Annotated in this window: 53 protein-coding genes, 5 pseudogenes and 1 riboswitch (1 of these 59 running past the window's edge); of the genes and pseudogenes, 40 read left to right on the top strand and 18 right to left on the bottom strand. The window is 60.0% G+C overall.

The window, feature by feature from the left end:
* The first annotated feature begins 164 nt into the window (after positions 1–164).
* Together SLT36_RS25245 and SLT36_RS25240 are read left to right on the top strand one after the other, a co-directional pair.
* Positions 165–467, top strand: a complete 303-nt coding sequence (locus tag SLT36_RS25245) for a DUF982 domain-containing protein (protein WP_019863483.1) — start codon at positions 165–167, stop codon at positions 465–467.
* 271 nt (positions 468–738) lie between these two features.
* Positions 739–987: a DUF982 domain-containing protein gene (locus SLT36_RS25240; RefSeq protein ID WP_020629161.1), complete on the top strand. Its 249-nt coding sequence runs from the start codon at positions 739–741 to the stop codon at positions 985–987.
* Between the two features lie 720 nt (positions 988–1707).
* On the opposite strand, the gene metE is transcribed toward SLT36_RS25240, so the two are convergent.
* The 5 genes and pseudogenes from metE to SLT36_RS25215 all read right to left on the bottom strand — a co-directional run bounded on the left by metE (position 1708) and on the right by SLT36_RS25215 (position 7452).
* Positions 1708–4038: a 5-methyltetrahydropteroyltriglutamate--homocysteine S-methyltransferase gene (gene metE, locus SLT36_RS25235; protein WP_432288472.1), complete on the bottom strand. Its 2331-nt coding sequence runs from the start codon at positions 4036–4038 to the stop codon at positions 1708–1710.
* A gap of 116 nt (positions 4039–4154) precedes the next feature.
* A riboswitch (cobalamin riboswitch) is annotated at positions 4155–4354 on the bottom strand.
* A gap of 274 nt (positions 4355–4628) precedes the next feature.
* Positions 4629–4916: pseudogene (locus tag SLT36_RS25230) on the bottom strand (cytochrome P450); the annotation flags it as partial.
* Positions 4883–6115: a cytochrome P450 family protein gene (locus SLT36_RS25225; RefSeq protein ID WP_432284846.1), complete on the bottom strand. Its 1233-nt coding sequence runs from the start codon at positions 6113–6115 to the stop codon at positions 4883–4885. The pseudogene SLT36_RS25230 and the gene SLT36_RS25225, both read right to left, overlap by 34 nt.
* Before the next feature lie 96 nt (positions 6116–6211).
* On the bottom strand, positions 6212–6871 hold the full coding sequence (locus SLT36_RS25220; protein WP_432284845.1) for an OmpW/AlkL family protein: 660 nt from the start codon (positions 6869–6871) through the stop codon (positions 6212–6214).
* A 263-nt stretch (positions 6872–7134) separates the two neighbouring features.
* Positions 7135–7452, bottom strand: coding sequence for a transposase (locus tag SLT36_RS25215; protein ID WP_432284844.1), 318 nt, complete (start codon positions 7450–7452; stop codon positions 7135–7137).
* Positions 7453–7681: 229 nt separating this feature from the next.
* On the opposite strand from SLT36_RS25215, the gene SLT36_RS25210 reads away from it, so the two are divergent.
* The 7 genes from SLT36_RS25210 to SLT36_RS25180 all read left to right on the top strand — a co-directional run bounded on the left by SLT36_RS25210 (position 7682) and on the right by SLT36_RS25180 (position 14938).
* Positions 7682–8557 (top strand): AraC family ligand binding domain-containing protein, encoded by an 876-nt coding sequence (locus SLT36_RS25210; RefSeq protein ID WP_432284843.1) that lies wholly within the window; start codon positions 7682–7684, stop codon positions 8555–8557.
* A 47-nt stretch (positions 8558–8604) separates the two neighbouring features.
* The gene (locus tag SLT36_RS25205; RefSeq protein WP_432284842.1) at positions 8605–9720 is read left to right on the top strand and encodes a threonine aldolase family protein; all 1116 of its coding nucleotides are present in this window, start codon (positions 8605–8607) and stop codon (positions 9718–9720) included.
* Between the two features lie 391 nt (positions 9721–10111).
* Entirely contained in the window at positions 10112–10567 is a 456-nt protein-coding gene (locus SLT36_RS25200; protein ID WP_432284841.1) for a GNAT family N-acetyltransferase, read from the top strand.
* 340 nt (positions 10568–10907) lie between these two features.
* Complete coding sequence (locus tag SLT36_RS25195; protein WP_432284840.1) at positions 10908–11876, top strand: omptin family outer membrane protease; 969 nt, start codon at positions 10908–10910, stop codon at positions 11874–11876.
* A 452-nt stretch (positions 11877–12328) separates the two neighbouring features.
* On the top strand, positions 12329–12898 hold the full coding sequence (locus tag SLT36_RS25190) for a hypothetical protein (protein ID WP_027056401.1): 570 nt from the start codon (positions 12329–12331) through the stop codon (positions 12896–12898).
* Between the two features lie 23 nt (positions 12899–12921).
* Positions 12922–13593 carry a hypothetical protein gene (locus SLT36_RS25185; RefSeq protein WP_425351077.1) on the top strand — a complete coding sequence of 224 codons (672 nt, stop codon included), beginning with the start codon at positions 12922–12924 and terminating at the stop codon, positions 13591–13593.
* 64 nt (positions 13594–13657) lie between these two features.
* The gene (locus SLT36_RS25180) at positions 13658–14938 is read left to right on the top strand and encodes a Shedu immune nuclease family protein (protein ID WP_432284839.1); all 1281 of its coding nucleotides are present in this window, start codon (positions 13658–13660) and stop codon (positions 14936–14938) included.
* Between the two features lie 858 nt (positions 14939–15796).
* Here SLT36_RS25180 and SLT36_RS25175 read toward each other — a convergent pair.
* Both SLT36_RS25175 and SLT36_RS25170 read right to left on the bottom strand, forming a co-directional pair.
* Positions 15797–16387 (bottom strand): annotated as a pseudogene (locus SLT36_RS25175) (toll/interleukin-1 receptor domain-containing protein); the annotation flags it as partial.
* A gap of 171 nt (positions 16388–16558) precedes the next feature.
* Complete coding sequence (locus SLT36_RS25170) at positions 16559–18643, bottom strand: DNA/RNA non-specific endonuclease (protein ID WP_432284838.1); 2085 nt, start codon at positions 18641–18643, stop codon at positions 16559–16561.
* Between the two features lie 434 nt (positions 18644–19077).
* Here SLT36_RS25170 and SLT36_RS25165 point away from each other — a divergent pair, with 434 nt between their 5' ends.
* From SLT36_RS25165 to SLT36_RS25155, 3 genes are read left to right on the top strand one after another with little or no spacing between them, the layout of a single operon-like run.
* Positions 19078–20271, top strand: coding sequence for a DUF4403 family protein (locus SLT36_RS25165; RefSeq protein WP_432284837.1), 1194 nt, complete (start codon positions 19078–19080; stop codon positions 20269–20271).
* On the top strand, positions 20268–20735 hold the full coding sequence (locus SLT36_RS25160; RefSeq protein ID WP_432284836.1) for a DUF4403 family protein: 468 nt from the start codon (positions 20268–20270) through the stop codon (positions 20733–20735). The genes SLT36_RS25165 and SLT36_RS25160 overlap by 4 nt, the downstream gene beginning before the upstream one ends.
* 50 nt (positions 20736–20785) lie before the next feature.
* The gene (locus SLT36_RS25155) at positions 20786–21436 is read left to right on the top strand and encodes a hypothetical protein (RefSeq protein WP_432284835.1); all 651 of its coding nucleotides are present in this window, start codon (positions 20786–20788) and stop codon (positions 21434–21436) included.
* Between the two features lie 20 nt (positions 21437–21456).
* Here SLT36_RS25155 and SLT36_RS25150 read toward each other — a convergent pair whose 3' ends face one another.
* A complete protein-coding gene (locus SLT36_RS25150; RefSeq protein ID WP_432284834.1) occupies positions 21457–21765 on the bottom strand; it encodes a hypothetical protein in 309 nt (102 codons plus the stop codon).
* 60 nt (positions 21766–21825) lie between these two features.
* On the bottom strand, positions 21826–22653 hold the full coding sequence (locus tag SLT36_RS25145) for an excalibur calcium-binding domain-containing protein (RefSeq protein WP_432284833.1): 828 nt from the start codon (positions 22651–22653) through the stop codon (positions 21826–21828).
* A gap of 412 nt (positions 22654–23065) precedes the next feature.
* On the opposite strand from SLT36_RS25145, the gene SLT36_RS25140 reads away from it, so the two are divergent.
* The 7 genes from SLT36_RS25140 to SLT36_RS25110 all read left to right on the top strand — a co-directional run bounded on the left by SLT36_RS25140 (position 23066) and on the right by SLT36_RS25110 (position 31107).
* Positions 23066–24511, top strand: coding sequence for a hypothetical protein (locus SLT36_RS25140; RefSeq protein WP_432284832.1), 1446 nt, complete (start codon positions 23066–23068; stop codon positions 24509–24511).
* Positions 24512–24596: 85 nt separating this feature from the next.
* Positions 24597–25331, top strand: a complete 735-nt coding sequence (locus SLT36_RS25135) for a hypothetical protein (protein WP_051355517.1) — start codon at positions 24597–24599, stop codon at positions 25329–25331.
* Between the two features lie 3 nt (positions 25332–25334).
* Positions 25335–26597, top strand: a complete 1263-nt coding sequence (locus SLT36_RS25130) for a hypothetical protein (protein ID WP_172234126.1) — start codon at positions 25335–25337, stop codon at positions 26595–26597.
* Positions 26585–27610 (top strand): hypothetical protein, encoded by a 1026-nt coding sequence (locus tag SLT36_RS25125; RefSeq protein WP_432284831.1) that lies wholly within the window; start codon positions 26585–26587, stop codon positions 27608–27610. Before SLT36_RS25130 ends, SLT36_RS25125 begins: the two co-directional genes overlap by 13 nt.
* A 358-nt stretch (positions 27611–27968) precedes the next feature.
* Complete coding sequence (locus SLT36_RS25120) at positions 27969–29237, top strand: type IIL restriction-modification enzyme MmeI (RefSeq protein ID WP_432284830.1); 1269 nt, start codon at positions 27969–27971, stop codon at positions 29235–29237.
* Positions 29213–30034, top strand: coding sequence for a DNA methyltransferase (locus SLT36_RS25115; protein ID WP_432284829.1), 822 nt, complete (start codon positions 29213–29215; stop codon positions 30032–30034). The genes SLT36_RS25120 and SLT36_RS25115 overlap by 25 nt, the downstream gene beginning before the upstream one ends.
* A 50-nt stretch (positions 30035–30084) precedes the next feature.
* Entirely contained in the window at positions 30085–31107 is a 1023-nt protein-coding gene (locus SLT36_RS25110; RefSeq protein ID WP_432284828.1) for a hypothetical protein, read from the top strand.
* Between the two features lie 191 nt (positions 31108–31298).
* Here the strand turns inward: SLT36_RS25110 and SLT36_RS25105 are convergent, their stop codons facing one another.
* Together SLT36_RS25105 and SLT36_RS25100 are read right to left on the bottom strand one after the other, a co-directional pair.
* Positions 31299–31595, bottom strand: coding sequence for an aldehyde dehydrogenase family protein (locus tag SLT36_RS25105; protein WP_432288470.1), 297 nt, complete (start codon positions 31593–31595; stop codon positions 31299–31301).
* A pseudogene (locus SLT36_RS25100) lies at positions 31561–31923 on the bottom strand (aldehyde dehydrogenase family protein); the annotation flags it as partial. The pseudogene SLT36_RS25100 and the gene SLT36_RS25105, both read right to left, overlap by 35 nt.
* 118 nt (positions 31924–32041) lie before the next feature.
* Here SLT36_RS25100 and SLT36_RS25095 point away from each other — a divergent pair.
* From SLT36_RS25095 to SLT36_RS25085, 3 genes are read left to right on the top strand one after another with little or no spacing between them, the layout of a single operon-like run.
* Positions 32042–32383, top strand: a complete 342-nt coding sequence (locus SLT36_RS25095; protein ID WP_432284827.1) for a transposase — start codon at positions 32042–32044, stop codon at positions 32381–32383.
* Between the two features lie 23 nt (positions 32384–32406).
* Positions 32407–33693, top strand: coding sequence for an acyltransferase family protein (locus SLT36_RS25090; RefSeq protein WP_432284826.1), 1287 nt, complete (start codon positions 32407–32409; stop codon positions 33691–33693).
* Between the two features lie 53 nt (positions 33694–33746).
* Positions 33747–34118 (top strand): hypothetical protein, encoded by a 372-nt coding sequence (locus SLT36_RS25085; RefSeq protein WP_432284825.1) that lies wholly within the window; start codon positions 33747–33749, stop codon positions 34116–34118.
* Positions 34119–34191: 73 nt separating this feature from the next.
* Here SLT36_RS25085 and SLT36_RS25080 read toward each other — a convergent pair.
* From SLT36_RS25080 to SLT36_RS25060, 5 genes and pseudogenes are all read right to left on the bottom strand, one after another.
* Positions 34192–35138, bottom strand: a pseudogene (locus SLT36_RS25080) (IS630 family transposase).
* Positions 35139–35299: 161 nt separating this feature from the next.
* Positions 35300–36256, bottom strand: coding sequence for a glycosyltransferase family 10 domain-containing protein (locus SLT36_RS25075; RefSeq protein WP_432284824.1), 957 nt, complete (start codon positions 36254–36256; stop codon positions 35300–35302).
* 446 nt (positions 36257–36702) lie between these two features.
* A pseudogene (locus SLT36_RS25070) lies at positions 36703–36925 on the bottom strand (transposase); the annotation flags it as partial.
* Between the two features lie 112 nt (positions 36926–37037).
* Positions 37038–37310 carry an aldehyde dehydrogenase family protein gene (locus tag SLT36_RS25065; protein ID WP_432284823.1) on the bottom strand — a complete coding sequence of 91 codons (273 nt, stop codon included), beginning with the start codon at positions 37308–37310 and terminating at the stop codon, positions 37038–37040.
* Positions 37250–37660, bottom strand: a complete 411-nt coding sequence (locus SLT36_RS25060) for an aldehyde dehydrogenase family protein (protein WP_432288468.1) — start codon at positions 37658–37660, stop codon at positions 37250–37252. Before SLT36_RS25060 ends, SLT36_RS25065 begins: the two co-directional genes overlap by 61 nt.
* Before the next feature lie 771 nt (positions 37661–38431).
* On the opposite strand from SLT36_RS25060, the gene SLT36_RS25055 reads away from it, so the two are divergent.
* From SLT36_RS25055 to nodS, 8 genes are all read left to right on the top strand, one after another.
* Positions 38432–39394, top strand: coding sequence for an ArdC family protein (locus SLT36_RS25055; protein WP_432284822.1), 963 nt, complete (start codon positions 38432–38434; stop codon positions 39392–39394).
* Positions 39391–39582 (top strand): hypothetical protein, encoded by a 192-nt coding sequence (locus SLT36_RS25050; protein WP_143976557.1) that lies wholly within the window; start codon positions 39391–39393, stop codon positions 39580–39582. Before SLT36_RS25055 ends, SLT36_RS25050 begins: the two co-directional genes overlap by 4 nt.
* 13 nt (positions 39583–39595) lie before the next feature.
* Complete coding sequence (locus SLT36_RS25045; protein ID WP_432284821.1) at positions 39596–40015, top strand: DUF2958 domain-containing protein; 420 nt, start codon at positions 39596–39598, stop codon at positions 40013–40015.
* A 79-nt stretch (positions 40016–40094) separates the two neighbouring features.
* Positions 40095–41042 carry a ParB/RepB/Spo0J family partition protein gene (locus SLT36_RS25040; RefSeq protein WP_432284820.1) on the top strand — a complete coding sequence of 316 codons (948 nt, stop codon included), beginning with the start codon at positions 40095–40097 and terminating at the stop codon, positions 41040–41042.
* A complete protein-coding gene (locus tag SLT36_RS25035; protein WP_246135719.1) occupies positions 40991–41824 on the top strand; it encodes a hypothetical protein in 834 nt (277 codons plus the stop codon). Before SLT36_RS25040 ends, SLT36_RS25035 begins: the two co-directional genes overlap by 52 nt.
* Positions 41825–42059: 235 nt before the next feature.
* Entirely contained in the window at positions 42060–43034 is a 975-nt protein-coding gene (locus SLT36_RS25030) for a hypothetical protein (protein ID WP_143974524.1), read from the top strand.
* Between the two features lie 414 nt (positions 43035–43448).
* Positions 43449–44630 carry a 5-demethoxyubiquinol-8 5-hydroxylase UbiM gene (gene ubiM / locus SLT36_RS25025; protein WP_143974525.1) on the top strand — a complete coding sequence of 394 codons (1182 nt, stop codon included), beginning with the start codon at positions 43449–43451 and terminating at the stop codon, positions 44628–44630.
* Positions 44631–45001: 371 nt separating this feature from the next.
* A complete protein-coding gene (nodS, locus tag SLT36_RS25020; RefSeq protein ID WP_109672018.1) occupies positions 45002–45586 on the top strand; it encodes a nodulation methyltransferase NodS in 585 nt (194 codons plus the stop codon).
* Positions 45587–45628: 42 nt separating this feature from the next.
* Here nodS and SLT36_RS25015 read toward each other — a convergent pair whose 3' ends face one another.
* Positions 45629–45898, bottom strand: a complete 270-nt coding sequence (locus SLT36_RS25015) for a Fic family protein (protein WP_246135720.1) — start codon at positions 45896–45898, stop codon at positions 45629–45631.
* An 802-nt stretch (positions 45899–46700) separates the two neighbouring features.
* Here SLT36_RS25015 and SLT36_RS25010 point away from each other — a divergent pair.
* The 6 genes from SLT36_RS25010 (at position 46701) to SLT36_RS24985 (ending at position 53099) form a co-directional block, all read left to right on the top strand.
* Positions 46701–47297, top strand: a complete 597-nt coding sequence (locus SLT36_RS25010; RefSeq protein ID WP_027056377.1) for a NodA family N-acyltransferase — start codon at positions 46701–46703, stop codon at positions 47295–47297.
* Between the two features lie 56 nt (positions 47298–47353).
* Positions 47354–48628, top strand: coding sequence for a chitooligosaccharide synthase NodC (gene nodC / locus SLT36_RS25005; protein ID WP_143974530.1), 1275 nt, complete (start codon positions 47354–47356; stop codon positions 48626–48628).
* A gap of 103 nt (positions 48629–48731) precedes the next feature.
* Positions 48732–49700, top strand: a complete 969-nt coding sequence (gene nodI / locus SLT36_RS25000; protein ID WP_245440841.1) for a nodulation factor ABC transporter ATP-binding protein NodI — start codon at positions 48732–48734, stop codon at positions 49698–49700.
* A 3-nt stretch (positions 49701–49703) separates the two neighbouring features.
* Positions 49704–50492, top strand: a complete 789-nt coding sequence (locus tag SLT36_RS24995) for an ABC transporter permease (protein WP_097574715.1) — start codon at positions 49704–49706, stop codon at positions 50490–50492.
* 304 nt (positions 50493–50796) lie between these two features.
* On the top strand, positions 50797–52818 hold the full coding sequence (locus SLT36_RS24990; protein WP_143974540.1) for a carbamoyltransferase family protein: 2022 nt from the start codon (positions 50797–50799) through the stop codon (positions 52816–52818).
* A 122-nt stretch (positions 52819–52940) separates the two neighbouring features.
* Complete coding sequence (locus SLT36_RS24985) at positions 52941–53099, top strand: nodulation protein NodZ (protein ID WP_432288467.1); 159 nt, start codon at positions 52941–52943, stop codon at positions 53097–53099.
* 308 nt (positions 53100–53407) lie between these two features.
* Here the strand turns inward: SLT36_RS24985 and SLT36_RS24980 are convergent, their stop codons facing one another.
* Complete coding sequence (locus tag SLT36_RS24980; RefSeq protein ID WP_246135721.1) at positions 53408–53560, bottom strand: PLP-dependent transferase; 153 nt, start codon at positions 53558–53560, stop codon at positions 53408–53410.
* Positions 53561–53881: 321 nt separating this feature from the next.
* On the opposite strand from SLT36_RS24980, the gene SLT36_RS24975 reads away from it, so the two are divergent.
* The 4 genes from SLT36_RS24975 to SLT36_RS24960 all read left to right on the top strand — a co-directional run.
* On the top strand, positions 53882–55351 hold the full coding sequence (locus SLT36_RS24975; RefSeq protein ID WP_143974542.1) for a PLP-dependent aminotransferase family protein: 1470 nt from the start codon (positions 53882–53884) through the stop codon (positions 55349–55351).
* A 498-nt stretch (positions 55352–55849) separates the two neighbouring features.
* Entirely contained in the window at positions 55850–56509 is a 660-nt protein-coding gene (nodB, locus tag SLT36_RS24970; RefSeq protein WP_143974535.1) for a chitooligosaccharide deacetylase NodB, read from the top strand.
* 491 nt (positions 56510–57000) lie between these two features.
* A complete protein-coding gene (locus tag SLT36_RS24965) occupies positions 57001–57624 on the top strand; it encodes an FMN-binding negative transcriptional regulator (RefSeq protein ID WP_006328898.1) in 624 nt (207 codons plus the stop codon).
* A 21-nt stretch (positions 57625–57645) separates the two neighbouring features.
* Positions 57646–57671, top strand: partial view of a LysE family translocator gene (locus tag SLT36_RS24960; RefSeq protein ID WP_143974537.1) — the beginning only. The gene runs 625 nt beyond the window's last position; the window shows 26 of its 651 coding nt (coding positions 1–26); its start codon is at positions 57646–57648; its stop codon lies off the right edge, out of view.

Here is a 57671-nt window from a genome sequence, read left to right as displayed (position 1 = left end):
CAAGCCATTGCATGACGTGTTGGCGGATCGCTACACACCCGGCCGCAGTTACGGATCTTCCTCTTGAACCGTCATCGCCCTGACAACACATTGTGCCATGGTCGCCGTGTCGATGCGGCGCCTCTTCACCGCAAATTGGCTATTTGAAAAGTTGGGAGAAACCAATGAACGCTGAGGCTTTCAGCAGCCCCCTTTTTGTGAGGCGCGCAACCCACATCATCCAAGAGATTGCCGGCCTTGCGGATGCAATCGATTTTCTCAACGAATGGCCGGAAGACCGCAGAGACCTGATCCACGAAGCCGCCCTGAGGGCATGCTACGATGCATACGATGGGCGCAAGCCGGTAAGCACGGCGCGCAATGCCTTTTTCGGCTTTGCGAAGCGGGTCGCCATATTGGAAGATCCAACCTCCGCGATGCAGTGGATCGCCGCCTGCAGATCGGGCAGTGGAAAAGTGCAGGTGTAGACTTCGACGACATGTTTGAGACTGGCGAGGCGCGTCAAACAGTGCACTATGTCCAGGTTTCACAGCTAGACCGCGCGAATGAGAAGCAGTTCCTCACCATCGACTGCACAACCGCAGATCGCACGCAAGCTGACCATGGCCGGACGCAGCTCATGGCGATCGCTTGCCCGCCAATGGCCAGGCTCAATGGCGCAGGTGCAGCGGTCGCGTTCGGCTGAGTCAAGAAATGCGATCCGGGCTATTTGCCGCATAGTGGCTGTGGAGGAGGGGGATGACCGGGTTGATCAGATTTGAGAGGCCAGTCGTTGTTCAGGTTAGCCGCCGCAGCTCGGAGCGTATCGTGTTCGACGTCAACGACGCGGCCGCTATCTTGCTGCGGGATCTGCATCATGAGACCGATAAACGCAGAATAGCGATGGACACCTGTCTGCAGGTTTTACGCGGTAAGACCCATCCCCCAGCCGCTCGACGAGCTTTCGTCGCAGCCGCACTCGAAGCACGCATTCTGCGCAGTGATTGAGACTTGGGACGCCGCTCGTGAATTTCGGCCGTCTGCACATCGCTATTGAGCGCGGTCCGAACACCTTTGCCGGCATCGGCCAGGAGCAAGCTAACCCCGCAATTTCCGCGACGGCTTTCCTGGTCCGGCGCCGGATCTTGACCATCAAAACAGAAGGGGTCCGCGTGCCAGCTGCGGCCGCTCGGCTTCGCCGTCGCGGTGATCGTGATTGCAGCCAGAGGCAGACAGAGCCATCGAGCGGGAATTGGCCCGGTGCAGATGGCGGAGCGTCGATGCCGCTTCAACAGTCTCCGGAAGTACCGTATGAACCTTCCCCCAGCTTGGCCCTGCATCCGATCTCCCGAACACGCTCCGCGGACCGGCGCCGCGTGATCGCCGATGCCTCTCCCGATGGTCGGGAACGGGGTTTCGGCGATCAAGGTCGGGGAGACGATAGTGATTTCGATTATCCCAATCCGGAATAATCCGAAACGGGCTGGCGGAGAGCCTTCTCGTTTCTGGCCGGCTCATTTGAGGCCCAAGCCTCCTTCGATCGCCCGCCAACGGCGGCCTCTGGAACAGCTGACTTCGACGCGCCATGACAAGGGCCCCGGCCAGGCCAAGGTTGCCGAGGCGCTTCGTCACGGGCAGCTCGATTGCCTTGGGTGCGCCGGATGGACTCACCCCAAGATTGCCCGGTGTGTGGCGTTGCCGCTCACCGCCGGCGAGGGGCACCGAGCCCTACGCGGTCTGCGCTTTTTCCCGAATTGCGCGTGCCGCAGCCACCATGTTCATCAGGGCAGGGCGGACCTCCTCCCATCTGCGCGTCTTGAGACCGCAGTCGGGATTCACCCACAGTTGGCCATCCAGCAATCGATCGCGCGCAAGCATGATGAGTTTGGAAATTTCGCCCACTTCCGGGACCCTCGGCGAGTGAATGTCATAGACACCAGGACCGATCTCGTTCGGATATTTGAAGGTTCGGAGCGTATCGAGCAGTTCCATCTGCGAGCGCGAGGTTTCAATCGAGATCACATCGGCATCCATTGCGGCAATCGCGTCCACAATATCGCCGAACTCGGAGTAGCACATATGGGTGTGGATCTGGGTCGCATCGCCGACCGCTGTTGACGCCAGCCGGAAGCATTCGACGGCCCAGTCGAGATAGGCCTGCCAGTCGGCCTCGCGCAGCGGCAAGCCCTCGCGCAGTGCGGCTTCGTCGATCTGGATCATCCTGGCGCCGGCCTTTTCGAGGTCGCTCACTTCATCGCGAATGGCGAGCGCGACCTGGCGGCAGACGGCTGAGCGCGGAAGGTCGTCCCGGACGAAGGACCAGTTGAGGATCGTCACCGGGCCGGTAAGCATGCCCTTCACCGGCTTCGGCGTCAGCGACTGGGCATATCGCCACCAGTGTACCGTCATCGGCTGTTGTCGCGACACATCGCCAATGATGATCGGGGGGCGCACAAAGCGCGAGCCATAGCTCTGCACCCAGCCGTGTTGCGTGAAGGCGAAGCCGCGGAGCTGCTCAGCGAAATACTGCACCATGTCGTTGCGCTCGAATTCGCCGTGGACCAGCACGTCGAGTCCGATCTCTTCTTGCCAGCGAACGGCGGCTTCTATCTCTTTTTTCAGGAAGGCCTCATAGTCGACGTAACTCAGCTCGCCCTTGGCATGGGCTGCCCGCGCCTTGCGAACCTCGGCTGTTTGCGGGAAGGAGCCGATCGTCGTGGTGGGGAAGGATGGCAAGCCAAACGTGTCGCCCTGAAGCTTGGAGCGCACGTCGAATGCGCTCTTCCGCCGCGTCATGGCGACCTTGATGCTGGCGACCCGACCTTCGACGAGCGGATCATGCACCTTAGCGGATGTCGCGCGAGCGGCGGCAGCCTCAGCCGACGCCTCTAGTTCGGCGGCGACCGCGTCCCGGCCTTCAGCCAGGGCACGGGCGAGCACGACCAGCTCGTCGGTTTTTTGCGCCGCGAAGGCGAGCCACGATTTCACGTCCGCATCGAGTGTCGTCTCCATGTCCAGGTCGACCGGCACATGCAGCATCGAGCAGGACGGGGCGATCTCCACGCGGTCCAACGGCCAGCCGGCGACGATCGGCTTGATGCGGTCAAGTATGGCAGGCAGGTTCGCGCGCCAGACGTTGCGGCCGTCGATCAGCCCGAGCGAGAGCACAAGTTCCTTCTGCGCGAGCCGGCCGACGGTCTCCAACTGCTCTGGAGCGCGCACGAGATCGACGTGCAGTCCCGCCACGGGCAGAGAAATTGCGGTCTCGAGATTGTCTCCCAGCGATCCGAAATAGGTAGCGACCATGATCTTCAACTCGGGTGCTGCTTTTGACAGCCGGCAGTAGGCGAATTGGAGCGCATCCCGTTCGTTGGGAACCAGATCGACCACGAGCGCCGGCTCATCGATCTGCACCCAATCGGCTCCCGCGAGCTTCAGCCTCCGCAGGAGCTCCTCGTAGACGGGCAGCAGCCGTGGCAGGAGCGCGATAGGGTTGAAACCTTCCTCAGGTGACTTCGCCAACTTGAGAAGGGTAACCGGTCCAAGCAGGACCGGGCGAGTGTGGATGCCGAGCGCCTTGGCCTCGAGGAAATGATCGACCGGTTTCGCCGACGAGAGGGCAAAGCTCTGATCGTCCGTGAGTTCCGGCACAATGTAGTGATAGTTGGTGTCGAACCATTTGGTCATTTCCATTGCGGCAAGGCCATGCCCGTTGGCCGCATGCTCGTCACCGGCATGTCCACAATCCGCGGCCTGACCTTGGTTACCGCGCGCCATGGCGAAATAGGTATCGAGTGGGACCTCGCCGTCAGTCCAGGCGTATCGTGCCGGCACGGCGCCGACCATGGTGACGGTGTCGAGCACATGGTCGTAAAGCGAGAAATCGTTGGACGGGATTTTCGACACGCCGCGATCGTGCTGCTCCCTCCAGCTAGCGGCGCGTAGCGCCTTCGCCGTCGCGAGCAGGTCGGCTGCGGGAGATTTTCCGGACCAGTAGCTTTCAAGCGCGAATTTCAGTTCCCGCCGTCGACCGATACGCGGTACGCCGAGCGTTGCCACTGGAATTTGTTGAGAGACAGTCATGCCATACCCCGATGGTTGGGGCGTGGGGACAAGGAACGCGCGAGTAGGCGGCACGAAGCCGGGCTACCGCGACCTCCGAGACACCCCGCCCGTGGACGTTGTTCGTCGTGGCAGGTCTCCTGGCTCGCGGGTCAAAGCCTCTGCCCGTCTTCCCGAGGCCGTTCGCCTCAGTGACACCAATGGGCTTGGCTCGCCGCTAACAGTTGCGGGGGCAGCGCCGGCATCGCACCGGCTTCCCTCTTAGCTCCGCTACGGCAGTGCCGCGCGGAGAACCACGACATGCGCACAATCACAGCAGCTTCGCTCCTTGTCAATACATATAACGAGATGTTTATGTGATGATGCGAATAATGCCCTTGCGCTGATCGGTCTCTTTCGCCCAAAGCTGCATACGATGCGGCCTCTCATCAATGCAGGCTCGGAGAGGTCCTCGTCCCCATCGGCGACGCCGGATAAGATCGAGGTTGCCGGGCTCAAGGGCGTAAAGTCGGGCCAGGTCGTCACGGTCCGCCGGGAATCCCGGTATTTGTTCCCCGCTCGGCTTCGCTCGGCGTGCTTGCGCATTCCAGCGCGCTGATGACCATGGCCGGCAGCGAAAGGAGAGGTGGCGCCTCAGGTCGGCCGGGCTGGGGCTGGGCCGCCAGCGTCTCGAACAACTGTGTGGCGATCGCCTCGACCTGCCGCGCGAGCACCTTCACCCTGTGGTTGCTGAAGGCGGGCGCCACGATCGTGCGTAACCGGGCATGCTCGCCCCCCTCGTGCGAGACCAGCCGCCTCGGCGAACCGAGAATCACCGAATCCGGGGTGAATGCCGCACTCGCTAAGCGACGGAAGGGCGGAAGGTGACCGGCAGGCGCTGCGGGCAGCGAATGACATAAGACGGCATGTAGACGACGTCCTCTGCGGCGATGGCCAGCGCCAGATCCTCCAGTCGCCCGAACAGCGCGGGGAAGGCGCAGCGCAATTCCAGGCGCGCCAGCGCAGCGCCCAGGCAGGAATGCGGCCCCTCGCCGAACGACAAATGCGGGTTGTGCCGCCGGGTGACATCGAACCTGTCGCCGCCGGGACCGAAGGCCTTTTCGTCCCGGTTCGCCGCATGGAACGCCATCAGGACGGCATCGCCGCGGCGGACCATGCATCCGTCGATCTCCACGTCCCGGGTGGCATAGCGGAACGGCAGATTGGCCGCTGAGCTGCCCCAGCGCAGGATCTCCTCGATCGCCTGTGACCACGGAACTTGGCCGCTGCGCACCAGGTGCAGTTGCTGCGGATGCGTCAGCAATGCCAGCACGCCATTGCCGATGACGCCGGCGGTGGTCACGAAGCCCGCAGAGAGCACCATGAACAGCATGTCGATGAGCTCGGTGTCGGAAACGAGCTCGCCATTGTCACGCGCGACGATCAGGGCCGAAGCCAGATCATCGCCGAGCTGGCCCCGCTTGAGCGCGATCAGGCGACGGAAGAACTCCGGGATGCGCTGCCGCGTCTGTCGCACCTCTTCGGCTGTGGCGGAGGTGTTTGCCAGGCTGTAGGTGAGCGCGACGATCTCTTCGCGCTGTTCGTCCGGCAAACCGAACAGTTCGGCGATCACGTTGGTGGGCAGCGGAGCGGCGAACTCGCACATCAGATCGGCACTGCCGCCGCGCTGCGCCATCTCGGCCAGGAGTCGATCGACGCATTGTTCGATCCGTGGCGCCAGCAAGGCGATACGACTGGGCGCGAAGCTGCTGGACAGCAGGCCGCGCAAGCGCCGGTGATCGGCGCCGTGCGCCGTGGTCATGTTGTCCACTTTGCATATCCCGATCAGCGGATGATCCTCGGGAATCTCGCCGTCCTGCAGCGCCCGCCACTGTCGCCAGTCCTTGTTGAAATGCTGGTCGGAAAGCATCTGCCTGAGCGTCTGGTGACGGCCTGCCGCCCAGGTCACCACATCGCCTGGCAGCGACACTCGCGCCATCCCCCCCTGCTGCAGAATCGCAGAAGAAAGACGATCAAGTTGCGTGGGAGCGGCCGGCACACCGATCACGTCGCAATGATCGTTTTCTACGCGCATGCCAACAACTCCTTCAAGACCAGCGCGGGTCCACTTCTCGGCACGGATGATCCGCGCGCGGACTTCGAAAAGTGCCCCTTTCAGCGTGGTTCGTCCTTAGAAGCGGTAGGTCAGACCTGCGCCTATCAACCAGGGATCGAGCTTGGCCTTGCCTGTGAGCTTGGTGCCGGCGACAGTGACGTCGAAGTCGGGCTCAAGGAAAAGCTTCTTCACGTCGAAATTGACGCCCCAGTGCTGATCTACCATGTAGTCGAATCCAACCTGCAGCGCGGCGCCGAATGTGTTCTTGACCTTGAGATCATCGGCGCTGCCGACTTGCTGATGATAGAAGATCGTATAGTTCACGCCGGCGCCGACATAGGGCTTGAAGGCGCCGAAATCGGTAAAATGATACTGCAATGTGAGCGTGGGCGGCAGCAGCCAAACCTTGCCGACCTTGCCCAGCCCGCCGATCGCACCTTGGCCATCGATGTTGGCATAGGTAGTGCCGAGTATGAGTTCGGCGGCGATGTTGTCCGTGAAGAAATATGAGATATCGAGTTCCGGCGTCACGGTGTTCGAATACGAAAGACCGGAGCCGGGCACCGCATTGACATAGCCCGAATCCTCGGTGATCACCCCCAACGCACGCAGGCGGATCTGCCAGGGGCTTGGCGCTTCCGCGACGCAGGCTTCTGCCTGCGGGACGCTCGCGGCTTGATGAACATCTGCCGCGCCGGCCTGTCCCGCAACGATGAGGACGACAGCCGCTGTCATTGCCCGCGCCACGCCAATTCGCGCTCTCGCCATACTTTTCTCTCCTTGATCTTCAGAAGCGACGCACTGCGCCTTGATTGAATCCTGCTCGCATCAATCGAGATTGACGGAGCGCTCATGCGCGATAGCCCCCGCATGTGTCGTGCCAAATGAGAAAATCATTGCAAAACAACGCGATCATTCTGATAGCGCTGTGTCTCATGTCCGACTTCGTCGAAGATCCGACAATGAGTGCAGCTGTAGCCGCCCCGGGTAGCCGTTCGTCAACACCGGCCGGCAGTTCGTTGGCACGCTCGTCCTCGGCTTCGAGTTTTGGCGTATTCTGCGTTCAGCGCCTTGATCGGCGCCTGCTGCTTCGCCGTCAGGCCGGGGAACGTTCCAGCCATTTGGCGCAGTCCGTGGGCATGTCCGTAAGGCGTCTCGACCGCGACCGATATGGGCGGGAAATCCTTTGGCAGCATGCGCCAGCCGCCATCCGATCGGGCCATGTAGCGGATCGCGTTCAAGACCTCGCGCAGGTCCGTCACCACGCGCCGCCCGGTCTTGGCCGCGCCCGGCAGGAACGGTTTATCCGCGACCATTCCTCATGCGTCAGATCGGAGGGGGATAGCGCTTGGTCTCCTTCTCGATATCGGCCATCCGGCCACGCGTCGCTCGGGTCCACATCCCAAGCTTGAAACACGATTAATCCCGCCAATCGCTGCCCCCCGCAGCAGGCCCCTCTTCGGGCGGCAATTAATCCTGCTTCGGTTTGAAATTCGCTACGAGAGCACGATATCGTTGTGATGACCGACCTGGATTGACCATCAAGTGGCCGATACCGCCATAGAATGCGACGAAAAGGCGCGTGGCCGTTCTGAACCCCCGGGCCGGCCGCCGCGCAATCGTGCGGTGATGAAGCACACCGATGTCCTTGGCGGGCTCGATTACCTGGCGGCGGACTATCACCGGCAGGATTTCTCCAAGCATGTCCACAACGAGTATCTAATCGGGCTGATCGAGCGAGGCGTCCATAATGTCTGGTGCCGAGGTGAGGTTTGGCACGCCGGTAGCGGCACCATCGCGACCTTCGCGCCCGGCGAACCGCATTTCGGGGGTGCTGGTGACGATCTTGGCTGGAGCCAGAAAATCTTCTACATGCCCGAAGGCCTTATACGGCAAGTCCTTGAGGGCAGCGGCCAAAATGAACCCGGAATGATCGACTTCAAAAGCCCGTTCCAGGAGAATGCCCCAGTTGCACACGGCCTCAGCGCGTTTTGGCGCCTGCTTGAACATGGGCATAGCTCGGCACTGGAGATCGAGGAGTATCTGATCCGTTTCCTGCCCCACGTCTTCGCACAGGCCGGCGGATCGCGCGTTGCTGGGCCAAAATTCGTGCCGTCGAGGTTCCGCGACGTGCGTGACTTCATCCATGCCCACTTTGACGAAGTTCTGCAGCTCGCCGCCCTGGCCGCCCTCGCCGGATGCTCCAAGGCGACGTTGATCGATGGCTTCAAGGCGCATTTCGGGTTGCCCCCCACCCGCTACCTGATCCAGGTTCGCATCGACGAGGCGCGACGGCTGCTGAGGCGAGGTCAGCAGGTCGCCGAGGTCGCCGTCGCGGTCGGGTTCGCGGACCAGAGCCACCTGACCCGGCATTTCAAGGCCGTGTTGGGGGTGACGCCGGCACGTTACCTCTCGGTTTGAATATCGTTCAATATAGCGCGTGGCGAACCGTCTAGCTTGGACGCTCAATGGCAGAAAAGAGCGTCAAGACCATGAACGAAAGCAAGCAGACCCGCCCCCGCGGCTTCACCAGCGACAACATCGCCGGCGTCTCCCCCGAGGTGATCGCAGCCATCACCGCATGCGCGTCGGGTCAGGCGGCTCCCTACGGCAACGATGAGCTGACGCATACCGTCGAGCGCCAGCTCGCCGAGCTGTTCGAGCATGCGGTCGACGTGTTCCTCGTTTCGACGGGGTCGGCGGCGAACGCGCTGGCGCTCGCGGCGATTACCCCGCCATGGGGCAGCATCCTCTCGCACGCCGACGCGCACATCAACCGCGACGAGTGCGGCGCGCCGGAGTTCTACACCGCCGGTGCGAAGTTGGTGCAGCTTCCAGGCGGGGCCGGCAAAATCGACATCGACGCCTTGGCGGCCAATGCAACGCGTATGGCGGGCGATATCCACTCGGTCCAGCCCTCCAGCGTCAGCATCACGCAGGCGACCGAGATGGGATCGGTCTACGCGCTCGACGAAATCAAGGCGATCGGACATATCTGCCGGTCAGCGAACCTGCCGCTCCACATGGACGGTGCTCGCTTCGCCAACGCCCTCGTCACTCTGCGCTGCTCGCCGGCCGAGATGACGTGGAAGGCCGGCGTCGACCTTGTGTCATTTGGCGCCACCAAGAATGGAACGTTTGGGGTCGATGCGGTCGTCTCGTTCCGCAGAGATCTCGCGAGCACGATAGCTTTTCGCCAAAAGCGAGCCGGCCAGTTGAGTTCCAAGATGCGCTTCATGGCGGCGCAAATGGACGGTTATCTGAGGGACGGCGTCTGGCTTCGCAACGCGACCCATGCCAATTCGATGGCATCGGCGCTCGTGCGGGGGTTGGCCCTGGTGCCGGGCGTGAAAATCCAGCAGCGCCCCGAGGCCAACATCCTGTTCTGCCGACTTCCCACGCCCCTGATCCGAGGGCTGCTCGACATGGGATTCCGCTTCTACCATGATCGCTGGGAGCCCGGAATCGTGAGGTTCGTCACCTCTTTCGCGACGACCGAGGCGGACGTGTCCGACTTGATCGGCGCGGCAACCAGCCTCTGCGCACCGGTCGGCTCGGCTCGTGTTCCGGCTGGCGCCGAATGAGTTGTGGCGACCGTCGAGCGCTCTCGCCGCCCGTCACGGATGTCCCTCTTTGCTCGAATGCATTGTCCGAGCGTTCTGGCCGCACGAGCATCTCAGGCTGTATCGTTTGTCCCAGGCCCTTTTAGACTTGCAGCTTCATCTTACCTCGGCAAGGCGGCTTCACCGTGCAGTAGCGATGTGACCGGGTTAATTTTCTGTAAGAAGGTACCCTATCTGCGCAATTGACCTCAAGTCATCCCGGAATACTGCATGCTTGTAATATTTATTTTGCATTTTTTTATCATATTTTTGATGAAAAATGCTGTTCACTCGTCCGAGTTACTTAAAAGAGTGAGTCGGATCTGCGCGGATGGCAGCATGAATCGGGATTTGAGCACTAGCAGGAGAAAATATGCCTTCCATATCTACGCGCCGCGCCAACGCAACGGACGCAGGGACGGTCGTCCGTTTTATTCACGCGCTACTCGATGAACTCACTGGCGGGAAAGCGCCCGCGCCCGACGACGTCAGACAAAGCGCGCAGATAATGCTTGCCGACGCTGGCGTGGTCGCAGTGATCGCAAGTGCAGATGACGAGCCGGTCGGCATCATGGTGCTGAATGAATGCACGGCGATCTATGCAGGAGGCAAGTTCGGCTATATTTCGGAGCTGTATGTTCGACCCGAAAAGCGCTCCAAAGGGATTGCCCCTCATCTGCTTGAGGTCGCCTCGCGGGAAGGCCGTGCGCGTGGTTGGAAGCGACTTGAGCTTGCAGCGCCCAGGCAACCAAAATGGAAGCGCACGCTCGATTTCTATCTGCGCAACGGGTTCGAGGAACTCGGCCCTCGGCTCTGTCGGATTATCTAGACTCAGAGTTTGCTATGGGCTGCTCAAAGCAACCTGCACGATCTCAGCGGGTTGAGGTCCGGCGTGGTCGCTGCCTGACGCTGCAATCGTACCAGCATCGTCATCGCAAATGTGTGCCTCAGATAATGCACGGTTCCCGTCACGCCGGCCGCCCGGAACGCATCGGCAAACCGCCGTCAATCGGGTCACGCTAGCGGCGTTTCCTTGAGTGTTGAGGAACAGAGCCGAGGGCGGCAATTTTGCCAACCTACAGGGGCGCTGCATAGACGACCGCACCTGACTTGCACCCGGTTACGCTGCGTATAGCCGAATGGCGGATGATTCCTATGGGGGTAGTCCTATGAAATTGCACGCGAAAGTCTTTGGTGGAGCGGCAGCGTTGCTCGCTGCCTGGCCGGCGATGGCCAGCGACGCGGTGGCGAGCGAACCGGCGCCCTACAATCCCAATTTCTCTTTCGTTGGCGGCGTCGGCGTCATCGACATCCAGGCCAACGAGCTGGTCTATCAGGCTCCCGGCAGCGGCTCGAAGCTGAGCCACCTTATCTGGGAAAACACCTCTGCGGTCATTTCAGCCGAGATGACGGCGCGCAGCGAGGCCGGCTGGACCGCCAAGCTTTCCGGCCAGATCGCCTTCAGCGGCGACAGCTACATGGAAGACTATGACTGGAACCCGTCATTCTCGACCAATGATGGCTGGAACGACTGGAGCAACCGTTCGCGCCATTCCGACACCGATCTTGATTACTTCTATTCGGCAACCGTCGCGCTCGGCCACGATTTCCAGTTCAGCGACCAGCTGCTGATCAACGTCAACGGTGGTTTCAAGTACACCTCGGTCAAGTGGACTGCCTATGGCGGCTCCTATGTCTACAGCGTTGCCGGCTTCCGGGATTCGGTTGGCGACTTCCCAGGAGACGCAAAGGCCATCAGCTACCAGCAGAAATTGCCGGTCGCCTTCGCCGGCATCGATGCGACCTATGTCCAGGATCGCTGGAACTTCGGCTTTGCGCTGAAGGGCGGCACGACCTTCTCGGCCGGCGATACCGATCATCACTGGATGCGTGACCTGCGCTTCGAGGATGATTTCGAATTGGCGCCGGTTCTGATGGTCGGCGGCAGCGTCGGCTACCAGTACAACGAGCGGACCAGCTTCTTCGTCTCCGGTTCCTACGAAAAGGTGTTCACCGCTCGCGGCGACTACAACACCTATGACATTGCGACCAGCGCAGAGACTGGCGGCGAAGACGACTGGATCGGCGGCGATTTTGCCGCGGCAACGGTGATGGTCGGCATCAAGACCTCGTTCTGATTGAACGAGTTCGACCGGAACGCCAAACCGATGTCCGCACCGCGCAGAAATCTGACGCGCCCGCGCGACTGGATTGGACAGATACTTAAGGAAAATCAGCCAGTTACGGGCCTGGTGCAAAGATCGCACACGAAAGTTCTGCTTCTCTCGCTTTTTCGTTCCCACCATGAAGCAACCGACAGCCCTTTTCGGACGCTCTTCTGCCGACGATATTGACCGCTTCAATGCTGCCGGCGGCGCTCGCCAGTCGTACGATGAGGTTTGAATGCTCTTTAGCTAGGGTGAGCGCCCTGAGCCAATCATCATGCTGCCGGCGAACCACCTACCGGCGGCTCAAAACGACGTATTTTGGACTTTCCGCGGCGCCCTCCTGGCGTTCTCATTGACAGGAGAGACATCGAATGATGGAATGTCCTTGGTCCTAGGACAGAGGACAAGCTGCAATGATTGGAATGAAAAGTCAGGATATCGTGGTGCTTCTGAAGCTCGTGAGCTTGCAGGAGCAAGGAGAGTTCGCGGGCCATGGGGAACAGCGTAGGGGCTTTGCGGGCGAGGACCCCTTCTCTGTTCGCGGGCTGGAATCCCTAACAGGTATCAGCAAGACGGAGATCAACGCCTCCTTAAAGCGCAGTCTCTCATCGGGGTTGGCCATTAAAGACCGGGATACGGGACGGGCCAATCCTCACCGCCGCAATCTCTATGAATTTATCGTCCACGGCCTGAAGTTCGTGTTTCCCGCGAAGGCAGGCGCGATGACGCGCGGTATTCCGACGGCGTTCGCCGCGCCGATGCTGAAGGGGCTATTGGTCAGCGGAGGCGAGTACATACACATATGGCCCTATGCCCAAGGGCGGGACATGGGGCAGTCGGTTGAACCTTTGTTCAAGAGTGTGCCTGAAGCAGTCCAGAAAGATGAACGGCTCTACGAATATCTTGCTCTCGTTGATGCCATCCGGCTCGGCAATCAGCGCGAAGCGGGCCTGGCGGGACAGCGGCTTTCAGAGAGGTTCCTGAAAAAATGACGGTCCGAGGCCAATTGCTCCTGATGCTGCAGACGGTGGCGGAAGCTTTGGGGGAAGACTTCCGGGAACGGCTGGTCTTTGTCGGCGGGTGCACAACCGCTCTTTTTATAACAGACGAAGTGACCCTTGAGGATGTGAGGGCGACTGACGACGTCGACCTCATCGTCGATCTTGCCGGTTATGGAGAGTGGGCGCAGTTGCGGGAAGAATTGAGGCAGCGAGGTTTCGCTGAGTCCCCCGAGGACAACGTCATCTGCCGGATGCGGCTGCGGGACCTCAAGGTCGACTTTATGCCGGACGATGCCGGCATACTCGGCTTCACTAACCACTGGTACGCAGCTGGGATCGAAACGGCAGTAACCCATGAATTGACCGATACGCTCAGGATCAAAAAGCTTTCCCCGGAGCTATTTGTCGCGACAAAGCTGGAAGCTTATCTCGGGCGCGGCGCAGGTGATCTGTTCATGAGCCGTGACATGGAAGATATCCTCCTCATCGTCGACGGGCGGCCGGAGATCGTGGACGAGATTCTTGCTGCAGAGGCCGAAGTCCACCGGTTCATCGCCGAACAGTTCACAGTCCTGCTTCAGAACGGCGACTTCGAGTATTTCCTTGAGGGAAATGTCCGCGGCCCGGCAGGGCGGACCGATATAGTGCGAGACCGGTTTGTCGCCATTAGTCGTGGCGCCGGGTGAAGAGGATGGTGGCAGCCAGTGCAGGAGCACGTGTGATGATTTCGTTGAGGTCGGCAGCAAGGGCGTGACGCTCGAATACGAACCGCACTTCGGTGGCAATGCCTGGGTGACGCGGGAGCTCAAGGCGGCGGGCAAGGTGACGCTGAGCCGGGTCTTCTTCTTCCGCAGTTCCGACCTCGTGGCGGAGACGGCGCACGGTGCCGCTCACGACGACGAGGCGGACGAGGACGATCGACCGCTCTATCGGTTTCGGTTCGCGACCACAAAAAACGGATATCACCGCATTCCCGGGCGGATCCTGGGGATCGACAACGATGTGCTGATCGTCGCGGAGGGGATCGCGCTGGACCGGAAGGTCTTTGTCGCCGAGCGCAATATCAGCATCTTTCGGCGCATTGCAAAGCTGAAGCCCGGCAGCGAAATCGTCGTTGGCGGCGACCGGGTCGACAGCATCGCCGTCGAGGCCTTCGGCGAGCTGCTCGAGAGGTTCCCGAACAGCATCGAGGTCGACCGCTATGCCGCGGCGCGCGTGGAGACCATCCTCGGCGAATTCTTCGACGGCGCGACCAGCGCGCGCGATCACTACGAAAGCTACCTGAATCGCCGGAACGCCGGTGCGCGCGGCCGGGCCTTGCGACGGGATGAGCTGCTTCGTGCCGAGATCGACAAGTTCGTCTATCTGCGCGAGACCCTCTCCTCCTGGCTCGCCAGGGCGGCAAGCTACTCCGAGAAGGAGTGGCAGAAGATGGTCGTCGGCGTCATCCTACTGCTGTTCCCGAAATATGTGGCGGTGTTGGAGAATGTTCGGATCGCCGACTTCTATTCGAGGCCGGACAAGCGAAAGAACCGATACGTCGACCTTTGCGTGGTCGACGCCAACGGCAACATCGACGTCATCGAGATCAAGAAGCCTTTTGACGACATTCTGCTGAGCAGAGGAATTTATCGTGGCAACAGCGTTCCGACCAAGGAGCTGTCAGGCACCATCATGCAGGCCGAGAAATACCTGTTCCACCTCTCCAAATGGGGCGTTGAGGGGGAGCGCGAACTGTCGAAGCGATACGGGTCAGCACTTCCCGCCGGCCTCCAGATCCGGGTGACCAATCCCAAGGCGCTGCTTCTGCTCGGCCGCGATCGCCGAACGGACGGCGCTGGCGGGCTCACCGAGAACCAATCGTTCGACCTGGAGGTGATCAAGCGGAAATATGTGAATATGATGGACATCGTCACCTACGACGATCTGCTCCGCCGCCTCGACAGAATCATCGTCTCGCTGACGGAGCGCGCGGGCTCGGCCGGATTGGGGCAACGCGCTGACAAGCGTGGCACAGAACGGCGGGATTGAACCGACAGGTGCGCGGGCGGCGGGGATGCGTCGGGAGCTGATGCGTGCTGAAGGGCGTTTCGACCTCTTTTGCTCGGCGGAGTTGAGGCATGTTCGCGGGCACGAAAGGAGACCTCGTCCATGAATGCCCAGGAACTTCTCGACAAGATTAAGGAATTGCCCAACAAGCCGGTCGATGTGCCCACGCCGCCGGCGATCGAGCTCGTCGCCATGGTGGTGCGCTGGGGTCGCCATCTCAAGCAGTGGAAAGCCACCACGCTCGCCGACTTCGCGCGTGTCTCGCTGTCGAGGGTCGAGCGCGTCGAACACGCGGAGAAGGTGAGCGACGAGGCGCTCGACCGCATCGCCCAAGCGCTCGGCCACGCGCCGGGCGCGTTCACCACGCCGCGCCTGCCGATCGGTCCGGACAAGGCGGCCGAACACCTCGTCGAGGCGTATGGCCATCTCGAACCGGTGGCGGTGTCGCCGATGAAGACGCACAAGGCCATCCGCGATGCCGCGAAGTGCGACGCCTATCTCATCCACCGTCCCGGCGTGCCCGACACCCATGACGACCACATCGCTAATCTCGGCGAATGGCTCGATCTCGCCTCGTTCATCCTCTCCGACATCGTCGAGGAGCCATTGTCGTCGGGGCGAGGGCGGCGCCAGCTCTACAATGACATTCTTGCCGCGGTGTCCGAGCTGGAGCGCCGCGGGCTGACGGTCCTGTCCGGTGTCATGGCCGCGCCTCAGCCGGGCATGCCGGACTGGAACGTCGCCATTGTCTCGGTGACGCCGCGCCTCACCGATCCCGGCGCGCCGAGGCGTCGTCACGTCATGGTCGACCGCCGGACGGTCGGGCTGGCTCACCGACGATTAGGGGATGAGGGCGAGGCGCTCGGTGATGAACTGGGCGATCTCGGCGGGATTGAAGCGTCGCGCGTCGACGTAGCCGTCGGTGCGGAACACGCCATCGACGGCGCCGTCGTCGACGCGCACGTACATGACGCGCTGCTCGTCCCGAGCCATGATGATTTCGCGGATCGCGCGGAACTCGACGCCGCACCAGTCCTTGCGCTGATAGTCGGCGCCGATGAAGGCTACGATGAGCTTGGAGCGGTTGCGATAGATGTCCTGCAGCAGGGTGTCGAGCGATGGCCGGGCAAGCTGGGAGACGTAGTTGTTGTCATAGAAATAGGCGTCGGGGCCGAGACTCGCCTCGAGCTCGCGGGCCACCTGCTCGACCAGCCCGCGGGCTTCGCCGGGAAACGAGAGACCAACATCGAAATGGTGCTGGGTGATGTCGACGGCGCGGCTGGCCTGCCGCGTCCACGAGGGCAAGGCAATGCCCCGCGCAGCATGCAGTTCTTTCGGCAGGTTGACGTCCTTGATCGCCCAGTGCGTGCGATTCATCTCCCATTTGCCGATGTCGAGCTCGAAGGCGAGGGCGTCGAAGTCGGCCGCGCTGAAGGACGATAAACGGGCGATCTTCGCCGCCGCCGCGCACGCGCAACGCGCCGTAGACTATCTGTTGCGCTTCAGCGCCTCCGAAGCAGCCGCCGCGTGAGCGGCGGCCTTCTGGACCGAAGCGTCTACAGCATGCGACGGCTGGCCGTCGCTGCCACGCCGAGTGTCACGTTACGCGTCGGCGTGGGTATCGGCGCGCAAGAGAACATCGTCAAAAATAACGCCGGCCTCATCGCTTATGGCTGACAGGGCGACTTGATAGCGTGCATACTCGCCGGGCGCGAATTCCACTCCGAACCGGTCGACGACATCCTTTTGGGAAAGCCTGAAGCCGTAGGTGCGTAGCGACCGGCGCCCATTGGTATCGCGCGTCGTGACCGCAACCACTTTCCAAAAGACAAGAGGATACTGCACCGGGCCGGTCCCGAAATCTTCGGATGGATCGTTCGGGTTCAAGATCGGACCCGCTATGATGCAGGCGCGCGTGTCACCTGATTGCAAGTCGCGTTGAATGTGGTTTTCGAAACCGCCCCACAAGCCTTGAACTCCCGGCCATTGCTTTCCCGGTTGGGAGCGGTTGAAGGCCGCGTGCTGCGGCGTGCAATTTGAGAAGTGAAACGTGTCGGAATTGGCAAACTCGATTTCCGTCGGCGTATCACCCCAGGCATTGTCTTCCCTCCGCACGATATGACCCCGGTCGATCTGTTTGGCGGGCGCGTAGATGTCGGGATCGCCCAACTGGTATTTCTGGGGAATTCGCGGGTCAACCACCCAACGATCTTGACCGAAGAAGGCGCGGCCGCTGGAGGTCCTTTTCGATGCATCGTAATCGACATTCACCGCCGACCACATCTGCATGCGCCGGGAAGCGTTCATCGCCAGGCTGAAGTGATGGTACTTGAGCACGACGATCTGGCCATTCTCCTTATACATCTCCTGGTCCCGCTCCTGCGAAATGCGAGGCAGCGGCACGGTGATATCGTTTTCGAGAAAGTCAGGGTTGTAGCCTTCTCGATCGTCGTAATTGGGGTCGAAGCGCAGTGCTTTCTCGAGCGCCTCGTCTGCCGCGACCGCGGCCGTCGCCTGTGGAAGCTGTGATGCCGGCACACCGCTACCAACGAAAATCGTCACTGGTCCGGAAAAATTCATGGTAACGCCGCCCATCACGTTTCCTTTCGTGTTTGCGAAAATTTTGGAGGGATCAGGTAACACAGGACTAAGGGCTTCTGGCGCGCGAGGCGTCGCTAGCTTCGCGACCTCATCGGTAGGATCGGTCGTGTTGGCCAGCAATTCGTCCAAAAGATGCTTGGAGGCGGGCGTGGTCGGTACAAGCCCGCCGAAGGCCTTTACCAACGCACTTATGCGCACACCCTCATTCGCGATCCAGTCTATCCCGTCATCCGGCTGGCCAGGTGACCATGCCGAACCGTCCTTATTGAGAATAGTATTGCCACGCATTTTTGGAATGGAGGCGTGGTGCAAACCGACGACCTCCCACATTTCCGAATAGCAGGCCGAGCCCGACGATCCTTCCTCGGTGTCGGTCTCGTACCGGAGGAAACCGTCCTCCCGCAGCTCGAGCAGCCGGCAATTCTCCATCGCATAGCGTTTTGGCCCGCCATCAGGATATTCGATCATCCGGATAGGCATTCCGGGCAGGATCTTTGACCGCGATCCATTGATCGCCAGGAAGTTGACAGAGGAGAGAAGCTCGCCGGTGATTGCCTTCGGCTTCATCGCGACGAGCGCGAAATCGAGATCCTCCGCCGAGAAGAAAAGGGCGTCCGGATCAAACTCGAAAATGATGCCGCGGGCGACACCTGATGCCGTCTCATCATGAAGAAAATTTGCGCCGGTTCCTCGTACCGAGCCGGGATCCGGAAACACATGCCAGTTTGTCAGAAGAACGTTAGGTGAAACCATGAACCCGGTCGCAAACCCGACCGGGTCGACCTTCGGATCGACGTTGGCCACGATGCGGGCGACCGGCCGGCCAGCGGCTCGGGCAGCATCGTCTGGCGGCAAGGTGTACCAGTCAAGGGTAGGGCCCATCTTCCGCTCGACGAACACCGGAAGACGGCCTTGTGCCTTCAGTTCGCTCGCCTGATCAAAGCTCGAACGGCGAGCGTCGTAGCGCGCCTGTTCCGATGGCGTCACTTGCGTCGTCGCAGGCGTTGGCGGCTGCGCTTTCCATCGTTTTGCAGCCGCAATCATTACCGCGCGGCGGCGCTCGTCGAACAAATTAGTCGCAACCATGTAGATTCCTCCCTCCAAGGAATAAGACAGTCTATGAGATTCTATTTGACGATAGGGATTGAGAGATTTGACATTAAACGATTTAATCTCAAGGCGAGTGAATAGTTCAAATGCGTCATATTTAAGCGGCTAACATATTTGCAAACGCAGGCCATTCTGACCCGCTATTCCTCTATCAATTTCTAAAAAGAATCCAAACAGCCTCTTACGTCACTATGCAACAAAGAGTAATGTGCGGTCAATGTGAAGAATAGAGTTCTCAACGAAGTTCCTAGGGCGGGATCGCTTGTTCGGTTGTCTTTAGCGGCAGGAGCTTCGGCGCCTGCCTGCGCATAGGGGCGCCTGAAGGTCATTCGATCACGTAGAGATCACAAAGCGGTGATTTTCAGTGCCGCCGCTTCAACGGGTGCAGAGCATTCTTGGGGGAGACGTCCATGACAGCGCGTACCAGACCGGACACGAAGTTGCGTGTCGCTCACTTTGCTGCCGCCGCTCGTCGGTTCGTTCCGGTCCTTCTCATTTTGGTTGGCGTTTCGGGCTGCGAAAAAAATCTCTTCCAGGCGCCAATCCATGGTGGCACTGCCGATGTGCCGCCGGCACCCGTGTCGGACAGCGTTCTCACGCTGGTGGCGCAAATCCCGTATGAGACGCTAGTGCAAGCAGCCCAATCGAAGATACCGCAATCCGTTCCAGTGCAAGGAGATGGTCAAATCGGATGTGTCGGTATTCCTCATATTAATCCCGGACACGTGGGACATCATACTGAATGCCGTTGGATCGGTGTCCGTGTTTGCGCTGAGGTGCCGGATATTACCGCTCCGAGCCTTGGCACTACGAACCAATGCGCCGACTTTCATTGGCATGCTGACATCGCAAGAGATGGCCCTCTTGTTGTGGCCCAGGCGGGCAATGGCGTTCACGTCGAACAGCCGCTGTTTGTCAGCGGTCAGGCCGGCGTAGGTGGCGACCTTGCCAAACTGCTTTCGCTTTCCGGAAAGAACTTCGAAGCTCGGCTGGTCCCCGGCGTCGATCTGCAGTTCGACATGAACGATAAGTGGTGCCCCGTGCTCTCGGGAACCCCGACCGGCAGATGGGTGAGCAGTGCTTCGGTGGAAGTCGTGGGCAAAAACTGTCTCGGCTTTGATTTTGGAAACCTGGGGCACCCCCAAGTCTGCGCAGGGCCAATCAATCTGGGATTGGCTGACGTGTTGAACGGCCAGATCAATGACCACCGCGCCAAGATACAGGATGCCATCGCCAAAGCTCTGCCTTGTGATGCGCTTCGGTCAAAAGTTGAGGCCCAATGGCACGCCATTGCGATCAAGATCGACCGCCCGGACAACACGCCTGTCTATCTCAACATCGTCCCCACAGCGGCGAGCTTTTCGGGCATGGTCGGTGAAGCGCAAGGCATGAAGATGACCGTGCGTGTCGCGGCAAAGACCAGTCTTGCCGCAGAGCCAGTTGCCACACAGTCCCTGTCTCTGCCGCCATTGGGCAAAACAGCAGCTGATCGAAGTCAGGCCGACATCACCGTGCAAGCAGCTGCTCCCTATGGATTACTGTTGGACGAGCTGTCAAAGAACCTTAAGGGTCACGACTTCCAGCAGCAGACGCCGTCGATGTGAAGGTCGAGGATGTTGACCTCTATCCGAGCGCTGGCTCTGTCGTGGTTGGCTTGAAGGTACAGGCAAAGCTGCCGGGCGAGTTCCTGAATACGACCGGCTGGGTTTACCTCTCAGGGGTACCCCGCGTCGAGAAAACTGGCACAGCGATCTCGATCAATGAATTGCATTTCGCGACCGTCCTGGACAACGCCTTCTGGAAGGCTGCACAATCCCTGTTCGAAACCCAGATCCTGGCAGATTTAGAGGTTCATTCGAAAGCCGATCTCAACAAGCAGATCAACGACGCGTCCGATGAGATCTTGAAGGCCGTTCACAATACCAACGTTCCGGGGTTGAAGATTTCCGCTGACACTCCGTCGATTGAACTTCTGGATATCACTGTCGGGCCGGAAAATCTGATTGCCAGTGCCCGCCTCAAAATGAATTTCGATATGGCGCTATCAGCTGATTTGGTAGGTCAGTAGCCTATCTGCCAAGCGAGCCGCGGCCATTCATAACGAACAAGAGGGTGCCAATGACGCAATCCCAGCTTAGCAAGGTTTGGTTTGTGGTCAGTGCGCTTGTTCTCTATTACGCCCTGAATTCTTGGGTGGTCGCGCAAGGCGGGGAAGAGATTTTCGGTGCAAAGCTGGTCATGAAGGCGAGGGTGCCTGCAGTAATGATCGCAATCCCGATATGTTCGATTTTGCTCGCCCTAACCTCACTCATCGGACGGGTCTATGCCCAACGCAGCGGCTCGCACTGGCATGCGCGGATACCGGTTGTCGGCTTCGACGCGATCGAGACGGGCTCGCGAGAAGGCCGCGTCTATCAAGGCGCGATGATTGTGGTCTTCTCTGTGCTGCCCGCGATCGCGCTGGTCTATTTCTGGTGTACGTTTCTCTCCGCGACGGTAATGCTGAACGACGGCAAGAAGGACCCAGGCGCGAGCCTTTGGGATTGGTCGGAACTCCGGACGCTGAACGATCCCGCTCGTATCTGCACTGAATTTGACAAGGGGCTCGACAAGCCGTGTATCGGCAGCGCGACGGTGCTGCCGGGCCTTGAGCCAACAATCTTTGGCGCGCTAACCCTCGCGGGCTTTATTGCGCTCGCGATGCACTGGCGTGCTGTGGCGATGGGTCAACGGCATCAGGCCTCACCGATCACGACCCACGGCAAGTAGGAGTCAGCGGATTGAAACTGTCAGTCAGTTGCGGGCGACGAAAGAGGCTTGCGGCCAAGCAATTCCTGCAAGGCGACCTGGCCGGTAACGGCAGATCCGGCAACCCACGCCAGCATCACCCACTCGGAAACAGTCATGCCGCCGGCGCGCGCGTAGAGCATTGCGCCTACCACGGCTGAGAACAGGCCTAACCCCACCGCCAACATCACGGCCATCTTAAACAGCGCGTGTGGCGGTTTCTGTCCGACAAACTGTCCGCAGGCGTACATGGCGGCAATGGGGATGCTCACAGCGATGATAAGAAGTCCGATTGTTGCAAAGAACACCATCTCTCTCATCCCTCCGCCTTTACGGCGTTTGCATCTGTGGCCGCTTCTTATCCAGCGCCATCAACAGAGTGTCTCGCAAGCAATTCCGTCGCCATCGCGATCCAGCTTGCCACCCCATGGACAGTTATTGAGATACCATTGGGCTTCGTCGCAAGAGCTGATTTGCGAGCATGTCCGCCGCGGTTGGCATGAAAAGCTTTGCGCTACCTGTGAGCGGCTGATGATGCCAAGCGGCTGGCTCGACGGCCTCGCATCGCCGGCGTGCAAAGCCCGCCATTCCCAGGGTGCCTGAAACGTTCCGACCCAAAGACCGAGTTTCGCGGCCTCCGCCTTCCCCTGCTGCGCTGAATACGCCCCGTGGCTGAAGCGGGGCCAATCCAGAGCCTGGCCGTGCTCGACCATCCAGGAGGCGACGCTGACGCCATCCGCGCGCTGGCAATCACCGACAAACCGGTGATATCGGTCCCAAGTTACGAAGGTGCAGTGCACCGGCCTGGAGGCCGCTAGAAATGCGTCCAGTGCGTCGGCTGAGCGGCGCCCGCAGGGATAGTCGAATCCCTTGGCGTCGCTGCAGTACTGCTTGCTCTCCGGCGCGTCGATGCCGTTAAAGCGGATCCGCTGGCCATGGACTTCGATCGTGTCCCCATCGATAACGGACGCGACGCCAGCGATCGGCTCCGGCTTCGACCCGAACCAGTTCGAAACGCCAATGTCTGGTATTCGGTCGGTGTGCTGCATGGCTGATTGCGTGGCTAGGGCGGCAGCGGCAGCCACTGTCAGAAAGACCAGGCCCAACGGCACGCTTGCGCGACGCCAGGCGCGTGATCGACCCACGCCATTGCCCTTGCGCCCCTGACGCGAGTGATTTTTGTAGCGAGATTTGTCCAAGCCATTCTCCCCATCACTAGAATGCTATCAAATTTGGCGCTGGTCTAGGTTTGGCGGGTGACAAGGGTTGAGAATCTTTCTGTATGGCCGGGAGCTGATCGATCGCGTCAACACAGTGTGTCAATAACTCTTGCGAACTGGAGCAAAAGGTAGCGGCCTCAAAGTACGCGATGCGAAAGACCATGGCCGGCCGCGCTGATTGCAAGGAATCGCTCCGGAGGCCGAACCACTTCTTTAGTTTGCACGCAGCGCGTCGATGTACTATCGAGCACATTCAGAATGGGTTTTTTGCATTCTGCTGGGTGGGGCAAGCCGGATATGACAGACGCCGATTGCGGGACTGCTGCGCGATGAAGCGCGCGGCGTGCTGCAAGCATGTTTTTTCCGGGGTTCGATCGTAGGGGTAAAGACGTTGGCTGCGAGGTTTGAAGCGCTCGAGAAGCTGCGCAATCGGATAATGGAAGCGAACCACGACTATAGGGTGGGGGCAGACATTTTCCCGAGTCTCAACGTCGACAAGATTGCCCGGGACATGGACCTCGACGGTCAGGGAACGGCGCATGGCGAAAAAGACCAGCCATCGTCCTCGTCGAAGACCTTCGACGAGATCGAACACTCCATCGTCGAAAGGGTGCAGGATGAGAAAAAGGCGGCCCACCAGATCCTGGAGGATCAGCTTCACCTCTTCTCCGGCCGCGTTGCGAACCTGGGCCTTGAGGAGCAGTTCGGCCTCCTTCAGCAGGCCAATTCTTCAAGCCTGTCCGACTTCAAGGGAGAAATAGCGGTCGGTTTGGATACCCTTCACGCCAAGCGAACCGACCTTCATGAGGCCACCAGAGAGCTTTCCAGCTTCCGCAAGAACCACCGCCTGGACCGTGTTGCCAGACTGCAGCAAGGAACAGCCCATCTTTTCAGGGTGGCGCTCCTTATTTTCCTCCTGCTGGTCGAGACGTATCTCAACGGATCCTTTCTGGCCAAGGGCAACGACCAAGGCTTCCTCGGTGGTGCCACGGAAGCATTCGCCTTTTCCTTCGTGAATATCGTGTCCGCGTTGATTTTCGCCATCTTCTGCGTGCGCTGGGTGACCCATCGGTCTTGGGGAGGGAAGCTTGTCGGAACCGTTTTCATCCTGCTCTATGCCGCTATTGCACTCGGGATCAACTTGCTGCTTGCGCACTATCGTGAGGTCAGCGGAACGCTCGCCGACGGAGCTGGCAACATTGCGGTCCAGAGAATGCTCCATAACCCGCTCGGGCTTGAGGAGGTGAGATCGTGGATGCTCTTCCTGGTCGGTCTGCTCTTTTCTATCATCGCCTTCATCGACGGCTGGTTCGTTCTCGATCCATATCCAGGTTATGCCGGCGTGGAAAAAAGGCGCCGGGAGAGGCGGCAGGATTACACCGATACCAAAGCCGACCTCATAGACCGCCTCATCGAATTGCGCGACGACCACAATACCAAGGTCGAAGACATCTTGAAGGGGCTAAGCAGCCGTAGAAGAGAACACGCTGCAATCCTATCCAGCCGTGCGCGGCTTTTGGCTCTGTTCAATGAACATCAAGAGCAGCTCGAGAGGAGTTGCAACCAGCTGCTTTCAAAATACCGCGAAGCAAACATTCGGGCGCGCAAAACTCCCGCTCCAAAACACTTCTCCCAGCCCTTTAAACTCCAAAAGACCAAGCCCATTGTCCAAAACGATGGTGAGATCAAGGATAGCGATCTTGCTTCATCAATTGCCGCGGCCCAGCAGGCGCTGAACGAGCAGATGCTGCAGGTGGGCAAGGAATGCGAGTCCGGGATCGAAAAGTATCGCGACCTCGACAAGCTGTATCCGGAGACGCTCGATGGCCAGGCCTAGAAGCCGTCGCAGGGCAGGGAGCTCGCGCGGGAAAGGCGTTGGAGCGATTGTCGGAGCAATCCTGCTTGGACTTGCCTCGCTCGCAATGTTTTCCGGCTACGTCTGGCTTAACGTAAAGGCCCGGGACGTGGTGGAAACAGACGCAAAGACGGGCTGCCCGACAAAGGCGGGACCGAACAGCGTCACCGCTGTTCTTTTTGACACCTCTGATCCCGTCCCGCAGGCGACCATGGAGGATCTTGCCAACAAATTCAGGCAGATTGCCGGCTCAATCAAGCAAGGCGGCTACCTCTGGGTTGGCACCTTGACAGCGGTACCTGGCGACCTGAAAGAGCTGTACGCGCGATGCAATCCGGGAGACGGCTCAACGGTTGACGTCTGGACCAGCAATCCCGGAAAGCATCAGAGAATCTGGGAAGAGGCCTTCGACAAGCCCCTCAAGGAACTGCCGGAGCACTTGCCGGCGGATAGCCAGGCTGATCAGTCGCCGATCATGGCTGGCATCCAGAAACTGAAGCTCAGCCTGTTCGACAACGGCATGTTCGACAATGTTCCAAAACGGTTGGTCCTCGTGTCGGACATGATGGAGAACACGCCCGCCTATTCCCAATACAAAGCGGGCGCCGACTACAACGCCTTCAAGAAAAGCCCAGCGAATTCGCGCTTCAGGACCGATCTTCTCGGCGCCGACGTAACCATTCTCTATTTCAACAGGCCGGAAAGGAAGTTCCCGTCCGTCGACCACGCCAATTTTTGGACGCAGTGGTTTTCGGAGAACGGGGGCAATCTCAGCGACTTTACAAAGCTGGAGGGGATGTAACCCATGGCCGCGCGTAGACAATCCTTCCTCGATACGTGGATCTTCCCGCAGGCTTTCTATATCGCGCTGACGGTAGGCGGGTGCGTTTTCATCGCCGTCACAAAGACCGCCGGCATAAGTCCCGTTATCTCGTCAACGGTGCCGATCGGCATCATGATCGGCTACTTCGCGTTTTCCTGGTACGTCGGGAAGTTGCGCGTTCACGACGAGCAGACAGGTGACAACCTCTATTACATGGGCTTCCTGTTCACGCTCTCCAGCCTGGGCACCTCGCTTTACCAGTTCGGCACAGACGCATCGACCGACGAAATCGTCAGGAATTTCGGCATTGCCGTGACGTCGACCATCACAGGCATCGCGCTGCGCATCTTCCACAATCAGGTCCGACGCGACCCCGCCGACGTGGAACGGGCTGCCCGTCACGAGCTCGCGGACATGACACGTCGCGTGCGCACCGAGATGGAAAGCGTAGCGCGTGAGTTCGCCGACTTCCGCCGGGTTTGCAATCAGATGTTGGAAGAAGGCTTCGACGAAATAGCCCGACAGGCGGAGAAGAACGGCGATCAGGTCCGACAGGCCTTCGAGGGTATGGCCGCCAAAGCGATAAAGCCCGTCCAGGAGACTTCGGAGAAGATAGCCAAAAGCCTCGATGACACGTTCGGCCGTATCGAAAGCAGGTTTTCAGGTGTCGCTGAAAAGGTCGACACAGTCGCAGCGTCGCTCGACACGGCGAATGCCTCCATGGCTGGCACGATCTCGAAGTTCGAGGCGCAGGCCGACATAGTTGCCGGGAAGCTCGCCAACGTGGTTATTCCGGACGAGGTCCTCAAGACGGATGTCGTCACAGTTCTCAAGGTGCTTGCAGCGTCTGTCGGAAGGTTCACCGAGCGGGCTGAGGCGCTTTCCAAAGAGCAGGGGGAAAGGACCGACAAGCTTTCGGATACCGTCTTGAGGATGGCGGCGCATCAGAAGCTCCTCCTGGAGAGGCTTGAGAAGCAGGCTGAGCAAAACGCCAGTACGACGAACCTGCTATCCCGCATCCTCGATCGCGATCGTGTGTCCGTCCCGAACGAAATTCCTCCGGTTGCACCTGTGCACGCCAATGAACCGTCTGTTGAACCTCCCATCTTCATCCCCATTTCGGCGGCAACTGCGCAGGGTGAGAAGCCAGGCGCAACGGCAACAGCCAACGGCGCTGATGCCGGGCAGCAGGCCTCCCAGCCGATCGTGGAGAAAGTCCAGCCGAGGCCGAGATGGTGGCGCTGAACGAACCCGGCGGAGCTTCGGTCGGCTACGAAAAGAAAGGCTATGCCCGCGGCTTGATCCTCGGGCTCACCATGGCCGAAACGATGCTCCTGCTCGTCTTCTGCCTGCTGTTGGTTGCAGGCGCCATTGTCGCAAAGAAGAAGGCCGAATTGGAAACTGCCCTTGAAAGGGTATCCCGCAGCGAAGCAGTGATTCAGCAACTCAAGCAGGAGAACAAGAACCTGCTGGCCCAGGTTGCCAAGCTCATGGAGCGCTTCACTGGGCACAAAGTGCCTGATGAGGAATGGCGAAAGCTCGTCCTCGCCAAAAAAGCGATCGAGCAGATCGAGCAAAAGGGACTGTCGGCCGACGAAGCAGTTCAGCTGGCGGAAGCCACAGTCGCGGTCCGAGACAACAATCTCTCAGCCGACGACGTACGCAAGCTAGTCTCAGCAGATCAGCGTGCGACCGAAGCCGAACGGAAGCTGGCTGAAGCCGAAAAGGAACTCGCTGAAACGACACGGCAGCCTAAGGATCTGCCACCGATCATCAATCTGAGCGAAGCCAAGGGCTATTCCTTCGAAGTCAGCAGTGCCGAACTCAAACCGGCCTTTAAGGCCAAGCTTGAGGGCGCTATTGCCGAGCAGATTGCCGATATCGTCGCAAAATACGATGTCGATGTCGTCGAGGTCATTGGCCACACTGACGAGCAGCGATTGTCGAGGCAGTCGAACATGGACTTCGTTCTGGGGCGCGTACTCTCTGGGGATGAGAGCGTCAGCGAAATGGAGCCGGGTGATAATGCCGGGCTAGGCCTCGCGCGAGCGATATCCGTCGCGTCCGTTCTGAAAAAGATACCGGCGTTTGATCATTTGAACATCCTACCCATGTCAGGCGGCCAACTGATCCTGCCGGATGATCGCCTCACGGATGGAGCTCAGTCAGGCGACGCTCCAGAAAGGCGTCGTATCGAGATCCGAGTACGCAAGAGCAAGCAGAAGCTGGCCGCCGAGGGGCATCACGAAGGCAATTAATAGGCAAACCATGTTGAGCCAAAGCGTGGGTTGCCATCCACCGGAACACGAGTAGAAAGCCCGCAAACTGCCGCGGTCCAGTGCCAGCGCGCCGCGCTTTAATTGGTCGGGCGCTCGCTGACGCGTTTTTTCCGCGCCGGAAGTCGAATGGAAAGCGCTTCAGGAAACCAGGAAATGCATTCCAGTCGTGTGATCACCGCTGCCACAATGCATGGTGTCCCCTATTTCTGATGCTACACAATAATAGGTCAGGGCGAGGCAATTATTGATGCATCGGTGACTAATATTAACCAATAATCAGAGTTTTATTGGCAACCTCTTCTGCCGGGTCCGATGACTGTGTCGGAGGGGATGTGTAATGAGTCTGGGTGCCGCAGGGCTCACGCCCATAACGCCTGCTGCCTTCATCAAGAAGTGGAGGAAGTCGGAACCTGGCGAGCGGCAGGCAGCTCAAGAACACTTCCTCGATATCTGCTCGCTGGTCGGCCATCCGTCTCCGAGCGATGAGGACCCGACCGGCGCGTTCTTCGCGTTCGAGAAAGGTGCGAACAAGCTCGGAGGGGGTAAAGGTTTTGCTGACGTCTGGAAGAAGGGTCACTTCGCATGGGAGTACAAGCGTAAGAGGGGAAACCTCGACGAGGCCCTCCTCCAGTTGATGCGATACGCGCCGGCGCTTTTGAGCCCGCCGCTACTCATCGTTTGCGACATCGAACGCCTTCGCATCCATACCGCTTGGACGAACACCGTTCCGTCCACATACGTGATCACCCTAGATGACCTGGCGGAACCTTCAGCGCGTGAGATGTTGCACAACGTCTTCTTCAGCCCGGAAAAGCTGAGGCCGACCCGAACACGCGCGGCGGTCACCAAGGAGGCAGCAGACAAGTTTTCCACGATCGCACTCCGCGTTCAGGGGCGAGGCACACCAGATGAGATTGCTCATTTCGTAAATCAGCTGGTCTTCTGCTTTTTCGCCCAGAGTGTCAGCCTGCTGCCTGATGGCCTGTTCACGAAGCTCCTGAAGCGATCGGCCCGTGCTCCTGAACGAGCCATGAGCTACCTCGACAAGCTGTTTGAAGCAATGGAGCGCGGCGGCGAGTTCGACCTGACCGACATCACATGGTTCAACGGCGGCCTGTTTGATGGTCGCCGAGCGCTACGGCTCGATGACGGTGACATTGGTTTGCTTGTCGCCGCAGACAGCCTCGATTGGGGCCTCATCGATCCGACGATTTTCGGAACTCTGTTCGAGCGGTTTCTGGACCCGGAAAAACGCGCCCAGATCGGCGCGCACTACACCGATCCAGAAAAAATTATGCGTCTTGTCGATCCGGTCATCCTGAGGCCTCTGAGACAGGAATGGGAACAAGCAAGGCGGGAGATTGTCGAACTCCTGAATGGCAATCGCAAGCCGCCAATGCGCAGGCAGCAATCCCGCCGGATGACGCGGGAGGAAGCGGCCGCCGAAGTACGGTCCCGGTTCACGGAACGGCTGCGAAAGCTCCGCATCCTGGATCCGGCATGCGGGTCTGGGAACTTCCTATACCTCGCTCTCCAGGGTGTGAAGGATATCGAACACCGCGCCAACCTCGACTGCTCGGCATGCCCGCTCAGCTTCCGCTCGTAGGGCCTGAAATCCTGCGCGGCATCGAAATCAACATGATGGCGGCCGAGCTTGCACGCACGACCATTTGGATCGGAGACATTCAGTGGCAGATCAAGAATGGGATACGCTCGAAATCGATACCAATCCTACGCAAGCTAGATGCAATCGAAAGGCGAGACGCCTTGGTCAGGCAGGCCCAAGACGTTGATACAGCTCGTGACGCACAAGGAGACCTTCTTGCTGCACTGCAACCAGTCTCGGAAGATGCTGAAGCAGAATGGCCAGAAGCAGAATTCATCGTAGGAAATCCGCCGTTTGTCGGCGTGCGTTTGATGCGGCAAGCCTTGGGCGATCCAACGGTTGATCGCCTTTTCGATGTGTACGATGGGCGCGTCTCTCGCGAGGCTGATCTCGTCTGCTATTGGGTGGAGAAATCCCGCGCCGCTGTCGCAGCAGATCGAACGCGTCGAGTGGGTCTGGTCACGACGAATTCCATACGCGGTGGAGCGAACAGAAGGGTGTTGGATCGGATCATCGCCGAAAGCCGGCTATTCGAAGCCTGGAGTGACGAGCCGTGGGTCGTCGATGGCGCAGCCGTACGAGTATCCCTAATCTGCTTCGGCCACGGCGAGGACCCGTTGTGCCTCGATGGGAGGACGGTTGCACAGATAAACGCAGATCTTACCGCCGGCGTAACCGACTTGACCAAGGCGCGCAGGCTGTCTGAAAACCAGAACATAGCGTTCATGGGCGACACGAGAGGCGGTGCTTCGACGTCCCGGGTAGCTTGGCGCGGGCCTGGCTCTCGATGCCGATGAATCCCAACGGTAGGCCAAACTCAGATGTGCTCCGTCCATGGCGCAATGGAATGGACGTCACTCGCCGCGGCCGCGACATGTGGATTGTGGATTTCGGCTGGGAGATGTCCGAGCAGGAGGCTGCCCTCTACGAGGCGCCGTTCCAGCACATTAGAGAGCATGTGTTTCCGGAGCGCTCAAAGAACAGGCGTGATGCCTACCGCGAGCGTTGGTGGCGACACGTGGAGCCGAGACCGGCTTTTCACGCTTCCTTGCAGGGCCACTCGCGTTACATGGCAACACCTCGCGTCGCAAAGCATCGGACATTCGTGTGGCTTGATCAAGCGATAGTGCCCGACTCCCGCATCTTCGCGTTTTCTCGGTCAGATGATGTCTTTTTCGGGATTCTTCACTCCCGATTTCATGAGGCTTGGAGCTTCGGAACTTGCTCGTGGCACGGCGTCGGCAATGATCCAACCTACAATAGTGCGGGGGTATTCGAGACCTTCCCGTTCCCCGAGGGCCTCACGCCGGATATCCCAGCAGTCCGATATGAAAAGGATTCACGAGCCATCGCCATATCACAGGTGGCCAAGAGGCTTGATGACTTACGAAACGCGTGGCTCAACCCGAGCGACCTTGTCCAGATCAAGCCCGAGGTCGTGCCCGGCTATCCGGATCAAATCCTTCCGAAGGACATCGTGTCGCACGCGATCCTCCGCGAGCGTGCCCTGACCAACCTCTACAACCGGCGTCCGCAGTGGTTGGTCGACGCTCACTCGGACCTGGATGCCGCCGTTGCCGGAGCCTACGGGTGGCCTACAGATATCTCTGAAGATCAAGCTCTGGCGAATCTCCTAGAACTCAATCTGGCGCGTGAGGCATTCAACGAGCACGCCAAATCCGGTCTGAAGACAAGAAAGCCACGTCGTCGTCCGACGCCGGAAGAGGTTCGACGTGCCCCGCAGATGAAGTTGCCCATTGCAGGTGGCCGCAAGTCCGTTGTCGGTCCGCAGCAATTGACCACCGAAGATCGCGAAAACCAGCCGACGTCAGCAGAGCGTCCGCGAAACACCAAACGCCGAACAAGCTGACCCAGGTCAGCCAAATTGTGCGAGACGCCCTTGCTCCAAGACCGATGATAGACCCATTCCAGTCATTTCCGTTACACCTCATCAAAAGCAGATCGAAGCCGGCCGCGCCTATGACCGCCTTCTCAAGCGCGGCACCCGGCCGAAGGGGCTCAAGGCCATCGTCGCATGGTTCAAGCGCCTGTGGATCAAGTTCATCGGCTAATCAGCGTGCGGCCGACGGCATCGCCTTTGCAGGCACAGATCAGGTTGCCGACGCCTTCGGGAAAGCCGGCCTCCGCGCCGAGTGCAACCATTGCGCCTGCAACAAGCGGCGTCTGCTCGGCAGGTTTGAGGATGACCGCGCAGCGGGCCGCCAGCGCCGGCGAGCTCTTGCGCGCAACCCTCGAGGCCGAGAAAATTCCACGGCGTGATCGTGCCAACAACGCCGGTCGGCTGCTTGACAGCCAGCATGCGCCGGCTCGTCGAGGGCGGGGAGATCGTCTCGCCATAGACGCGATTGGCCTTCGGCGAACCACTGCAGATGCGCAGCCGCGTGAGAGACTTCCGAACTGGCTCGCAAGCGGCTTGCCCATCTCCGCCGTATGATGCAGCAAGGTCGTCGGCATGGTCGATGATCAGCTGATGCCAGCGCCACAGCATGTCGCTGCGCTCCCGGGCGGTCATGGCCGCCCATCCAGCCTGCGCCATATATGCCTTGTCGATCGCTGCGCGCGTCTCCTCGATCCCATGTCGGGACGTTTCCGCCAGCACTTTCGCCAGTGGATGGATCAAGACCTCGAAAATTCGCTCGCCAGACGGCGTGCCGAGTGGCGGCATGCGGTCGATAGCGCCGAACAGCTAAGCAGATTTCAGGTGCAAGCGGTTGGCACAGAGGCACGCCTCGCGGGGGCACCGGCGTTAAGCCCTGCGAGCTGATAAAACCGCAGCGCAAGGCATGGCGTCCAGGCATCCGGCAAGCGGCAGCCTGCCGGCACTTGATGACGCCCGCGCGCCTGACGGCGCGTGCCGGGTGCTCGTGAACCGAGCCCGCTTTTTCTTCGCAAGGCTCAGGCGGCCTGGCCAACCGGCTTCGCCGCCTCCGAAGCGCCAAGGGCGGACGGCGCCCTTTGATACGGTGATGATGTTGAAGATCATGGTGCTTCGGGCGCTCTACTGTCTCTCGCACGATCAGGCCGAGTTTCAGATCCAGGACCGGCTGTCGCCGCTGGGCATGGCCCGCATATTCATCCCATGGATGCATTATATCCAAACAATCAAGTTTACCCATCCGTCATGATGCTGCATAGCGCAGGAAAGCCAATGTCCCGTGCTTTCCAGCTCACGTTCACGAGCGTGGACTTTGTAGGAAGACCAAGTCGAAACCGGCGCATCATAAGGGGCAGAGTATCCATGAACGCAATGGCGGCGGAGCAGGCCGGATCTGGGCGTTTTATTGCTTTAGAGGGGTTGAGGGGGCTGGCTGCAGTTGGCGTCCTCTTGTCTCACGCCCTCTTTGCTGTCGAGCCAGCTATATTCAAAACCATGTACCCGCTGGCGCAAGCAGCGTGGCCAGAAATCGGATGGCCTGCTCAGCTTCTAACTCTCCCCCCATTCAGCATGCTTATCAACGGAAGCTTTGCGGTTTGTGTATTCTTCGTTCTAAGCGGCTTCGTCCTTACCAAGTCTTATGCTGACACTGGAAATGCGTCGGTGCTTGTATCCAGGGCAATCCGACGGATACCCCGCCTCGGCATTCCAATCGCGGCTTCAATCGTTTTTGCCGGTACCATTTTTGCCATGGGGCTCATGAGAAATCTTGAAGTTGCCCCACTCACGGGCTCGATCTGGCTGACATGGTATTACCCTAGCTCAATTACGGCCGCGACCATCGCCCAGGAGGCCCTATATGAGTCCTTATTTCTCGGTAAGAACAAACTCAATTCACCACTCTGGACGATGTCCATTGAGCTCGTCGGTTCATACTTAGCCTTCATGTTCGCCTTCGCTGCGAGGTGGTTCACCTTCGCCCTCGTCACAGTTTTTGCCGCGGCTCTCTCTTTTGCGATCCATATAGCTTACCTGCCCTTCGCCTTGTCGTTCGGGGTCGGCGTCCTTCTGACTCGCGTTTCTCCAGCGAAATGGCCTCACAAAGCCAAGATCGCAATCTTACTTGCTGCCATCTATCTTGGCGGCTTCTCAAACGACATCTTGTATGAGCCGATCATCAAACTCTCCCCAATCGACTTTAATCCCCTGAAGGACGCAATGCACTGCGTCGGTGCAACCTTCCTTGTCGCTAGCGTTCTCGCGCTTCCATCGCTTCAGCGAGCCTTCTCGTCATACTTTTTCCCACTCCTGGGTCGATTGTCGTTCTCGGTCTACCTTCTTCATTTCCCTATCCTTTGCTCCCTCGGGTGCTTTGTCTATCTCTGGACTATCCAGTGGGGGCATGCCATTGCGGCTAGTAGCACTGTCCTCATTGTACTTGTAACCACCATCATTGCTGCGGTGCCTTTTCAGCGCCTTGTAGACGTGAAGTCCATGGAAATAGCCAAGAGGGTGGACCAATACCTGAGAGGTTTTTTGCGTAAGACTGCGGAGGCGTAGACTGGCGCTGCGCTTAATCATTCTGACCTTAATAAAACGAAAGGTGCCCTTCCTTGGAAGAATTCGTATCACGCATCGCCACCAATGTTGGCGTCGACCCGGCTCTCGCAGACAAGGCCGTTAGCATGATGCTGGGTTTCCTGCAACGCGAGGCAGCCGACGGTCCCGCTACGCGCATGATCGAGGCCATTCCCGGAGCTTCGGAATTAGTGGCGAAGCATGATGGTGAGGACGCAGAGGGCGGCAGCGTCCTCGCCGGAGGCGGCGTGGTGGGTTTCGGCCAGCAATTGATGAACGAGGGTCTCAGCCTGGGAAATATCGCCGGCCTTGCTAACGAGACGATCGCCTTGGCCAAGGAACATGCCGGCGACGAACTCGTGGACGAGGTCCTCAATTCCATTCCCGGCCTTCCCCAGTTCGCCTGATCAGCAGCAGCCGGGTGGCGTACGATGTCGTGCGCCCGTCTCGGCCCTCTTGCGCAGCTAGAGCAGATTCGACTTATTCCGGGTCATTGCCGTCTGCCTCGACATAGTGCCTGCATTCCTAGGCTGTGAAAGCTGCGAGGCAGTTGGCCGCGACGACCAGAGGTCGTCGATGGTTCGGGTTGCAGCCTTTCTCAGGAGAGCCTGGAGCTTCGAGAAAGCCATCTCGATCGGTTTGAAGTCGGGCGAGTATGGCGGCAGGAACAGGAGCCGCGCCAACCTGCTCGATCACCTCGCGCGCGCCGCTGATCTTGTGGGCGGGCAGGTTGTCCTTGACCACGATGTCGCCGGGGCGAAGCTCGGGTGCGCGGACCTGCTGCGCCTAGGCGAGGAAGGCAGAACCATTGATAGGGCCATCGAGCAGCATTGGCGCCGCCAAGCCGCCCAGCCGCAGGCCGGCCGTGAATGTGGTGGTCTTCCAATGGCCGTGAGGAACGGCCGCCCGACAATCGTTCGCCGCGCAGGCTGCGGCCACGCAAACCGCGCCATCTTTGTGGATGCTGCGGTCTCATCGATGAAAATCAGCCTCTCGGAGTCGAGATCGAGCTGGCCATCGAACCAGCTTCTGCGGCGGCGCAGGACATTGGGGCGCTGCTGTTCGGCGGCGTGCGCCGTCTTCTTTTGAAACGTGATGCCGCGCCGGTCGAGGTACAGCCGGACCGTGGACGACGCTGCCCGCACGCCACGCTCGGCGGCAAGGCGCTCCCCGATCTCAGCAAGCGTGATGTCCGGCGCGTCCTCGATGAGACCAAGAATGAAGGCCTCATGCGCATCGAGCTTCGAACGCGACGGCTGGCCCTGCTTGCGCGCTTCCATCTGGCCGGTCTCGTGATAGCGGCGATACCAACTCCCGGCCGTCGAAATACCGATCCGGAAGCGACGCGTCGCCTCCCGCGTCGAAACCCCGCCTTAAGTGGCCGCAATCACGCGCCCACGAAGGTCCGCCCTTAGGCTCCTCGTCATCATCACCTCCTCGCAAATCACCGGGACAGTGAATCAGGCAGGACCTATCGGCCGATTCTTGTGTTCATCAAAGATGCTCGAGGCATTCTCCGCCGAGTGTTCCGTACGGACCCTGCCAGACCACCAACCGCCGGGCGCGCAAAGCGAATGAACTTTGGAGTTCATTCGTCTACCCCAAAATCGACTGCAGGCGTACCGATGTGCATAACTTTAGGCGGCAAAGGCTTATCCTGAACGCTTTCGATGAAGCCCGCGAGATAAGCAAATGTATTGTACTTCTCAAGTACCAACCGCTTCGCCTCTCGTATTGCATCGCGACGTTCCTTCCAGAGGTCCGAGTCGATGATTTCTCGGATCTTTTGAATTACGTTCTTGTCCTCGGGATCGATCAGAACCATTGAGTCCGGCGGAAAGAACCTCGTGATTGCCGGGCTGCCGTAATAGATGGGCATTGCTTCAGCAACGAAGCAGTCCATAAGCTTCTCTGTAAAATAGTAATCAGCTCTAGTATTCTCGAAAGCTATACTGTAGCGGTAAGGTGCAAGTGCGTCCCATTTATCTCCAATCAGTTGAAAACCTCGGCCGAACAGGTCGAACTCGAGCTCCCCTCTCAGCCGTTCCAAAAACGCCAGCCGATATCGATGTCCTTTAAGCATGGCGATGTTGCTGGTAATCCATGAGAGCCGACGCGGCTTGTCAACGACTTCGCTGAGCAGAAGTTGGTCATACGTCTTTCTTACAGACCAAGACCGAGTGATAGGTGGAGACAAGACGAATCGACGCCCTGCATTCTGCCGAGCTACCAGCTCTGCGTCAGACGTCAGAACGATGGTATTTTCCCCCTGCCCAAGATGGAGGGCGCGATGCGCTTTCGTCGGCGGTTCGCCGATTGCAAAAATGGTCCTGTTCGGGCTCGCCTCGATATCAACAGGAAGTCCAAAAACAGAAGGAGAGTTAAAGATTATATGCCAATCCGGCGTGAAGGACGTCTTGCGTACAAAAGCGACATTGTTCCAGATTCCACTGCCCTTTGGAGTGAGATGGTGGATTGCGTCTTCCAGACCGCCCCAAGAATCGAGGCATGCAGCAACAATGGGCGCCGGACGTTCCGTCAGCAATTTGGCGCTACACAAAGCAGTTCGACTCCTTCACTTCGGTGGTACCGGCAGTAATTTCTGCACGAGGGCCAGACCTCTCTGCGCCTATTCCCGTCGTGAGATGAAGCTAAAACGATCGGAATCGATGGCCAAACGGTCCGCAGGTAAACCCATCGATATCGAAAAGTTTGGGAGAGCTGTACAAAGGCTTGTAAGCCCTCCTCCTCCATCTCAATCGGCTTCCATAATTTAGCTCTGACTATTTTTTGATGCAGTTTGGGAGTTCTGTCCAGAGTCTTCTGCAAATTTGCGATCACGGTCGCCGGTGTTGGCGGGTCAGGCGCGGCGTCTTCAAGTAACCGCGGCCTTGGGCTGCTCCAGCTTGCGCAGCATCTCCTTCTTGTGCTCGGCCAGGCGCTCCATGTTGAGACGCATGGCCTCCAGCCAGTTTTCGTGTGTTTCGACGGCGAGCGCGCGGACGAGCCGCAGGCAGCGCTCGGCGCTGGGAAAGATGCGCACCACATGGGTGCGCCGCTTGATCTCCTGAATGAGCCGCTCCAGGATGTTGGTGCTCTTCAGGCGCTTGTGATGCTGGCGTGGCAGCCGGGTGAAGGTGAGCGTCTCCTCGATGTTGTCCTCCACCCACTGGCACAGTTTGGGGCAGCGCGCGTCTCCCACTTGGCCAGCCATTGGGCGAGGTCGCGCCGCACTTTGGAAAATCCAGCGCAGTTCCTGCAGGCAGTCATCATCGATCCATTGGGCCGGCAACATGTCTCGCGAGCAGATCGAAGCCGGCCCGTGCCTATGACCGCCTTCTCAAGCGCGGCGCCCAGCCGAAGGGGCTCAAGGCCATCGTCGCATGGTTCAAGCGCCTGTGGATCAAGTTCTTCGGCTGATCAGCGTGCGGCCGACGGCATCGCCTTTGCAAGCATGGATCAGGTTGACGACGGTTGCGAAAGCCGGCCGCGCACATTGCGCCTGCAACAAGCGGCGTCTGTTCGGCAGGTTTCAAGATCACGGTGCAGCCCGCCGCCAGAGATCTTGCGCGCCACCATTGAACCCGAGAAAATTCCATAGCGTGATCGTGCCAACAACGCCGATTGGCTGCTTGATCACCGGCATGCCCCGGTCAGTCGAGGGCGGGGGGATCGTCTCGCCATGGATGCGGTTGGCCTCTTTGGCATACCATTGCAGATATGCCGCCGCATGCGAGACTTCCGACTTTGGCTTCGGCAAGCGGCTTGCCCATCCCAGCTGTGAGGATGGCAGCGAGGTCGTCGGTATGGTCTTGATCAGCTGATGCCAGCGCCAGAGCATGTCCCTGCGATCCCGGGCAGTCAACGCCGCCCATCCAGCCTGCGCCGTATAAGCCTTGTCGATCGCCGTGCGCGTCTCAGCGCCCATGTCGGGTAGCTCTGCCAACACTTCGCCAGTGGATCGATTAAAGACCCTCGAACTTTCGCGCACCCAACAACGTGCCAAAGCGTCGGCATCCGGTCGATAGCGCCGAACAGGTCGGGGAGTTTCAGATGGCGCAGCGGCTGGCACAGAGGCATCCCGGCTTTCTCTTCAAAACGGCGGATGTTTTCTATTGGCTGCGTCAGGATGTGTAGCCGCACTTCGCATAGGACCTCGAGCGGCGGGGCCCTGGCGACCTGCCGACCGCGTTATGGAACAGGAACGACCGTTCCTGGAACGAGAACCTGTTCAGCGCCTTTCTCGCCCGCACGCCTGGCGGGGGCACCGATGCCCTGCGACCTGATAACCGCAGCGCAAGGCATGGCATCCACGCATCCGCGGGAAGCGGCAATTTGGCCTAAGCTTTGACGGCGCCCGCGCGCCTGACGGCGCGTGCCCGGTGCTCGTGAACCGAGCCCGCTTTTTCTTCGCCAGGCTCAGGCGGTCTCGGCCATCCGGCTTCGCCCCCTGGCGCGGGCAGCCTGTCGGCTGCTGACGGTCGCCGGCCTTCGGCCGGCGCGGTTTGTTCGTTGGCCGTTCCCGGCGGCGCGGGGTGGGCGGCACTCCCTTCTAGGCCCGCCGCGGCATCCCGCAACCCTTCGCTTCGCTTCGGGTCCTCCTCTTCGTTCCGGTCCTTCGGATGCGGTCCGCCTCCGACGGCGGGCCTTTCCGGTCGCGTCTCGCCGCCCACCCCGCTTCCGGGGAAAGGCGCGGGATTGAAGAGCGGAGGACCAGACGATGCGTGCAAAAAACCAGCGTTCCGGCAGCGCAGAGGCTGGCGCGGGCAGGGGCGGGCGCACGGGCGCCAGCCTTTATCAGGAAATCACGGACCGCATCATTGCCGAACTGGAGCGCGGCACCGTGCCATGGGTCAAGCCATGGGGCAGCGCAAAGGCCGACCTCGGCCTGCCCAGCAACGCGGCCACCGGGCGCCGCTATTCCGGCATCAACATCCTCATCCTGTGGGGCGCCGTCATCGAGCGCAGCTATCCCAGCCAGAACTGGCTGACCTTCCGGCAGGCGCTTGTCCTTGGCGGCAATGTCAGGAAGGGCGAGCGCGGCACCACCATCGTGCATGCCGACCGCTTTGTCCCCAAAAACGAGAAGGAGCGCGCCAAGACAGACGGCGACGAGCCGCAGGCCGTGCCGTATTTGAAGCGCTTCACCGTCTTCAACGTCGCGCAGTGCGACGGCCTGCCCGAGCACCTTTACCGCAAGGCCGAGCCGCTGCCAGAACGCCAGATCGTACCCCAAGCCGAAGGGCTTATTCGAGCAAGCGGCGCGGATTTCCGCATCGGCGGCGATCGCGCTTTCTACATGCCGGGCACCGATACCATTCAGGTGCCGCCGCAGCCGGCGTTCTTTCAGCAGATCGACTATTACCGCACCTGCTTCCACGAGCTTGGCCACTGGACCGGCCACCCGGCGCGGCTGGCGCGCGACCTCTCCGGCGCCTTCGGTTCCAAGACCTATGCGCGCGAGGAATTGGTTGCCGAAATCACTGCTGCCTTTGTCTGCTCGACACTCGGCATCGAGCCGACCGTGCGCCATGCCGACTATATCGGCACATGGCTGAAGGTGCTGCGCGAGGACAATCGCGCCATCTTCCGCGCCGCCAGCCTTGCCTCCAAGGCCGCCGATTTTCTTCTGGGCTTCAACGCCGAGGCCGAAGGCGCGCAACAAAACGAGATCGCGGCATGAGCGCGCGCGATCGCCACACCCTGCAGACCGAGCCAACGCCGCAAGGCGAGCAGACGCTCATTCCCGGTGTCCGGCCGGTCACCACGCGCGACCGCCTCGCCCTTTGGCCGACGCGCCCGCGCGCGGCGCAAAAGCCGCTCGATATCGGGCTGTTCGATGACGCCAGAAATCAACGCGACTTGTTTTGAGAGGAGTTTTCCCATGATCCTGATCACCGACGACCTTTGCGCCCGGCTGCTCGCCAATGGCGCAACCGACACCGAAACCGACCATTTTCCGGTGGTAAAACTTTTCGATCCGACCGGGCCAGCGACCTGGCTTCTCACCGAACTCGACGCCGACGGCGACACACTGTTCGGGCTTTGCGACCTCGGCTTCGGCTTCCCCGAACTCGGCAGCGTCAGCCTTGCCGAGCTTGCAAGCGTCAAGGGGCGGCTTGGCCTCGGCATCGAGCGCGACCTCTGGTTCAAGCCGCGCTTTCCGCTCTCCGTCTACGCCCAGGCAGCGTGCAGCGCCGGCCACATCACCGAAGCCGAGCGGCTGCTGCGACAGGCGGCAGAAGCCCTTGGCAACGCCCATTCCAAGCTTCCGCCCGACACGGCGGAACACACGCGCCGCTAGGCGCGAAAACCGTCCCGCCGCGCCGGCTTGCAGCCTCTGCGGCGGGGCAATCCCACCCCTGAAACGAAGGAGACAAACCATGCAACTTGCCCACATTCCGCTTGATAAGCTCAACATTTCCGCGCTCAACATGCGCCATTCCAAACGCGCGCCCGACGTGTCGGACATCCTGCCGTCGGTTCGCGCGCGCGGCGTCCTGGTGCCGCTTCTGGTGCGGCCCAACGGCACGCCGGAAAGCTTCGAGATCGTCGCCGGCCGGCGCCGCTATTTCGCCGCGAAATCGCTCGCCGACGAGCGAGGCGAGGGCAATGCCTTGCCCTGCGCCATCATCGAAGACGGTGACGACGCCGACGCACTCGAGGCCTCGCTGATCGAAAACTTCGCCCGGCTCGATCCCGACGAGGTGTCGCAGTGGGAGACGTTTTCGCGGCTGATCAGGGAAGGCCGCACCATTCCAGATATCGCCGCAACCTTCGGCGTCACCGAGCTTCTGGTCAAACGCATTCTGGCGCTCGGCGATCTTCTGCCCAAAATCCGCGAAGCCTATCGGCGCGAGGACATCGACGCCGAGACGGCGCGCCATCTGACCATGGCCTCCAAGGCGCAGCAGAAGGATTGGCTGGCGCTTTATGCCGATCCCGAGCAATACGCGCCGCGCGGCCACCAACTGAAGCAATGGCTGTTCGGCGGCCAGTCGATTTCCACCAAGGTGGCGCTGTTCGCCATCGAGGACTATCCGGGCCTGATCGTCTGCGACCTGTTCGGCGAGGACAGCTATTTCGCCGATGCCGACCTGTTCTGGCAAAAGCAGAACGAGGCCATTGCCGCCAAACGCGATGCCTATCTGGAAGCCGGCTGGCCCGAGGTGGCCGTGCTGGAACCGGGGCAGCATTTCCAGTCATGGGACCACGAAAAGACGCCGAGGAAGAAGGGCGGCAAGGTCTTCATATCAGTCTCGCATCGCGGTGCGGTCGAATGCCACGAGGGCTGGCGTCGCGCAAGGAGGCCCGCCGCGCCCGCGCGCTAGGCGAGGGCGGCGAGCCCGAAGAAACCCCCGCCAAGCCGTCGCGGCCGGAACTCACCGGGCCGATGCAGAACTATGTCGATCTGCACCGCCACGGTGCCGTGCGTACCGCCATGCTCGACCATCCTTGTGTCGCGCTGCGCCTGATGGTGGCGCATGCCATCACAGGTTCGGGCCTGTGGCAGGTTCGCCGCGAGCCGCAGCGCACCGCCAATGAAGCGGTGGCGGCAAGTATTGCCGCGTCCAGGGCCGAAGTCGCATTCGCCGAAAAACGGCGCGCGGTTCTTGTCCTGCTTGGGCAGGCCGACGAGGAGGGTGCGATAACCGGCGGCAATGGCGACGCCTTTGCGCTTGCCGCCGTCTTTGCCCGTTTGCTGGCACTTTGCGACGACGACGTCATGCGCGTTCTCGGCCTTGTCATGGCCGAGACGCTCGAAGCCGGCAGCGCCGCCGTCGAGGCGCTCGGCAACCATCTGGGCATCGACATGGGTGCGTGGTGGCAAGCGGACGACGCCTTCTTCGATCTGCTGCGCGACAAGGAGATCGCCAATGCAATGCTGGCCGACCTCGCCGGCAAGCCTGTCGCCGACGGCAATGTCGCCGAGAAGGTCAAGACGCAAAAGAAGATCATCCGCGATTGCCTCGCGGGCGAGAACGGCCGCGAGAAAATCGACAACTGGCTGCCCAACTGGATGAAATTCCCGGTCGAAAGCTACACGAAACGCGGCGGCTTCCGCACCGCCGATCAATGGGCGAGCGTCCAGCCGCTGTTCGTCCGCCAATAGGTGCCGATCCGGGCGGCGGCTCTTGCGGGTGCCGCCGCCCCCTTTGCCTGCCGCTGGAATATTGGCTGATGCGCACGGCGGTCCGAACAGCATTTGCCATGCGCAAGGCTATTGTGCATTGCACAAAATCCGACGCGCGCCTAAACGTCCTTCCGCAGCGGGAATCGGGCTTGGACCAGCGGCGAGGCAGTGAGAATCGATGCTTCGTCGATATCGCATTTAGCTGAGGACCTTCATGACCCTTTCGAGCCCTGACAAATCCGGCGCCGCCAGTCTCGAGGCCATCGCGCGAAACGGCGGCGTGCTGCGCCGCATCGCCGTGCGCATTCCGACCTATCTGTCGGACATTCGCGAGAACCCGGCATGGCTGCCGATGTTCGTGCTCGCCCGCACCATGCCGGCCCGCAGGATGCACTGGCGTGGGGCAAAGCCGGTTCGGGTGTCGCAAAATGCCTACGACACCATGTTTGCCGGCGTCAATCGCCAGGAAATTGTCGAGGCGCTGCGCACGGACGGGCTGTTTTGCGGGCTCGTCCTGCCGACTTTCATCCATAAGGAGATCGCCGCCTTCGCCCGGTACACGCCTTGTTTCGGCAATTTCGATCGCCGTCTCGAATTCATGGCTGAGGACCATGCCGAGGCCGAGAAGCGTTTCGGCCGCTCCTTGCTCAGCGGCCACTTTTTCGAACACATCCTCGGCTGCAAGGCAGCGGTCGCCATCCAGAACGACCCGCTGCTGCTCGACATCGCCGCGCATTATCTGGGCGCTCAGGCGAAATTGATCACCACACGCGTGTGGTGGAGCTTCCCAACCAGCGAGGCTTCCGACGCCGACAAGAACCGTGCGTCGCTTGGCAAGTATCATTTCGATCTCGATGACTGGAGGATGCTGAAATTCTTCTTCTACCTGACGCCGGTCGACGAAGGCACCGGCCCGCATGTCTATGTCCGTGGCAGTCATAACCGCCGCGCCATCAAGCATCAGCTGACGCTGCTTGTCGGCCATCCGGCGCAGGAGGTTCTCAAGGTCTATGGCGATGACAGCCCCGTCACGCTGACCGGCGAAGCCGGTCTCGGCTTCGTCGAGGACCCGTTCGGCTTCCATATGGGCACCGTGCCTTCGCGCACGCCCCGGCTGATGATGGAAGTCGGCTTCGGTGTCTCGCCGCCCTCGCGCCGGCGCTTCCATGGCGAGCCGGTCATTCGCTGATCTCGCAAAAGTCCTTAAAACAGCCTTGCCCAGATCAGACGCCTGGTTGTCCCTTGCGCTGGCTGGTGCCATGGCGTCGTCATGGGATCAGCTGGCGCATGACTGGATTGGATCGATGTCATCTGACGCCGGTTCCGCCTCGACTGACTCAGATCAAGGCCACGCCCTTGTCGGCGTGGTTTGATCGCCCAGTCCTTCAGGGGAAAAACGCATGGGCTGACCAAGAGCCTGGTCGTCGCTCCCAACGTCTTGAAAACCATACGGCGGGCAAATGACGCTTCACCAGCCAGGAACCGACGTGAGAAACGCGCTTGAGGCGAGGCGGGCAATAGATCACAGCGCAATCGATGCACGACATGCGGCTCGGCTCCCCCAACATCTCACGAAGAGAACCGACGCGCTGGCGGCACGCTGATGGCCGGCTGTGACGACAGCTTCGACATTATTGTCGTGGGCGCCGGGCCGGTCGGACTTTCCTTCGCCGCATCGCTTGCCCATAGCCAGCTCAAACTGGCGGTTGTGGAAGGGCAGTCCCTGGAAAGACTGGCAAGTCCGGCTTTCGACGGCCGCGAGATCGCGCTCACCCACGCCTCGATTGGAATCCTTCGCGAGCTCGGCGCCTGGGATGTTATCTCCGCTTCGGACAAGTCACCGCTTCAAGGCGCACGCGTCCTCAACGGATCGAGCCCGTTTGCGTTGCGTTTCGATTCCCCCGGCGGATCCGCGGAACCACTGGGCGTTCTGGTCCCGAATTGCCAGATCCGCGATGCCCTGTTCAAGATCATCCGCTTGCAGGGCCACGCCCGGCTGCTGTGCGGCCACTCGGTCGTGCGTGCAACAAACAGCCGTCAAAGAGCAGTGATAACGCTCTCCAATGGCAGGCAGCTGAGCGCTCGGCTTCTCGTTGCAGCCGATTCGCGTTTTTCCGCCACCCGCAATCTGCTCGGCATCGGCGCCGATATCAATCGGCTTGGCAACTCCATGCTGATTTGCCGGGTGAGGCACGAGCGCCCCCACCACCAGATCGCGATCGAATGGTTCGATCACCATCAGACGGTGGCGATGTTGCCCCTCGCGCCAGGCGTGTCGTCGCTGCTTTTGACTTTGCCCTCAAACGAGGCCGACGGACTGCTTGCCCTCGACGACGAGTTGTTCCTGAGGGAGTTGACAAAGCGCTGTCGAGGGCGCCTCGGCACCATGAGCCTGGCAAGCCAACGCTATATCTATCCGTTGGCGACGACCTGGGCGCACAGGTTCCGGGCGCCGAGTGCCGCATTGATCGGCGACGCTGCCATCGGCATGCACCCGGTGACCGCGCATGGCTTCAACATCGGCCTCGGCGGCCAGAAGCAGCTCGCCCGTGGTATCCAGACAGCATGGCGCGACCGTCGCGACATTGCCGATCCCGACATGCTCCACAGATATGAAAGCCGACTGCGCCTGTCGGCGGCGCCGCTCTACCATGCTACGAATATTCTCGTCGGGCTCTACTCAAGCGAGCATCCGGCGGCACGGCTTGCAAGGCATCTGGGGCTGCGCCTCGGCCAACATCTTCCCTTTGTCCGTCATGGCATTGCGGCCATGCTGAGACGGTGAACCGCAGTCATCATAGGATCATCGTCAGCGTGCTGGCGTCGTAACAGACTGGCGAATTTGGTTCGATGTGAGCAGTGTGTCGGCCGGCGCCAACCAGACGCGGACCCAGCCACGCCCAATTCGGCCCTCAATGTGTTTACGGCGTGGATGGTTACATCCAAACAATCAATTTGCCAATCCTGCGGACCCTATTAGGAGCGTGACCGAAATCAAGTGCCTCGGCCCGCAGGTCTGCCCGGTGCAGGAAGCGGCCCCGCTTCTCAGAATTGGTGTGCCCGGGTCCCGACGCTAGCGACATCTGACGGCATTTGCAGCGCCGGTGATTGCTGCCTTAGCGAGGTGGGAATTTGACCCATAAAATCGATCATGAAATGCTGAATCGAGAAATGGCCGCAGACGATCCATGGCGGCTCGATGGCAACCCGTTCGAGCGGGAGCGCCACACGCAAATTCTCCTTTTGTCACTTGCGCAAGGTCGAGTCGCAAATGCGCTCGAAGTCGGGTGCGCTGCTGGCGCTTTTACGGAACGGCTAGCCCCCATTTGCCAGCGGCTCACTGTGATCGATGTCGTCGAGCCAGCGATTACGCGAGCACGTTTACGCGTGAAGGAGCCGCCGCACATCAGCTGGATAATCTCCGATGTTCAACAATTTTCGAGTGATGAACTGTTCGACCTGATCGTCGTGGCGGAAGTTCTTTACTACGTCGGAGGCCTCGTTCAGATCGGCGCGGCAGTCCGCAACCTGGTAGGCCTGCTTGCGCCAGGTGGGCAGCTGGTCTTCGGGTCGGCACGTGACGCCAATTGCCAACGCTGGGGGCACGCTGCTGGTGCAGAGACCACTATCGCCATGCTGAACGAATCGTTGACCGAGATCGAGTGCATCGAGTGCCGGGGCGCGTCGATCAATGAAGACTGCCTGCTGGCCCGCTTCCAAAAGCCGATTTCCGCTTCCTGATGAAACGAAGCGCCAGATAATAACCCTCCTTGCTGTTCTCAATCACGCTTTCGAGTGAAGAGTAGGGTCGCTGCGCATCAGCAGGAGCGGCGTCAGAACGCGCGACAGCCTTCCATTGCCGTCCTGGAATGGGTGGATTTCCAAAAAAACCACGATGAAAATCGCCACCACGAGCAAGGGATGCAGGCTTTGCTCGTTGAGTGTACCACGCGTCCACTCGATAAGTTCCTTCATCCGCTTCGGCGTTTCGAAAGGCGTCGCCGTTTCGAAGATGACGCCGATCTCGTTCCCGTCGGCATCGAACGCACTCACATTGTTTGCGAATGTCTTGTAGGCGCCGCGATGAGCTCATCCTTGTTGCTGAACGCAGCAGGTCACGGTGTAGCTGCGTTGCAGTCAGTCCCGCGTCCCGGCCCTTCGGCCGGCGCAAGTGCTGACGCTCCTTAGGCTGCCTTCTCTGTGTGCGGCGATCTTTCATGGGGCGCTGAATGAAGAGTTTGGGGCCAGCCCCTTCGCGCACTTCAGTCGGCCAAAACCTCAAATAATTCGTTCGAAGTAGCGCCATCCGGGCGCGCCCTCCTTCCCGCTCCAGGTGCTTTCGCCGACAGTCCGGTTGACAGGCGACACTCGAGAGCATTGACCAGACGATTCCTGTTGGCGAGCGCGACCATCGCGTCATTGGCATGCCGCCTTGCCGCACTTGTCGAGCCAGAGGCTTCGCGAAACCTGTTTGCCGACGGCGATCCAGAGCTGCGCGATCGTGCGTCAACGGTCGCCGCGTTTGCTGACGCCTATCGGGCCCATCCTCCACTTGATCGCTGCTTCGCCACGAGGCGCAGCCACGCCGCTGGCGGCCGCTCTTGAGGCAGGTTGTGTCACCGCCAGCTGCCATCGGTGCGTCGCCGCTATCGGGGCCAATCGAGCACCACCAGAAGGTTCAGATCAAGGCCTTTGAAACGCATGGTTTCAGCATCCATAGCGTGGATGCTCTCGATCTAAACAATCAATTTTACCAATCTGGGGGGGTCGTTCATAGACCTCCACATGACATGCGCCGCCGTTGCTCTACCGCGTGAGGTGCACAAAAGAACGCAAAAAAAGAGGAAGTCTTCGCATGCGCAATAACGTGCAGTGGAGGTTGTGCTGGGAAAATGAGTTGCAGCTTTCCGATCACCTCGAACTCTCTGAGTTCTTCCGGAAGACCTATGAGCCGACCGGAGCCTTCAATGGAAAGCAATTCGAAGGCGGTCGAAGTTGGGCCGGTGCAAGGCCGGAGGTCCGCGCAATCGGCTATGATGTGCACGGGGTCGCGGCTCACATGGGCGTGCTGCGCCGATGCATCAAAGTTGGCGACGTTGATCTGCTGGTCGCTGAACTCGGTCTATACGGGGTGCGTCCGGATCTTGAGGGGCTGGGAATCGGCCATTCGATTAGCGTCATGTATCCAGTGCTGCAGCAGCTTGGCGTTCCATTCGCTTTCGGCACGGTTCGGCAAGCGCTCCGGAACCATGTTGGGAGGTTCTGCCGCAAAGGCTTGGCGAACATTCTGACGGGCGTTCGCGTGCGTTCAACCCTCCCGGATGTGTACCCCGATCTGCCTTACACGACGCGAGTCGACGACGACGTACTCCTCATGGTGCTCCCAATTGGACGCTCGATGAGCGAGTGGCCGGCCGGCACTTTGATCGATCGGAACGGTCCAGAGCTATGACCGCGGATCTGTTATCCGCCCGCTTCCCTCAAATCCACTGAAGAATCTGACATCTCATGACCCTGTTTGCCACAGCCAGTACTGTTGCCATCTGCTCTTATGCGCTGCTGTCGACCGTCTACAAAACCGCGCAGGTGTTTTATACCCTGCCTACAAACGTAGCGCCGACCTCGGGCGACCCGCCCGGCGGTGAGCCTTGGCCGAGCGTCGATGTCATTATCCCGTGCTACAACGAGGCGCCTCGCACCCTCTCGGACTGCCTGGCTTCCATTGCAAGTCAGGAATACGCCGGCAAACTGCAGGTCTATGTTGTTGATGACGGTTCTGCAAACCGCGATGCCCTCGTGGGTGTACACGAGAAATACGCGGGCGACCCGAGGTTCAACTTCATTGCGCTCCCAAAGAATGTCGGAAAGCGCAAGGCGCAGATTGCCGCCATTCGCCGCTCGTGCGGAGATTTGGTGCTCAATGTAGATTCGGACACGATCCTCGCGCCGGACGTCATCACCAGGCTTGCGCTAAAGATGCAAGATCAAGCGGTCGGCGCCGCCATGGGCCAGTTGGCGGCTAGCAATCGCAGTGAAACTTGGCTGACGCGGTTGATTGATATGGAATACTGGCTCGCCTGCAACGAAGAGCGGGCAGCGCAGGCTCGGTTCGGTGCCGTCATGTGTTGCTGCGGTCCGTGTGCCATGTACCGGCGATCCGCGCTTGTTTCGCTGCTGGATCAGTACGAGACGCAGCGCTTTCGAGGGAAGCCGAGCGACTTCGGCGAGGACCGCCACCTTACGATCCTGATGCTGAAAGCAGGCTTTCGAACAGAGTATGTCCCGGAGGCCGTCGCGGCAACAGTCGTTCCCAACAGGATGGGTCCCTATCTGCGCCAACAGCTCCGCTGGGCCCGGAGCACGTTCCGTGACACGTTGCTGGCGTTCCAACTGCTGCGCGGCCTTAATATTTATCTCACATTGGACGTGATTGGGCAGAATATTGGCCCATTATTGCTCTCTTTGTCGCTCCTGGCTGGGCTCGCGCAATTCGCAACGACAGGTACTGTGCCCTGGACGGCATGCCTGACGATTGCGGTCATGACTATGGTTCGCTGCAGCGTGGCAGCGTTTCGTGCGCGCCAACTTCGATTTCTCGGGTTCTCGCTCCACACACTCATCAACATCTTTCTCCTGCTCCCTTTGAAAGCATACGCGCTGTGTACTTTGAGCAATAGCGATTGGTTGTCGCGAAGCTCTGCGGCCAACGTGCCAGACACCGGCGGCAGCATTCCAAAGCCCGACTTGGTTGGATCTGACGCAGCTTACAGCGAACAGCAATAGTCACGTGACCTTAGGTGGAAGAGTTTTGAGCCAGGACCAGAAACATCAAGTGTTGAAGCGTAAGTTGGGCCCAGAGGATTTGCGGCGATTCGAGACTCCTGCGATCGAACGGGAGTCTCACGGGCAAACAAGCGCGAAAAGCTCCGTGCCTGACTCTCTGTCGACCGTGGCAGTCGATTTTGCCGGCGTAACCAAGTCCTATGGGAACAAGATCGTTGTCGACGAACTGTCGTTCTCCGTTGCGTCGGGAGAGTGTTTCGGCCTCCTCGGACCAAACGGGGCGGGCAAAAGCACGATTGCGCGTATGCTCCTCGGCATGACATGCCCTGACGCGGGCGCGATCACGGTGCTCGGCGTCCCGGTGCCGGCGCGCGCTCGGCTGGCACGCAGGGGCATTGGCGTGGTCCCGCAATTCGACAATCTTGACCAGGAATTGACCGTACGCGAGAACTTGCTGGTGTTCGGACGCTACTTCGGCATGAGCACTCGTCAGAGCGAAGCGGTCATACCGTCGCTTCTCGAGTTCGCTCGCCTCGAGCGCAAGGCGAATGCGCGCGTCTCGGAACTGTCCGGCGGCATGAAGCGATGCCTGACAATGGCGCGGGCGTTGATCAACGACCCCCAGCTCATTGTGATGGACGAGCCGACCACCGGCCTCGATCCGCACGCGCGCCACCTGATCTGGGAGCGGCTGCGCGCCCTGTTGGCACGTGGCAAGACGATTATCCTGACGACGCATTTCATGGAAGAGGCTGAGCGATTATGCGATCGGCTGTGCGTGCTCGAAAGGGGTCGCAATATCGCCGAAGGCCGCCCGCAGGCGCTGATCGACGAGCATATCGGATGCCAGGTCATGGAGATTTACGGCGGCGATCCGCACGAGTTGCTTTCGCTGGTCAAGCCACATTCCCAGCGCATCGAGGTCAGCGGCGAAACCCTTTATTGCTACGCGCCAGACCCTGAGCAGGTGCGCACGCAACTGCACGGGCGAGCAGGTCTACGGCTTCTTTTGCGTCCAGCCAATCTCGAGGATGTTTTCTTGCGGCTGACCGGGCGCGAGATGGAGGAGTGAACGATGATTGAAGATTTTGCGGCGGCGTTGCCGGCCAATGCGTGGAACTGGGTTGCGGTGTGGCGCCGCAACTATCTGGCATGGAAGAAAGTCTCACTCGTGACGATTCTCGGTAACCTTGCCGATCCTATGATCTATCTTTTCGGACTCGGCACCGGCCTCGGCATAATGGTCGGCCGCGTCGACGGTGCGTCCTATATTGCCTTTTTGGCGGCTGGCATGGTCGCGGTAAGTGCGATGACCGCCTCTACCATGGAAACATTGTACGCGGCTTTCGCTCGCATGCACTCTCAGCGCACTTGGGAAGCAATGCTGTATACGCACGTTACCCTCGGCGACATCGTTCTGGGTGAACTGGCGTGGGCAGCCACCAAGGCCTTCTTGGCCGGTACGGCAATCACCATTGTCACCGCAACGTTGGGTTATGCAGCCTGGCCGTCCATCCTCTATGCGCTGCCAATCATTGCTCTCACTGGGTGCGTGTTTGCGAGCCTCGCGATGGTCGTCACCGCGCTTTCGCCCAGCTACGATTACTTCGTGTTTTACCAGACGCTTGTCCTCACACCTATGATGTTCCTGTCGGGCGCCGTTTTCCCATCGGATCAGCTGCCTCACGCGTTTCAGCAGATAGCGCGATGCATGCCGCTGTCACATGCGATCGACCTCATTCGTCCGGTTATGCTTGATCGCCCGATTGGCGGCATTGCCCTGCATGTCGGTGTGCTCGGCCTGTACGCGCTGTTGCCATTCTTCCTCTCGATGGCGCTGTTGCGCCGCCGACTCATGCGCTGACGCGAAAGAGAGGGAGATAAGCAATGCGCAACGGACTTCGTGCTGCCAATAAACGACATCGCCAACAGAAATCGGCATGCCACCCAGGGTCTTCGGTGGCATCCACTCAATCTATCAACGTTATGGGCCGCCCGGCACCTCGATCACAGGATCTCATGTTGATCCCCGGCGGAAGAGAATTTCTTTGAGGTTGGCGATGTCTGACTGGCGTTCGCGCCGGCGAACGACAACGCAGCCTGTGTTTTTGATCAAACGGCCTTGAGACAGGCCAATTCAGTCTTCCTGTACGACAATGGAGAGCGAGATGCTGTGTCTAGGATTGAGCGGCGGATTAGACAAAGTCTATGAAAACAGATTCCAGGTTCCGAACTCATTCATGCACGATGGCGCTGCGGTACTCGTCCGAGACGGACAGGTCATTGCGGCCGTAGAAGAGGAACGCCTCAATCGGATCAAACACTCCAACAAGCTCCCGATTGGCTCGGTTCAATACTGTCTTTCAGCCGCTGGGGTTCAGCTCAGCGAAATCGATCATGTGGCGTACTACGCTACCGAAGCCTATTGCAACGCCATGCTCGAAAACATGCTTGCTTCCGAGCCTGACGCCTCCATTCCGTTGGATGCCAAACTTTTGGTGCAGCAGCTGTTGGCGCAGGAGTTCGGTACCGAACTCGACCCTTCGCGTATCTCATTCGTAAGTCATCATCAGGCGCACGCCGTGAGCGCTTTTGCAATGTCGGGCTTCGAGCAAAGTCTGATTTTCGCGATCGATGGCTCTGGTGATTTCCTGTCGGGCCTCGTGGCGGTAGGATCTGGTACTGAAATTTCGCAACTCGCGACTTTCCCAGAGAGCAATTCCCTTGGGCTATTTTATCTCGAGGTGATCCGGTATCTCGGCTACGGCTTGTTCGATGAATATAAGGTAATGGGGCTTGCCCCCTACGGCGATCCCGTTCCCTATCGCGAGCTTTTCGAGCAGTTCTATGAACTGTCTGCAAACGGCGAGTATCGGGTCCACCTGGACCGCATCGGTCCGACTTTGCTCCGCAGCATTCAGGTCCGGCAAAAGGGAATGCCATTCACCCAGCAGCATAAAGATGTGAGTGCGTCGTTGCAGGAAGCGCTCGAACGCATCGTGTTTCACATTCTTCGGCATCATCGTGAGGCCACCGGGATGACGCGGTTGTGCCTGGCCGGCGGCGTTGCGCACAATTGCTCCGTGAACGGCAAGCTGCTCTATTCAGGACTTTTCGAAGACATTTTCGTGCAGCCCGCATCGCATGACGCTGGCTGCGCATTAGGCGCCGCACTAATCGTGTCTGGTGAGCTGGGCCGCCCCGCGCCGCGTGCGCGATTGCAGGAGGTTTATTGGGGGCCGGATCTCGCGAGCGATCACGCTGTCGAAGAAGAACTCAAGGCATGGGCGGGGCACCTGGAGTTTGAACGCACTGAGGCGGTGGCGGATAGGGCAGCCGAGTGGATGGCCGGTGGCGCCGTGATCGGCTGGGTGCAAGGTCGTTCGGAGTTCGGGCCGCGCGCGCTCGGAAATCGCAGCATTCTTGCCGACCCCAGGCCCGCCACAAACAAGGACCGGATCAACGCCATGGTCAAGAAGCGGGAAGGGTATCGCCCGTTCGCCCCATCAGTGCTGGAGGAGGATGCGCGCGAATTTTTCGACCTCCCAGGCAGTGCGTGCGAATTTCCCTTCATGAATTTCGTGGTCCGTGTGCGCGACTCCAAGCGTGGTTTGCTCGGCGCCATTACCCACGTCGACGGTACGGCTCGGCTGCAAACAGTATCGCGCAAGGCCAGTCCGGCCTACTGGGACGTCATCAATGCCTTCAAGCAGCGCACTGGCATCCCAATTCTGCTCAATACGTCCTTTAACAACAATGCCGAGCCGATCGTGGATTCAGTTGCAGACTCGATTGCCACGTTCCTGACGACAGGGTTGGATGGACTTGTGGTCGGGCCGTTCCTCGTCAAAAAACGGGCCGCAACGCTGGAGGATTGGACTGCGCTCGCGGTTTCATTGCCGCCTTATGTATCCCTGTATAAGGTCCGCGCCCACACAGCGCTGGATCGCCAGCAGACCGTCTGCGAAATCCGAACGGATCACTCCAGCCGTGACTGTGCGCGTATTTCACATGACTTGTTCGATCTGCTGACGCGGATCGAAGGCGAAGCCGTGCTCGCGGATCTCCTCGATACAATTACGCTGGATCAGGCCCAGCGCGAGGCTCTCACAGGAGAACTGCGACGGTTGTGGGAGCAGCGCCGCGTTCGCATGCGTCCCTCGCAAGCTGCTCGCGTCGATCAAAACTGATGCCAATCGCTGGACGACAGATAGCAGTTGCCGAAACACCGGTCTGTCCAAGCATCTTCATATGACTGTGCCCAATCCATCGGCTGAGGCAAGGATCCTGAAGATTGCATCTGCTCGCGAGCATGTCATGTTCAACCCATCTTAACCCTTATGGCAGTCGAGGATCAGTAATGGATTTGCTTGCCGGTGGCCCAAAACAGCACCAATTTGTCGTTTCTCGACGGCGGACCCGGTTCGGTGACTGCCTATGGTCTCCGGCAACAGCCTGGTGTTACGCATAGCGGACGGGACGTGCGAGCGGGCTGCGCCGCTCGCGGGATAAGGCGGCGGCCCTACGGCGCGCCAAGCCGGCATATTCGTCGTTGAGATGCTTTTTGGCCAAATGCGTTGGTGGGGCGACGATCATGTCTTAGCGCGGCTTGACCCTTCGCCCTCCAATTATGACGCCATTGCGGATTTCGCCAGGCGCTTTCTTCAGGACTCGAGATCTGTTGGTCAAGGCCACCCGCGCGGTTAGCATTGGCGATGCCCGACATCTGCTTTCGGGCAATCGCCTGATCGGGATGCGAGTCGAGGAAGGGGAGCTCACTCAACCCACGGCCGAATGCCCGTCGCGCACCTGCGCGATCGCAAGCGCCGTGGTGCTGTGCCATTCCAAGCGAAGCGTGAGAGTCCTTTTCAGCCCGCGCAGAACCAGGAAGGCCGACATGGTCGGGAGCGCCGCGCCGGTGATGTAGCGCAAGGCCGTTTCGTACAGCGTGTGGAGGGGCTTCCGCGTCGCCGAGGATTGCGCCGCCAAGGCTGTGGCCTCATTCGCCGCAACACTTTCAATCGTAGGTCGAGTTCAGGAAGACGCGTGGTTGAACGGCATTGGGAAAACCAGCCGGATCGTAGCCGTGATGGATGGCGCGGGTAGCGAAGCCGAATTTGGCATCGTTCGCAGATGTGCCACTTTCCGGTCCTGGATTGCGGTCTCGGGCATCGGCTTCAGACGTGCTCTTGGCTTTCGGAAGGAGTGGCTGCAAACTGGTTGATATGGAATGCCCAGTTGGCAGGAAAAGAAATGGTCCAGTCTCCAGGTCCCGGTGCTTCAACCCGCTCGCGTGGCATGGGCGCGCGCCAGATCTACGAAGCGCTTCGCGAGCAGATCCTCAGAGGCGTTTACGGCACCGGCAGCCAGCTGCCGTCCTCCCGTGGTCTCGCCGAGGAACTTGGAGTCTCGCGAACAACCGTCACCGTCGCCTACGAGCAGCTGGCCGCGGAAGGTTTCATCGACATCCGTCAAGGCGCGCGCCCTCGTGTCGCATCCTCACTGCTGGGACAGGAGCTGACCGCCAATCCCCCAAAACGGTTCGGCCCGGTTCACTTGTCAAGCTATGGCGAACGGCTGCGTGGCACTCTGCGCTGGCCGGATTACCTGCCGAACACGCTGAAGGTTGATTTCCGCTATGGCGTCCTGGCGCCCTCAGATTTCCCCGCATCGGTTTGGAAGCGCGCGATGAACGCGGCGATGGCGCAGCGGCCGGCACGGCTCGCCTATGACGATCCGTGCGGTTCGAGCCGGCTCCGCCAAGCGCTTCAGGGCTATCTCTGGCGCGCCCGTACTGTGCGCTGCGACCCCGAGCAGATCGTCATCGTCAATGGTTCGCAGCAGGGCCTCGATCTCTGCGCGCGCCTGCTGCTCGACCCCGGGGACAGCTTCGTCATCGAGGACCCCTGCTACAGGATGGCGCGCCAGGTCTTTGCCAGTACAGGTGCCACGCCCGTTCCCGTCGAGGTTGACGATCACGGCATGCAAACGGAGCAACTGGCGGGGGTCGCGGCCCGGCTGGCCTATGTGACGCCCTCGCATCAGTTTCCGCTCGGCGGCGTCATGCCGATCCCGCGGCGGCATCAGCTTCTGGAATGGGCGCGGGAGCAGGGCGCCTATGTCATCGAGGACGACTACGACAGCGAATATCGCTACGATATCAGCCCCGTTCCCCCGCTGCATAGCCTCGAGGATCATGGGGCCGTCATCTACCTCGGCACCATCTCCAAGACGCTCTCGCCGATGCTGCGGATCGGTTATCTCGTCGTCCCGGCGGAATTCCTGCAGGTTTTCGAAACCGCCAAGCAGCTTGCCGACCGGCACTCTCCGATGGCGGGGCAGGAGTCATTGGCCTCTCTGATCGAGAGCGGTGGCTATGAAAGCCATGTGCGCCGCGTGCGCCGCATCAACGGCGAGCGCCGGGAGGCATTACTGACCGCCCTGAAGCGGAGTTTTCAAGGTCGGATCGCCGTCCAGGGGGCAGAGGCTGGACTGCACGTCGTCATATGGTTCAACGACCTGCCGCGATCGCGTGAAACGGCGTTGGTCGAAGCTGCCCAATCCGCGGGTCTGGGTCTGCACCCGATTTCGCCGCTTTATCATCGGCAGTCGGGAGCAGGCGAAGCCGACCGCGTCGGGCTTGTCATGGGCTATTCCGCCCTGAGCATCCGGCAGATCGAAAAAGGCGTCGAGATGCTGCGGGACGTCGTCGCTCGACTCTGAGACGCTGACGGTTCCGCACGCGGGTTAGAACGCATTCGCGGCCGCTCATCATAAACAGTTCATCGTTGAAATAGTCGCGCGGCCGGGCGACGGCCGCGCTCATGGCCGGCTGACCTGCTGCCGCCGTGAGGTTGCGCGCGATCCAAGCCTTTGTCTCATCTATCCGCAACGTGGATGCTTGTCATCGAAACAATCGATTTTGCCGATTCGACAGAACGTCCCATAGGAAGAATTCAAGGATGCAGCCCTAACGAGATTGTCGATGCAAGCGTTGGCTCCGAGGAGCATTTTCTGGTGTGTCCCTCCTGGTCTGCGCCGAACATCAAGCGAGCCGATCCCCTTTTCGACCAGGTACATCGGTGATCGGCGCAAGCTGCATCGCGTCGGCTCTTCGCGACAAGCTCTCCCCGATAGCGTAGGCCCCTGCCTCAAGGATCGGGGTTATGCCGATTGCGAATGGCCGACCGGTACAACAATTGACCGCAAGGGTTCGCAGCTATGAGACGTCTCGATGACAGATGGGAGGTGCAGAGTGAATGCGCTGACGGCACCGGGCGTCGAAGCGTTTATCTGACGTTTGACGACGGTCCCAATCCATGTTTCACACCACAGATACTCGATGTGCTGGCGCAAAATCGGGTGCCAGCGACATTCTTCGTCATTGGTGCTTACGCCGCAGAGCATCCGGATCTCATCCAGCGAATGATCGCAGAAGGGCATGAGGTAGGCAACCACACGATGTCTCATCCGGACCTGTCCAAATGCGGCTTGGGCGAAGTGCAACGTGAGGTATTTGAGGCGAACCAGGCCATCATGCTAGCATGCCCGCAGGCCTCGATCCGCTACATTCGCGCGCCATACGGCGCCTGGAGCGAAGAAGTGTTCACTGCCTCAGAGATCGCGGGGCTGGCGGCCCTTCATTGGTCGATCGACCCAAGAGACTGGTCGCGCCCCGGCACCGACGCGATCGTCGATGCAGTGCTCGCCTCGGTACGCCCCGGCGCAATCGTGCTCTTGCACGACGGATGCCCTCCCGACGAGTCGACACGGAGCACTGAAGCCAGTCTGCGCAACCAGACCGTTATGGCGCTGTCCAATCTGATTCCTGCATTAGATGCCTGCGGATATGAAATTCGCTCGCTTCCAGAACATCACTGAAATGCGAGATCGCATGGACCTGCTTTCCCAGCCAGCACCTGTGTGGTCTCGCTTATGAAGGCTTACAGGCCGTTTACGCCCTGCCAACAAGCACTTCGTCGACATCGGACGAACTGGTCGGCTCCGAACGTTGGCTAAAGGTAGTGTTGTCACCTGCTACAGTGAAAACCCGCGCAGGCTCTCGGCATGGCCCAGCATCGCCGGTAGGTTCACTTTTCGACGATTGTTTGAATGTGGTTCACTTTGCGTTGGATCAATTTCATTGGGTCGTGTCGCAGGCTCACATAGCGCGACCAAGCGGGATCACTGGCTGCGTCCAAAAGGTTTGGCAAGCAATTCGCATACCGTGACCGGCACCGGGGGATTCCGGTGCTCCGATGCGGCGCGCGATGCCAACTTTCCCCAACTGGACCGCCTCAAAAGCTTCTGACTGGCTGTTTCCAATATGCCAGCTTGCCAGTATCTGACCTGGTAACGCAAGGAGTTTCGCGATGTACATCCCTCCCGCTTTCCGCGATGACGACAAGGAATGCCTGCGCGCGACCATTCGCGCGGCGCTGCTGGCGAACTTCGTTACCGTCACGGCGGAAGGGCCGCTCGCAACGCCACTGCCCCTCTTCCTTGACGAGAGCGAGGGCGAGCACGGCGTGATCTACGGGCACCTGGCGAAGGCCAATCCCCAGTGCCGTGTTCCGCCGCTGGGCGACGGCTTGGCCATCTTCATGGGGCCGGACGCTTACGTGACGCCGGCATGGTATGCGACCAAGCGGGAAACCGGGAAGGTCGTCCCGACCTGGAATTACGTCGCCGTCCACGCCTATGGCCCGGTCGAGTTCTTCGAGGATGCGGGAAGACTGCTGGACGTCGTGAATCGGCTGACCGACCACCACGAGGGCGAGCGCGCCTCGCCTTGGGCCGTGTCGGACGCGCCGCCGGATTTTGTACAGGCGCAACTCCGGGGAATCGTCGGCCTGCGCATGCCAATCACGAGGCTGGAGGGCAAGCGCAAAATGAGCCAGAACCGGAACGCGGCCGACCGCGCTGGCGTGGCGGCGGGCCTTGCGGCGAGCGAGCGGGCATCTGACCGCGACGTCGCCGCTCTCATCCCAAAATAATCTTCGTCGGAATCGACCATCATGCCAGAACTGACCCCATTCGCCCT

The organism is Aminobacter sp. BA135 (assembly GCF_050859125.1).
GTDB lineage: Bacteria > Pseudomonadota > Alphaproteobacteria > Rhizobiales > Rhizobiaceae > Aminobacter > Aminobacter ciceronei.
Note: the sequence above shows the minus strand (reverse complement) of the source record. Positions and strands in the feature narration are given on the sequence as shown.

Bases quoted from the DNA above. Each gene is read 5' to 3' on its own strand.
- SLT36_RS25245 (WP_019863483.1), top strand. From the start codon at position 165: ATGAACGCTGAGGCTTTCAGCAGCCCCCTTTTTGTGAGGCGCGCAACC.
- SLT36_RS25240 (WP_020629161.1), top strand. From the start codon at position 739: ATGACCGGGTTGATCAGATTTGAGAGGCCAGTCGTTGTTCAGGTTAGC.
- SLT36_RS25225 (WP_432284846.1), bottom strand. From the start codon at position 6,115: ATGCGCGTAGAAAACGATCATTGCGACGTGATCGGTGTGCCGGCCGCT.
- SLT36_RS25220 (WP_432284845.1), bottom strand. From the start codon at position 6,871: ATGACAGCGGCTGTCGTCCTCATCGTTGCGGGACAGGCCGGCGCGGCA.
- SLT36_RS25215 (WP_432284844.1), bottom strand. From the start codon at position 7,452: ATGGTCGCGGATAAACCGTTCCTGCCGGGCGCGGCCAAGACCGGGCGG.
- SLT36_RS25205 (WP_432284842.1), top strand. From the start codon at position 8,605: ATGGCAGAAAAGAGCGTCAAGACCATGAACGAAAGCAAGCAGACCCGC.
- SLT36_RS25200 (WP_432284841.1), top strand. From the start codon at position 10,112: ATGCCTTCCATATCTACGCGCCGCGCCAACGCAACGGACGCAGGGACG.
- SLT36_RS25195 (WP_432284840.1), top strand. From the start codon at position 10,908: ATGAAATTGCACGCGAAAGTCTTTGGTGGAGCGGCAGCGTTGCTCGCT.
- SLT36_RS25190 (WP_027056401.1), top strand. From the start codon at position 12,329: ATGAAAAGTCAGGATATCGTGGTGCTTCTGAAGCTCGTGAGCTTGCAG.
- SLT36_RS25185 (WP_425351077.1), top strand. From the start codon at position 12,922: ATGCTGCAGACGGTGGCGGAAGCTTTGGGGGAAGACTTCCGGGAACGG.
- SLT36_RS25170 (WP_432284838.1), bottom strand. From the start codon at position 18,643: ATGGTTGCGACTAATTTGTTCGACGAGCGCCGCCGCGCGGTAATGATT.
- SLT36_RS25165 (WP_432284837.1), top strand. From the start codon at position 19,078: ATGACAGCGCGTACCAGACCGGACACGAAGTTGCGTGTCGCTCACTTT.
- SLT36_RS25155 (WP_432284835.1), top strand. From the start codon at position 20,786: ATGACGCAATCCCAGCTTAGCAAGGTTTGGTTTGTGGTCAGTGCGCTT.
- SLT36_RS25150 (WP_432284834.1), bottom strand. From the start codon at position 21,765: ATGGTGTTCTTTGCAACAATCGGACTTCTTATCATCGCTGTGAGCATC.
- SLT36_RS25135 (WP_051355517.1), top strand. From the start codon at position 24,597: ATGTTTTCCGGCTACGTCTGGCTTAACGTAAAGGCCCGGGACGTGGTG.
- SLT36_RS25130 (WP_172234126.1), top strand. From the start codon at position 25,335: ATGGCCGCGCGTAGACAATCCTTCCTCGATACGTGGATCTTCCCGCAG.
- SLT36_RS25125 (WP_432284831.1), top strand. From the start codon at position 26,585: ATGGTGGCGCTGAACGAACCCGGCGGAGCTTCGGTCGGCTACGAAAAG.
- SLT36_RS25120 (WP_432284830.1), top strand. From the start codon at position 27,969: ATGAGTCTGGGTGCCGCAGGGCTCACGCCCATAACGCCTGCTGCCTTC.
- SLT36_RS25115 (WP_432284829.1), top strand. From the start codon at position 29,213: ATGCCCGCTCAGCTTCCGCTCGTAGGGCCTGAAATCCTGCGCGGCATC.
- SLT36_RS25110 (WP_432284828.1), top strand. From the start codon at position 30,085: ATGGACGTCACTCGCCGCGGCCGCGACATGTGGATTGTGGATTTCGGC.
- SLT36_RS25105 (WP_432288470.1), bottom strand. From the start codon at position 31,595: ATGGCGAGACGATCTCCCCGCCCTCGACGAGCCGGCGCATGCTGGCTG.
- SLT36_RS25095 (WP_432284827.1), top strand. From the start codon at position 32,042: ATGGCGTCCAGGCATCCGGCAAGCGGCAGCCTGCCGGCACTTGATGAC.
- SLT36_RS25090 (WP_432284826.1), top strand. From the start codon at position 32,407: ATGTCCCGTGCTTTCCAGCTCACGTTCACGAGCGTGGACTTTGTAGGA.
- SLT36_RS25065 (WP_432284823.1), bottom strand. From the start codon at position 37,310: ATGGAATTTTCTCGGGTTCAATGGTGGCGCGCAAGATCTCTGGCGGCG.
- SLT36_RS25055 (WP_432284822.1), top strand. From the start codon at position 38,432: ATGCGTGCAAAAAACCAGCGTTCCGGCAGCGCAGAGGCTGGCGCGGGC.
- SLT36_RS25050 (WP_143976557.1), top strand. From the start codon at position 39,391: ATGAGCGCGCGCGATCGCCACACCCTGCAGACCGAGCCAACGCCGCAA.
- SLT36_RS25045 (WP_432284821.1), top strand. From the start codon at position 39,596: ATGATCCTGATCACCGACGACCTTTGCGCCCGGCTGCTCGCCAATGGC.
- SLT36_RS25040 (WP_432284820.1), top strand. From the start codon at position 40,095: ATGCAACTTGCCCACATTCCGCTTGATAAGCTCAACATTTCCGCGCTC.
- SLT36_RS25035 (WP_246135719.1), top strand. From the start codon at position 40,991: ATGCCACGAGGGCTGGCGTCGCGCAAGGAGGCCCGCCGCGCCCGCGCG.
- SLT36_RS25030 (WP_143974524.1), top strand. From the start codon at position 42,060: ATGACCCTTTCGAGCCCTGACAAATCCGGCGCCGCCAGTCTCGAGGCC.
- ubiM (WP_143974525.1), top strand. From the start codon at position 43,449: ATGGCCGGCTGTGACGACAGCTTCGACATTATTGTCGTGGGCGCCGGG.
- nodS (WP_109672018.1), top strand. From the start codon at position 45,002: ATGCTGAATCGAGAAATGGCCGCAGACGATCCATGGCGGCTCGATGGC.
- SLT36_RS25010 (WP_027056377.1), top strand. From the start codon at position 46,701: ATGCGCAATAACGTGCAGTGGAGGTTGTGCTGGGAAAATGAGTTGCAG.
- nodC (WP_143974530.1), top strand. From the start codon at position 47,354: ATGACCCTGTTTGCCACAGCCAGTACTGTTGCCATCTGCTCTTATGCG.
- SLT36_RS24995 (WP_097574715.1), top strand. From the start codon at position 49,704: ATGATTGAAGATTTTGCGGCGGCGTTGCCGGCCAATGCGTGGAACTGG.
- SLT36_RS24990 (WP_143974540.1), top strand. From the start codon at position 50,797: ATGCTGTGTCTAGGATTGAGCGGCGGATTAGACAAAGTCTATGAAAAC.
- SLT36_RS24985 (WP_432288467.1), top strand. From the start codon at position 52,941: ATGTCATGTTCAACCCATCTTAACCCTTATGGCAGTCGAGGATCAGTA.
- SLT36_RS24975 (WP_143974542.1), top strand. From the start codon at position 53,882: ATGGTCCAGTCTCCAGGTCCCGGTGCTTCAACCCGCTCGCGTGGCATG.
- nodB (WP_143974535.1), top strand. From the start codon at position 55,850: ATGAGACGTCTCGATGACAGATGGGAGGTGCAGAGTGAATGCGCTGAC.
- SLT36_RS24965 (WP_006328898.1), top strand. From the start codon at position 57,001: ATGTACATCCCTCCCGCTTTCCGCGATGACGACAAGGAATGCCTGCGC.